This window comes from Mesorhizobium sp. P3_B5 (assembly GCF_056402815.1).
In genome coordinates this window covers 227,596-281,729 of record NZ_JBFUGR010000001.1, presented here as the reverse complement: position 1 = coordinate 281,729, position 54,134 = coordinate 227,596, and the positions used below count along the sequence as shown (strand labels likewise).

The following is a 54,134-nucleotide window of genomic DNA, read 5'->3' as shown; positions in this document are numbered from 1 at the left end:
AAGGTTACGGGCATTATTCCCCGCTTCCTCATCAACAAGGAAGCAACCGGAACCGCGCTTGACCGGCTCGACGAGCTCGTGATCACCGATAACATGCACGAGCGCAAACATAAGATGTTCGAGAAATCCGACGCCTTTGTGGCGCTGCCGGGCGGCATCGGCACGGTCGAGGAGATCGTCGAGATCATGACCTGGGGCCAGCTCGGCCATCACCGCAAGCCGATCGTCTTCGCCAACGTCAAGGGCTTCTGGGACCCGATGCTGGCGCTGCTCGACCACATGACGGCGGAAGGCTTCATCCACACTGCGCAGCGGGTCAAGCCACTGGTGGTCGCCGACCCCGAAGCGATCGTCGCCGCCATCATGGTGGCGGGATCGTCCGTCGATGCGCCGACGGAGGGCGTGCAGTCGGTGATTGACAAGATGTGAGGGAGTAAGGGAATAGGCAGTAGGGGAACAAGGAAGAGCACCTATTCCTACTGCCTACTGCCTACTGCCTACTGCCTACTGCCTACTGCCTACTGCCTTCCTCAACTCCTCAATCACCGCCCGCTTGTCCTGCCGCCGCCAGGCAAGATGGATCGAGACGGTGCGCTCGAACCACGGCAAGTCGCGAAACACGATCCCGGGCGGGGCGGCACTGCGCAGGCTCTGCTGCACCGTCGCCAGGCCAAGGCCGGCGCCGACCAGGCCGAGCGAGGTCAGCGGATCGGCCGTCTCGTAGGCGATGTCGGGCACGAAGCCGGCCTCGATGCAGGCAGCGAGAAACTGGCCGCGGTTGGTGTCGGCGGGCTGGCGCACCACGGTTATCCAGATGCGGCCGTCGAGATGATGCGGGCGGATGTCGGCGACAGCTGTGAGCGCATCGCCCTCGGGTATCGCCAGCACCAGCGGCTCTCGCCGGACAAGCGTCGAGGCAATTTCAGGATAGTCGGCCGGCGGCGGCGAGTAGACAAGGGCGAGATCGAGCGTGCGCTGGCGCAACCCCTCCAATTGCGCGGCCGAGCGCAGGCTCATCAGGCTGAGGTTGAGCTGCGGCCGGTCGCGGCGGAACTGCTTGAGCATGCCGGCGACCAGCCCGGCATGCACCGCGCCCTCGACATAGCCGATGGCAAGGCGGCCGGCGGCGCCGGTCGCCAGGTCGCGTCCGAACGCCTCCAGCCGCTTCGCACCGGCAAGCAGCGCCTTCGCCTCAGCAAGGAAGGCTTGCCCCTCGGCATTGAGATGCACCCGTTGCTTTGCCCGTTCGAACAGGGTGACGCCGAGCTGCGCCTCGAGCTGCATGATCTGCCGGCTCAAGGGCGATTGCGAGATGTGCAGCGCTTCGGCGGCGCGGCCGACATTGCCGGCTTCGGCGACGGCAACGAAATAGCGGATCTGGCGCAGGTCGAGCATTTTTTCCTCGGGCATCGAGTCCTAAAAGGTCTCAATTTTAGCCTAATAAGTCTTGGACAGTCTGACGAGTGGCGGTGATAGTTCGGCCATCCCAAACACAGGAGACCGCCATGCAATTCTTTGCCCTTCTCACCCGCAACACCGAAAAGTTCAGCGACGCCGATTTCGCCCCGCTTTTGCCCGGCGAGGCCGAGCAGCGCCGCACGCTCTATGCCGAAGGCGCCATGCGCCAGGTGTGGAACCGTGGCGACGTTCCCGGCAGCGGCATGATGTTCGAGGCCGGCAGCGACGCCGACGTGCGCGGCCATCTTGCCACTCTGCCGCTGGTTAAGGCCGGGATGATGGACGTTGCAGCGGTCGTGCCGCTCAACCCTTACCCCGGGTTTGGGCCGAAGCGCTGAATCGCCCTAAAATAATGCGGCCGGCGGCGATCGGCGCCGCCGGCCGCCGGCTTTCAACCGCCAATGCTTTTGCCTAACACCGCGTGCAAATGTGTCCGGTGACGATTTCCGTTTGCCGCCCACTGCCTAGTTAGCTATCGGAGGATATCGGCGGGGGGTGGAATATTGCAGGACAGACGGCGCAGGAGAAAGGCGATCCTGGTGCTTGGAATGCACCGCAGCGGCACCTCAGCGCTTGCAGGCGCCATCAAAGCACTGGGAGCAGCCGGTCCAAAAAACCTGATGCCGGCAACCGACGCCAATCCTAGGGGATATTGGGAAAGCACGCCTCTCTGTTTAGCGAATGACGACCTGCTCGCATCGGCCGCATCCCGTTGGCATGACTGGTTGAAACTCGATTCGCAATGGATGCAGTCGCGGGCGGCGGAGCGACATCGCCACAAAATCAAGGCGATCCTCGTCAGCGAATTCGGCGACGAGCCGCTGTTTTTCATCAAAGATCCGCGGATGTGCCGATTTGTTCCATTCATCTCGTCGATCCTGGCCGAGATGGACGTCGATGCTGTCGCTCTTCTGCCGGTCCGCAATCCTCTTGAGGTCGCCGCTTCACTGAAGCGGCGAGACGGTCTACCGCTGCCAGAATCACTTCTGCTATGGCTCAGGCATGTGCTCGAAGCGGAGTATCATTCGCGACATATGCCGCGATATTTTCTGCGCCATGAAAAATTCCTGATCGACTGGCGACGTCATTTGGACGGCGCAGCCGAAAAGACCGGCGTTGTCTGGCCGGGTCGTTCCGACCAGTCTGACGTCGAGATCGAGCAGTTCTTGACCCTGGATCTGCATCATGAAAGGGCCTCGATCGAGGACATGCAAAATCATCCGGATGTCACGCCGCTGATCCGAACCACCTATGACACTCTGCGCGCCATGGCAGCCGACGGCGACAGCCGTGAATTGCGCGATCAACTGGATCTGGTGCGAACGAAGTTCGATGAAAGCTGCGATGTGTTGGGTATGGCGGTGACCGCTGAGAAATTGGCCGCTGAACGGTTGCGCGGTGAACTCGGAACACGGATCGCCGAGCGCGACGCGCTCCTCCGCGATCGAGACAATTTGTCCATGGAGCGCAACGCGCTCCTTGCGTCTCGCAGTTGGCGGCTGACCGCACCGTTGCGATGGGTTCGAACGCCGTTCGTGCGGCGAAGATAACAGCTTGAGGTACATCGCCAGCCGTCCGGCATTCGCCAGACTGTGATCCGCTGTCAAAAAACCGTCATACGAATCCGGGTTCGCCCATGCTAGGAATCGGCAGCCGCCGTCGCGCGGCAGTATTCGTGACCCTGGCGCAGCGACCATGAACATCGCCCTCAATCCGGAAAGCCCTTCCTCCCTCTTGCCTAACGAGCATGGGCTGTTCTTCATCTATCATTTCACCGCTGAGGGCGCGCGAACCAAGGACGCCGCCGCCGCGCACTGGACATGGCGCAGCTACCAGCTTTCCGACATGCGAGCCCGTCACGAGATCGCCAGCGAGCCGGCGCTGCCACCACCGGTGCGCGAAGCCTTCCTGACCTCGAGCCATGGCTGCCACATCGACCTCGAGGACGACTGGCTCTATGGCGACCTGCCGGACCTGCGCCACGACTATTCAGCGGAAGCGCGCGGGCTCGGCCATTTCCGCTTCGCCCTCAACGACACGATGCTGATCGGCGCCCGCAAGCAACCGCTGGAATCAGTCGACAATGTGCGCAAGGCGATCGAGAACGGATCGCGCAAGTTCCCCTCCCCGGCCGAACTGATTGAGGCCGTCATCGGTCAGTCGTTCGACGGCATGGTGAAAGAGCTCGGCGGCCTCGGCGACACGCTCGACGGTATCGAGGATCGCATCGTCTGCGACGCATGGCACAATGAGCGGCAGCCGCTGGTCGACGCACGCCGGCATCTGGTGGTGATCCACCGGCAGATGGCGACGCTGACCAATCTGTTTCGCCATCTCGACCATTCGCACCGCAACGACCTGCCGGACTCGATCAACGATATGGCGACGCGGCTGTCGCACCGGGCGCAGACGCTGCATTATGACGGCGAACAGTTGCAGGCGCGCGCGCGGCTGTTGCAGGACGAATTGATGGCCAAGCTGACGACGCAGTCGAACGAATTGCTCTACGTGCTGTCGGTGATGACGGCGGTGCTGTTGCCGATGACCATCATCTCAGGCCTGTTCGGCATGAATGTCGGCGGCCTGCCGCTCGTCAACACGTCGATGGGGTTTTGGGTGGTTTCGGCGGTGTCGCTGGGGATCGCGGGGATCACCTATCTGTTCGTCCGCCGGCTCGGACGAGGCTTTTAGAGCAATTCCAGGAAAAGTGTGAAACGGTTTTCCGGCGTCAAACAAAGAGATAGCGCCCTGCCCTTTAGGCTGTGGCGCGCAGGTCTTCGGTGATGGTGCCGGCGGCACGAACTTCCGCCTCATGGTCGGGTTCGCGCCATGTCTCGGCAAGGCCAGCTTCATACCAGTCGCGCATCGCCGGCAGGTCGAGCAATTGCCTGGGATAGGCGGCGGCCGCACCCTCGAACGACAGCCCGTAGGACTGCACCCGAAACGCCACCGGAGCGAAGAAGGCGTCGACGGCGGTGAAGTGCTCGCCAGCCAGGAACGGTCCGCCGAAGCGGGCAAGACCGTCATTCCAGAGATCGCCGAGGCGGAAGAGATCGTGCTTCAGCGCATCCGACATAGGAAAGGGTTCTACGCGCAGGCCGCAACTCATCGGGCATAGGTTGCGCAGCGCAGTAAAGCTCGAATGCATTTCAGCGGCAGCCGAGCGTGCCCAGGCTCGTGCCTTGGCTTCGACAGGCCAGACACCATGGTGGCGCTCGGCGAGATATTCGGCGATGGCCAGTGAATCCCAAACCGCCCAGCCGTCGTCGATCAGGCACGGCACCCGGCCGCTGGGCGAGAACGGACGGTAAAGGTCCCAGCTCGATCCGGTCGGAAACGGCGTCAGTCGTTCCTCGAACGGGATATCCAGCGTGCGCATCAGCACCCATGGCCGCAGCGACCACGAGGAATAGTTCTTGTTGGCGATATGCAACACGTACATCGGGAATCCCTAGCTGGCGGCCGCCACCGGCGGCCGGATCTCGCGGCCGCGGAACATCGACCAGGAATACATAGCCAGCGCCGCCCAGATCAGACCGAAGGCGATGGCCTGGATGGTGCCGAAAGGCTCATGGAAGATCAGCACGGCGATCAGGAAGACAATGGTCGGCGCGATGTACTGCATGATGCCGATGGTCGACAGCCGCAGCAGCCTGGCGCCGAACGCAAACAGCAGCAGCGGCACCGAGGTGATCGGGCCGCAGCCGATCAGCAAGGCGGTATCGGTCGCGGTGCCGGAAATGAAATGGTCCTGTCCGGTGGCGATCAGGAAGCCGATGTAGCCGAGTGCCGGCACCGACAGCAAAAGCACTTCGAGCAGGAACCCCTGGCTCGGGCCGATCGGCAGCGTCTTGCGAAAGAAGGCGTAGGCGGCGAAGGAAAACGCCAGCGCCAGCGACACCCAGGGCAGCTTGCCGCCCTCAATGGTCAGCACCGTGACCGCGACTGCCGCCAGCGCCACTGCAGCGATCTGCAGCCGGTCGAGCCGCTCGCCAAGCAGCAGCGCGCCGACGACGACGTTGACCAGCGGGTTGATGTAGTAGCCGAGCGCGGTTTCGACGGTACGATCCACCGCGATCGCCCAGACATAGATGCCCCAGTTCACCGAGATCAGCGCCGCAGTCAGCGCTGCCATGGCGATTGTGCGCGGCGAGCGAATTGCGGCCTTGAAATCCGCCGTGCGGCCGGCCCACACCAGGACAGCTGCGGCAATCGGCACCGACCAGACGATGCGGTGGGCGATGACTTCGGCCAGCGGTAGATGCGCGACCGCCTTCATGTAGAAGGGCAGCAGCCCCCACAGGAGATAGGCGGCGAGCGCCAGCAGGAAGCCGCGACGGGCCTTGGCATCTGCTTCCAGGCGAATTGCTTCTGTGACCATGGCCCAACGCTATGGCCCAGCCGCTCTGCCAAGACCATCGCAAATTACTGATGGATCAATGGACTTTTGGTGATGGTTCAAGTGTCAAGGCGCAAGTTCCTCGCCCCACGAAGTGGGAGCGAGGAAGGGCGCTCACTCCGCCGCCACCAGCCCGGCCATGTCGCGGTTCTTCATCAGTTTGTAGACGATCGAATCCATCAGCGCCTGGAATGAGGCGTCGATGATGTTTTCGGAGACGCCGACCGTCCACCAGCGCGCGCCGGTGCCGTCATGCGATTCGATCAAAACCCGGGTGATCGCTTCGGTGCCGCCATTGAGGATACGCACCTTGAAGTCGGCCAGTTCGAGGTCGGCGATTTCGTTCTGGAACTTGCCGAGATCCTTGCGCAGCGCGATATCGAGCGCGTTGACCGGGCCATGCCCTTCGGCCACCGACATCTTTTCCTCGCCGTCGACCACCACCTTGACGATCGCCTCGGAGACCGTCTTCAGCTGGCCGTTGGCGTCGAAGCGGCGCTCAACCATGCAGCGGAAGGAGGTGACGTTGAAGAATTCCGGCACGCCGTGCAGCATCCTGCGCGCCAGAAGCTCGAAGCTGGCGTCGGCGCCTTCATAGGCATAGCCCTCGGCCTCGCGTTCCTTGACCACGGAAATCAGCGCGTCGAGCCGCTGATCGTCCTTCGGCATGTCGATGCCGCGCCGCTTCAGCTCGGCGAGGAAATTGGCCTTGCCGCCCTGGTCCGAGACCATGACGCGGCGGCGGTTGCCGACGGCTTGCGGCTCGACATGCTCGTAGGTTGCCGGTTCCTTGGCCAGGGCCGAGGCATGAATGCCGGCCTTGGTGGCGAAGGCGGACGCGCCGACATAGGGCGCCTGGGCTTCCGGCGCGCGGTTCAGGAGCTCATCGAAGGCGCGCGAAAGGCGCGAGACACCGGTCAGCGCCTCGGCCGAAATGCCCGTTTCGAAACGCGTCGAAAAGGCCGGTTTCAGCGCCAGCGTCGGCACGATCGAGATCAGATTGGCGTTGCCGCAGCGTTCGCCGATGCCGTTCAGCGTGCCCTGGATCTGGCGCACGCCGGCCTCGACCGCGGCCAGCGAATTGGCCACCGCCTGGCCCGTGTCGTCATGAGCATGAATACCGAGATGATCGCCGGGGATGCCGGACGCAATAACCGTATCGACGATGGCGCGCACCTCGGACGGCTGCGTGCCGCCATTGGTGTCGCACAGCACCACCCAGCGCGCGCCGGCATCATAGGCGGTCTTCGCACAGGCCAGCGCATAGTCGGGATTGGCCTTGAAGCCGTCGAAGAAATGCTCGCAGTCGACCAGCGCCTCCTTGCCCGATGCGATCGCCGCTTCGACCGAGACTTTTATGGAGTCGAGGTTCTCCTCATTGGTGCAGCCGAGGGCGACGCGCACATGATAGTCCCAGCTCTTGGCGACAAAGCAGATGGCGTCGGATTTCGACTGCACGAGAGCGGCGAGGCCAGGATCGTTGGAGGCTGATACCCCTGCCCGCTTGGTCATGCCGAAGGCGACGAATTTGGCGTTGGCCGTGCGCTTCTGCTGGAAGAAAGCAGTGTCGGTCGGATTGGCGCCGGGATAGCCGCCTTCGACATAGTCGATGCCGAAATCGTCGAGCAATTTGGCGATGGCGATCTTGTCCTCGACGGAAAAGTCGATGCCTGGCGTTTGCTGGCCATCGCGCAGTGTGGTGTCGAAGAGATAGAGGCGCTCGCGAGCCATGGTCATTTCCCCGCAAACCGGTCGGTCGCCCGGATCAGCCGGTCGAGAATGCCCGGCTCCGAATAGGCATGGCCGGCGCCCTCGATCAGGTGGAAATCCGCATTCGGCCACGCCTTGTGCAGCGCCCAGGCATAGCGCGCCGGGCATGGCATGTCGTAGCGGCCGTGGACAATGGTGCCGGGGATATCTTTCAGCTTCCACGCATCGCGCAAAAGCTGCCCTTCCTCCAGCCAGCCGGCATGGACGAAATAATGGTTCTCTATGCGGGCGAAGGCGACGGCGAAGTCGTCCTCGCCGAACTTGTCGCTGGTCTCCGGCTCCGGCAGCAGCGTGATCGTCTCGCCTTCCCACAAGCTCCAGGCTAGGGCGGCCTCCATCTGCGCCTTGCGGTCGGAGCCAACCAGCCGCTTGCGGTAGGCGGCCATCATGTCGCCGCGCTCGGCCTCAGGGATCGGCGCCAAAAAGCGCTCCCATTTGTCCGGGAACATCTCGGACACACCGAACTGATAATACCATTCAAGCTCGGCGCGGGTCAGTGTGTAGATGCCGCGCACGACCAGTTCGCTGACGCGGTCGGGGTGGGTCTCGGCATAGGCGAGCGCCAGCGTCGAGCCCCAGGAGCCGCCGAACACCAGCCATTTTTCGAAGCCGCACATGGTGCGCAGCCGCTCGATGTCGGCGACAAGATGCCAGGTGGTGTTGGCCTCGAGCGAGGCGTTGGGCGTCGACTCCCCGCAGCCGCGCTGGTCGAACAGGATGACATCGTAAAGTTTTGGGTCGAACAGCCGCCGATGCTTCGGCGAGAAACCGCCGCCGGGACCTCCATGCAGGAACACCGCCGGCTTGGCGCCTTTGGTACCCGAACGCTCCCAATACACCTGGTGGCCGTCGCCGACATCCAGCATGCCGGAGTCAAAGGCCTCGATCTCGGGATAAAGCGTGCGCAGTCCACTGCTCATAGCTGCAGTCCGTGGGCTGGCCAGTCCGCTGTTTCGTGGTCGGGATGCTGGAAGGAAATGATCTGCTCCTGGCGGGTATAGAAATCCGGATCCTGATGCACGGGCTGATCGAAGATCGTCTCGACCCAGGGCAGCCGGACGGCGTAGTTGACCTGGATCTGCGGCGCGAGATCCGAGCGGTCGTCGAAAGCGCCGATTGCAATCTCGAGCCCGCCGGGCTGGCGGTAGGTCAGCGGCGTGCCGCAACGGGCGCAAAAGCCGCGATCGATGTTGACCGACGACTGGAAATAGCTCGGCTCCTCGCGGATCCATTCGACGCCGTCCTTGGGCACCGTCACCAGCGCGCCAAAAAACGAACCGAACTGTTTCTGGCACATGCGGCAATGGCAGATGGACGGGCGCCCGAGCGCCCCGTGGATGCGAAAGCGCACGGCGCCGCACTGGCAGCCGCCGGTTCGTACCGTTTCGGTCATGATCTTTCCTCCGGCGGCCATTGTTCGGTGTCGTGGTCGGGATGCTGATAGGAGACGAGGTCGGCAAGATAGGGCGCCGACGAGAGATCGGCCGACGTGTCCTCGCCCGGCAATTGCGGGATCAAGTCGACATAGGGCAATTTTGCCTCGGTGCCCCACTGGATCAACGGCGCGATCTCCGCCGGATCGTCGAAAGCGCCGATGGCGAGGCCGACGCCGTCCGGCGCGGTGAAGGTCAGCGGCGTGCCGCAATCGGCGCAGAAGCCGCGTTTGACATGGTTCGACGACTGGAAATATTTCGGTTTGCCGCGCGTCCAGTCGAGCTTTGCACCGCGCACCGAGACCAGCGGCGCGTAGAAGGCGCCGAACGCCTTCTGGCACATGCGGCAATGGCAGATGGAGGCATCCCCCAGCGAGCCTTCGACGCGGAAGCGCACCGCGCCGCACTGGCAGCCGCCGGTATAGATGGGCCGGTTGTCGAGGCTCATCGGTCCTTACTCCGGGGCATGGCAGACGGCTTCGACATTGTTGCCGTCGGGATCGAAGACGAAGGCGCCGTAGTAATTCGGGTGATAGTGCGGGCGCAGGCCCGGGCCGCCATTGTCCCGGCCGCCGGCAGCAAGGGCCGCGGCATGGAAGGCATCGACCTCGGCGCGGCTGCGCGCAGTGAAGGCGACGTGCTGGTGGGCCTTCTGGCCATCCTTGCCTTCCTGCAGCCAGAACACCGGCCGGTCGCGGCCATAGCCGCCAACCTTTTCGCCGCCAGTGTATTCCAGCGGCACCATATAGAGCAGCGACGCACCGAGCGGCGCCATCGCCTTGTCGTAAAAGGCCTTCGAAGCGTCGAAATCGGCAACGTCGATGCCAAGATGGTCGATCATCTTTTTACCTCCCAGGTGGTGATGCGTTCGCCGGTGGCGGGGTCCTTGCCGTCTTTCAATTGTACACCTTGCGCCAGCAGCTCGTCGCGGATGCGGTCGGCCTCGGGCCAGTTTTTCGCGGCAATCAGCGCCAGGCGATTGGCGATGGCTTTGGCGACATTGCCTTCATCGACATCAGCCGACGCCACGTTGAAGCCGAGGAACAGAAGGGCGGCCTTCAGCGAAGCAGCAGCGTCATTGCCGTCGGCGGCATCGCCGGCCAGCTGCGTCAGCACCTGGAACGCGGCATAGGTGGCAAGATCGTCCGACAGGGCTTCGACCACGGCTTCAGGCAACGGCTTTACCACCGCTGGGGCCAGATCGGCAGCCCGCTTCCATTTGCGCAGCGTGTTCTCCGCCTCTTCCAGCTTGCGCACGGAAAAGTCGATCGGCTCGCGGTAGTGCGTCATCAGCATGGCCAGCCTGAGCACCTCGCCCGGCCATTTGCGACCGCCGAAGGTCTCCGTCTCCAAGAGTTCGTTGATCGAGTAGAAATTGCCCAGGCTCTTGGACATCTTCTGGCCCTCGACCTGCAGGAAGCCATTGTGCATCCACACCTTGGCCATGACGTCGGTGCCGTGGGCGCAGCGCGACTGGGCGATCTCGTTCTCGTGGTGCGGAAAGATCAGGTCGAGGCCGCCGCCATGGATGTCGAAGACCTCGCCGAGATAGGCGGCCGACATGGCCGAGCACTCGATGTGCCAGCCCGGCCGGCCCCTGCCCCACGGGCTGTCCCAGCCCGGCTCTTCCGGCGACGACAGTTTCCACAAGACGAAGTCGCCGGGGCTTTTCTTGTGGGCGTCGACGGCGACGCGGGCGCCGGCCTGTTGCTCGTCGAGATTGCGTTTCGACAGCTGGCCATAATCCGGCATCGAGGCGGTGTCGAACAGCACTTCGCCTGATGCGACATAGGCATGGCCGCGCTCGATCAGGCGCTCGATCAGGGTGATCATGTCGGCCTTGCCGTCGGCGCGCGGGGCGACGAATTCGGTGGCGCGCGGCTCGACCGTCGGCTCGAGGCAGCCGAGCGTAGCCACATCGTCGTGAAACTGGTCGGCGGTCTTTTCGGTGACCCGCCGAATCGCCTCGTTGAGCGACAGTTTTCCCGAAGAAATCTCGCCACCGAAATCGCGCAAGGCGCGAGCGTTAATCTTGTCATCGACATCTGTGATGTTACGCACATACGTGACATGCGTCTCGCCGTAGAGATGGCGCAACAGACGGAAAAGCACATCGAAGACGATCACCGGCCGCGCATTGCCGATATGGGCAAAGTCGTAGACCGTCGGGCCGCAGACATACATGCGCACATTCAACGGATCGATCGGGAAGAACTCTTCCTTGCTCCGCGTTAGCGTGTTGTAGAGGCGCAGGCCCTTCGATGCGTCAGACATTCGTGCCGTCCCGGTCGGTTGCTTCGTTCGAACATGGTCGGAGCCAGCTCCGCGCCGAGGCGCAAATCAGGTTCCAGCCTGCTGGCCGGGGCGTTTGTCCACTCTAGAAGGAAGATGAGGCGAAAACGTCCGGACCAGCGCGAGGCTAGCCAATAATGCAAATGCCACAAATGGCGAAAAACGTTTTCATGCGCGGCTTTATCGCCTCGCCCAGTGTTGCCGTCAAGTCGCAACTTTCGGCAAAAGAGTCGTTGGACCAGAGGTAATTGAGGGCCGAAACATTTTATTAAACATGTCGGCACAGTCATGAAACATTCGCCGGCTAGTTCACCAGACGTCACGATTCGGTCAGATTCGCCCGGCACACGCAGACACGAAAATGTTACCAGGGAAGAGAAGCATGTCTCGAAGCAAGCAAGATACCAGCCACGCCCAGCAACCGGCGCTGGCCAATCACTACCGGGCGATCGGCCCGGCCGCGATTGTCGCAGCCCTTCTGCACACCGCAAAAAAGAAGAAGCCGGCGCCGAAGATCGTGTCGCCGCGCGCTGCCTGAATTGGCATGCCGCTGGCCGTTGCCGGCGTGAGGGCGTCAATCAGCGCCCTGAAATAACAGCCTCTGCTAAAAAAGCGTCATCTGAGTGTCGTCCGCGCCAGGCTTCTGGCGCCTGACTTTCTCCGGCTCCGGCCCGACGACACCCCTCTCCTGAATCTCCGGCCCAGTGTTGGCGACCTTGTTGACGAGGTCGGAAACGGGAATTGCCTCGAAGAAATCGGGCTGCGCCGGCCGCAGCAGGTCGGCCACGTCGCGCGGTTCGAGCGCGCGGCAATCCAGCCAGCGGGCGAAATCCTCAGGCGCGATCACCACCGGCATGCGGTTATGGATGTGGGCGATGTCGGCATTGGCATTGACGGTGAGGATGGCGCCGGTGTCCATTTCCGAGCCGCCCGGTTCGGCATAGGTCTCGATCAGCCCGGCGAAGGCGACCAACCCGCCATGCCGCGGCCGTATCCAGTAGGGTTGCCCCTTCTTGCCGCCGGTTTGGCGCCACTCATAGAAGCCGGAGGCCGGCACCAGAGCGCGACGGTGGCGCATGGCGGCTTTGAACGAAGCCCTTTCGGCCGCCCCTTCCGAGCGGGCGTTGAACAGCAACGGAAACTCGCGCGTGTCCTTTACCCAGGTGGGAATCAGGCCCCAACGCGCCAGCATCGGCTGCCGGTCGGGCAGGTTCGAGCCCGGCGCCTGCGGCAGACCGGAGAGCGCCATCAGGATCGGCTGCGTCGGCGCGATGTTGTAGCGGGCCGGAAAATCCTCGAGCTCCGCCAGACCGAGAAAGGCGGCGGTGCGCTCCGGCGTGGCGGTCAGGGCAAAGCGTCCGCACATGAGGCTAAACTCGCGAATTGGTCCGATGCGAAAGTGGCGATGGAACCGGCGTTGCGCAACCGCTAATGCTGTTTGTCACCGGCCGTCCACAACGACAGCAGCCGAACCTTCGGGGATCCATGGACGAGATGCGAAAGACACTGCCGGCAGTCTCGGTCGCCGTCGTACGCGGCGACACGGTGCTGCTGGTCAAGCGGGCGCGGCAGCCATCGCAAGGGCTTTATGCCTTTCCGGGCGGCAAGGTCGAGGCCGGCGAGACGCTGGAGCAGGCTGTACAGCGCGAATTGCTGGAGGAAACCGGGCTGCGTGCAACCGCGTATCGCCCGCTGCGCGAAATCCACATCGACGGCAGGAGCGACGGCCATCCGGTCGACTACCTGCTGACCGTGTTCGGCGCCGTCTATGCCGGTGGCGAAGCGGTGGCCAGCGACGATGCCGAGACGGCAGCGTTCTACACGCTCAGTGAGATGATGGCGCTGCCGCTTGCCGATTCGGTGTTTGCCGTGGCCGAGGAGCTTGTGGGCATCAGGAATGTCAGGGCTTGAGCCCCGAGAATCGCCTTGCAGGCGACAAATTGTTTGGCCAGAAAGACTTATGACCCGCGCCTCGCTGTTCCTTGCCGCATGCCTCGCCGTCAGCACGGCTGACGCGGCACGCCCGGCTTTGGCCGCCGAATCGCCGTTCGAGCCCGGGCTGATGCGGCTGGCGGAGGTTCTGGGATCGCTGCATTTCCTGCGCAATCTGTGCGGCGAGAAGGGCGACCAGTGGCGTGGCGAGATGGAAAAGCTGATCGATTCGGAGAACCCGGACCCGGAACGGCGCGCCCGCTTCATCGCCAGCTTCAACCGCGGCTACCGCTCCTTCGGCGGCACCTACACGCAGTGCACGGCGTCGGCGACAGAAGCCATCAGCCGCTATATGAAGGAAGGCGAGACGCTGACGCGCGACATCGCCTCGCGCTACGGCAACTGACAGGCGCTCAAGGCGGCTTCCCGCCCTGGCGCCATTCGCCTTTGAACCCTCCCCGTCTTGTGTCCAGTGCCGTCTTGGTGCAAAACTTGTGTTGCACTTCTGCAACGGTATTAACGAAACGTTACCGCGCGGATATGGAATTAACTCAAACTGAAGGTTTTCACCCCGCAGGCCGGCCTAATCGGCTAAGTTTGAATCGGATCGAACGCAGGTTTGCTAAAGACGACGCACCTTTTGGAGATCGACCCCAGAAATGTCGTATTTACAAACACTTACTTGGACCTGCGTATAAAAGGGACAGCCCAAGCCTGATCCGCATCTTTCGGATCGTCGCTTGCAAAGGGTGGACATCGCAATGGAACATGGCGTCAGCGACATCGACGCGTTGGTCAGGGAAGAAAAGCGCCTGACCGCAGTGGAAAGCCACAGCGAGGCCTGGGCGGAAGGATTATCGGCGGGAATCGAGCCGGAAATTATCGCCGAGGCAGCACTCGAAACCGCATTCGGCGAGATGTTGCGCGCCAATGGCGAAACCTCGGCCCTTGCCCTGCTCGATCGCATGCGTGAAAAGGTAATCGCTGGCGCCTTCGAACCAGGACGATTGCAGCACTAGACCCGGTTCTTCGACGGCGGCGCGCCACTTGGGCACTCGGCCCAAGGCATCTGGACGAGCCTGGGCACTTGTATGGCCCTAGGCACCTGTAAGGGCCTGAGAACCAAGGAGAAGCAGTCGGTGAATTTTTCGATGTCAGGCAAGCCGCGTGGCTTGATCCTCAGCATCTGGCTCGCCGCTTGCTGCGCCGCTGCACCATTGGCGCTCTGTCTTACCAGCAGCCCAGCCTATGCCTTGAGTGAGATCAAGCGGGACGACCTTCCCTCGCCCGTCGCGCCACCCGCCGCCGACGATATGTCGCCGCCCGGTAGTGCCGTGCCGATGCCCGATCCGCTCGGCACGACGCCACCAGCGGCCGATCAACCGAAGCCTTCCGACGATCCCGAGCAGAGCGAGCCGGAAGCGCCGACCGACGATGGCGGCGTGGCCAATCCGCGTGTCGATCCGGATGCGCCCTTGCCCGAAGTCGTCTACGACCTTTCCAAGCTGCCGGAGCCGGTCAGGCGCATGCACGATCTGATCGTCGCGGCTTGCGTCAGCGGTGACATCGAGAAGCTGAGGCCGCTGATCGGCAAGGGCGATACCATGACCCAGTTGTCGCTGGGCGACATCGACGGCGACCCGATCGCCTTCCTGAAGGGCCTTTCCGGCGACACCGAAGGCCAGGAAATCCTCGCCATCATGGAAGAAGTGCTCAATGCCGGCTATGTCCATATCGACGTCGGCACGCCGCAGGAACTCTATGTCTGGCCGTATTTCTTCGCGCTGCCGCTGGACAAGCTCGACGCGAAACAGCGGGTCGAGCTGTTCAAGATCGTCACCGCCGGCGACTATGACGACATGAAGCAATTCGGCGCTTATATCTTCTACCGCGTCGGCATCACGCCCGCCGGACAATGGACGTTCTTCGTCGCCGGGGATTGAACGGCAAAAGCCTAGGTCGGCAATGCCTCGGAAAACTCCACTGCCCTGCCCTGGCCCGGTGTGACGATCTCGCCTTCCCACATGACGCGCCGGCCACGCACGACGGTGCCGATTGGCCAGCCGGTAACCTCCTTGCCATCATAGGGCGTCCAGCCGGCCTTGGAGCCAGCCTGCGCGTTGGTGATGGTCTGCCGGCGCTTCAGATCGACAATGGTGAAATCGGCATCGTAGCCGGCGGCGATGCGGCCTTTTCTCGCCATGCCGAAGATGCGCTGCGGGCCATGGCTTGAGAGGTCGACGAAACGCTGCAAGGTCAGCCGGCCGGCATTGACGTGATCGAGCATGATCGGCACCAGCGTCTGCACACCGGTCATCCCCGACGGCGAGGCCGGATAGGGCTTTGCCTTCTCAGTCAGCATATGCGGCGCGTGGTCGGAGCCCAGCACATCGACGATGCCTTGGCCAATGCCGTGCCAGACGCCGTCGCGATGCCGTGCGGCCCGCACCGGCGGATTCATCTGGATCAGCGTGCCCAGCCGCGCATAGTCGTCGGCGGTCAGCGTCAGATGGTGCGGCGTCGCCTCGCAGGTGGCGACATCCTTGTGCTGTTCGAGGAACAAGATCTCTTCGGCGGTCGAGATGTGCAGCACATGGATACGGGCGCGGGTCTGTCGCGCAATGCGCACGAGGCGCTCGGTACAGCGCAGGGCGGCGATCTCATCGCGCCAGATAGGGTGCGATGACGGATCGCCGTCGATGCGCTCGCCAAGCCGCTCGCGCAGCCGGAACTCATCCTCGGAGTGAAAGGCGGCACGGCGGCGTGTGTTCCTCAGGATCGAGGCGACCCCTTCGTCGTCCTCGACCAGCAGGTCGCCGGTGGACGAACCCATGAACACTTTGATGCCGGCGGCACCCGGCAGCCGTTCGAGCTCGCCAACGTCTTTGGCATTCTCGCGAGTGCCACCGACCCAGAAGGCAAAGTCGCAATGCATGCGGCCGGAGGCGCGCCGCAGCTTGTCGGCGAGCGCCGCCTCGCTGGTGGTCAGCGGGTTGGTGTTGGGCATTTCGAACACGGCGGTGACGCCGCCCAGCACCGCAGCGCGCGAACCGCTCTCCAGATCTTCCTTGTGCTCCAGCCCGGGCTCGCGGAAATGCACCTGGCTGTCGACGACGCCGGGCAGGATGTGCAGGCCGCGGCAGTCGATCGTCTCGCCGGCCGAGGCCTGACCGAGATCGCCTATTGCCGCGACGCGGCCGCCGCTGACGCCGATGTCGCGAAAACCCTCGCCGTCATGGTTGGCCACCGTGCCGCCTGTCAGGATGAGGTCGTAGGTCGTGGCCATGTGGCTCCGGTCTCTTGCGGGGGGAGTATCAGCGGCTTACGTAAAGGCCGACCGTTTTGCAAGATCAGGCTGCTTTTCACCCATGCCCTTTGCCCTGCTGAGAGACCGCGCCCTCATTGCCGTGTCAGGCCCGGATGCCGAGCATTTTTTGCAGAACATTCTGACCACCGACCTCGACGCGCTTCGCCTCAGTGAGGCAAAGCCGGGTGCGCTGCTTTCGCCGCAAGGCAAGATCCTGTTCGATTTCCTGATCTCGCGCACCAGTGACAATGCTTTCCGCCTGGAATGCCGCGCGGAGGTTGCCGATGATTTCGTGCGCCGGCTGACGCTCTACAAATTGCGCGCCAAGGTCGAGATTGCCAAGACCGATCAAGGACTTGTCACTGTCGCCTGGGGCGATGACTCAACTGCCTCACAATCTGATTCAACTGACGTTGCCGATGCGCGCTTCGTCGACGCGGCCGTCACGCGCCTCTACGGCGGCGGCGGCGGCGAGAATGGTGACCCCGCCGCCTGGCAAGCCCTGCGCATTGCCCATGGCATCGCCGAAAGTGGCAGCGACTATCAACTCAATGACGCCTTCCCGCACGATGTGCTGCTCGACGAGACCGGCGGCGTCGGCTTCAAGAAGGGCTGCTATGTCGGTCAGGAGGTTGTCTCGCGCATGCAGCATCGTGGCACTGCCAGACGGCGGGTGCTGATCGTGCAGGGCGAAAGTCCCCTGCCCGCTCCGGGCACGGAACTGACGGTCGCCGGGCGGCCGGTCGGCACGCTCGGTTCGACTGCCGGCACGACCGGCCTTGCCATCGCCCGCATCGACCGCGTTAAGGCGGCGCTCGATGCCGGCCAGCCTGTCATGGCCGGTGACGTCACCGTCTCGCTTGCCATTCCGGCCTGGGCAAAGTTCGGCTTTCCCAGGGAAGCCGTCGGTGCGGAGGAAGCCTGATGGCGGCCGATCGCGCAGGCGCCCCGCCCCGCGCCTGGCAGCGCATGCTGTCTGGCCGGCGGCTCGACCTGCTTGACCCCTCGCCGCTCGACATCGAGATTTCCGATATCGCCCATGGTCTCGCCCGCGTCGCCCGCTGGAACGGCCAGACCAGCGGTGAGCATGCCTTTTCCGTTGCCCAGCATTCGCTGCTGGTCGAGGCGCTGTTTTCGGAGCTGGTGGCCGAAGCCTCGCCCGACGCAAGGCTGGCGGCGCTGCTGCACGACGCACCGGAATATGTCATCGGCGACATGATCTCGCCGTTCAAATCGGTGATGGGCGGCAGCTACAAGGATTGCGAGCTGCGGCTGCAGCACGCCATCCATCAGCGCTTTTCGCTGCCGCAGGAACTCGGTGCGACGCTGCGCAAGGAGATCAAGCGCGCCGACCAGATCGCCGCCTATTTCGAGGCGACGCTGCTGGCCGGGTTTTCGACCGCCGAGGCTACGGAGTTCTTCGGCCGGCCGCGCGGCTTCAACGCCGAGCGCTTCGATTTCACGCCGCGCTCGGTGACCTGGGCGCAGAATGCCTTCCTCAAGCGGTTCGCGGCGCTTGAAACCAGCCGGCAGGCGGCCGTTGCGGTGCATTCCGGTTCCTGAAAAAACGGTAAATTAACCGGCGCGGCGACAAGTATCCGTGTTTACTCACGGTCTGCAGGCTCGCCTCATGCCCGTCGCTCATACCGAGGTTGGTTCGCCTGTCCCAGGACAGGAGGCCGAAGGTGTGGCCACGCCGCGACGGATCGAGGACGAACTGCGCCAACAGAACGAGCGTTTTTCGGCAGCAGTCGAGAACATGTCGCATGGCCTGTGCATGTTCGATGCCGATGAGCGGATGATCATTTGCAACGGCAACTACCTCGACATCTTCCGCCTCGATGCCGATGTCGTACAGCCCGGCATCCGGTTCTTCGATATCCTCCAGCACAGCGTCGACATCGGCGTCGCCTTCCACAGTGCCGCGGAACTCTATGCCATCCGCAAGCCCTATATCGACCAGGCAAAAGCCTCGACCTACGAGGAGAAGCTGTCGGACGGACGCGTCATCAACATCACGCACCGGCCGCTGGCGCGGGGCGGCTGGGTGTCGATTTATGAAGACATCACCGAGCAGCGGCGCGCCGAGCTGGAGCTGAAGGAGCAGCATCGCCGCTTCGACGCGGCGCTCGCCAACATGTCGCAAGGCCTGTTGATGTATGACGCCGATGGCGAGATGATCGTGCGCAATGAGCGTTTTCTGGAGCTCTATCAGGTCAACGCGGCCGACTTCCCATTCGGAACGACGCACCGCGACGCGCTCGAAAAACTGCTGGAACTGGGCATCTACACCAAGATCGACGTCGAGAGCGAAGTCACCAAGACCGAAGCCTGCCTGAAGGCGACGAAAATGCATTCGGCATATCGCCATCTTACGGATGGCAGGACGCTTCTGGTCACGCGCCGGCTCATGAGCGGCGGGGGCTGGGTAACGACGTTCGACGACGTCACCGAGCGCCAGCTTGTCGAAGAGCGTATGACCCATCTTGCGCATCACGACACGCTGACCAACCTGCCCAATCGTTCGATGTTCCGCGAACGGCTCGACCGCGCCTTGAGCGAGGCCAAAGGCACACCGCTGGCGATCTTCTCGCTCGACCTCGATCGCTTCAAGGCCGTGAACGACACCTGGGGTCACCCGGCCGGCGACTGGCTGTTGAAATGCGTGGCCGAGCGGCTGCAGCGCTGCCTGCGCAACGAAACCGATGTGGTGGCGCGCTTCGGCGGCGACGAGTTCGCCATCATCCAGTGCAATCCCAAGGGTGCTGCCGACGCCGAGAAACTTGCAAAGCGCATCGTCGACGTCATCGGCAAACCGTTTCGCGACAAAAGCCGTGACATGCATATCGGCATCAGCCTCGGCATCGCGCTTTACCCAAATGACGGCATGGATGCCGACACGCTGCTGAAGAACGCCGACATGGCGCTCTACCGGGGCAAGAGCGAAGGCCGCAACGTCTACCGTTTCTTCGAGCCGGGCATGGACGCTATTGTGCGGGCGCGGCGGGCGCTTGAAACCGACCTCGAAGCGGCATTGCCGCGGCGCGAATTCGCGCTGGATTTCCAACCGATCATGAACATCGCCTCTGGCGACATCGTCGGCGCCGAAGCCCTGATGCGCTGGCATTCGCCGGCCCGCGGCCTGGTGGCGCCCGACGACTTCATGGCGGTCGCCGAAGAGACCGGGCTGATCGTGCAGCTGGGAGACTGGGCGTTGCGAAAGGCCTGCACGGTGGCAGCGGCCTGGCCGAACGGACTGCGCATCGCGGTCAATGTCTCGGCGGTGCAGATCAAGAGCGGCGGCTTTGCCCGCAGCGTCATCTCGGCGCTGGCATTTTCCGGCGTCCCGGCCAACCGGCTCGAACTGGAAATCACTGAGACGGTGCTGATGGACGAAAGCGACACGGTGCTGAAGACGCTCAGGCAGCTACGCGATCTGGGCATCCGCATTGCCCTCGACGATTTCGGGACCGGCTATTCCTCGCTTGGCTATCTCAGGCGTTTCCCCGTCGACAAGATCAAGATCGACCGCTCCTTCATCCGCGACATCGACAACCACGACACTGCGGCGATCGTGCGCACCATCATCGGGCTTGGCCAGGAGCTTGGCATCACCGTTACCGCCGAAGGCGTCGAGACCGATGCCCAACTGGACACGCTGCGCAGATATGGCTGCGTTGAGGCGCAGGGCTATCTGATCGGCGTGCCGTCGAAGGTGGCGGACATCAATCGTCTGATGAAAACCAGCGTGGTGCTCAGCGAATCCGGTTGAGCGCCATGTCAGCCAGCTCGCCTGAACATCCCCGGCGTCATTCCGTGCGCCGCACGGAAAATGCGGGAGAGATGGCTCTGGTCCGAGAAGCCGGCGGCAAAAGCTGCATCGGCGAGACTTGAGCCCTGCTGGATCAGCAGGTTGGCGCGGCGCAATTTTCGATCGCGGATGAATGCCGCCGGGGTGAGACCCACCAATTTCCTGAAATCCCTGATCACCTGGAACCGGGTCACGCCGGCAGCTTGAGCGAGCCGTTGCAGGTCGAGTTCGGCGCTGAGGTTGTCCTCGATGACCTGCTCGTAGATCGAGAGCCTTGTCCGCGACCCGAAACTTTCAACCGCCTCGCGCTGCCGGCCGCCCCAATCGCCAAAGCGAAGAATGAGCTTACGCAAGGCGATCAGCATGGATGTTTCGGCACTCGTGGCGTCACCGGATGTCGAGCCCTGATGCGCCATGGCGACCGCCTGGACGAGGTCGCTATCATCGATGATCGCCTGTGAAAACAGCGGCGCACGATCTTGCCCCAGTTCCGCGGCGACCGTGCTCATCAGCGGGACTGAGGGATAGAAGGTCCGGTAGGCCCAGCCTGCATCGGCACCCGCCTCGCCGTCATGCCACACCTCGGGATTGACGATCAGCACCGTGCCGGACGGCGCGACCACGGTCTGGCTCCCGATGCGGACGCGCTCGCTGCCTTGCGTGATCAGCGCGATGACGTAGGTCGGATGCGTGTGCAGGTCATAGCGATGCCGGGTGAAGCGCGCCTTGAGCATGCCGAGATCGCGAAAATGTGGGTGACGCCAGAACTGCGTCGTCTCTGCCTTGGGATCCGGAATTCTTACCACGGTCAATCCTGTTCAAGACGCTGCCGATCCAAGGGGCTACTTGGCGGCACCCGCAACCCAAACCGTGCCGAGTTTATGGCGACCAGGAAGGAGAGTGCAAATGCTGCACAATGACCCCGTCGCTGCCCTCACACCGGAGGTGATTGCCTGGCGGCATCACATCCACGCCAATCCCGAACTCGGCTTCAACGAGCATGAGACCGCACGCTTCGTTGCCGACCGGCTGCGCGCCTTTGGGCTCGATGAAGTTCGTGAAGGGATTGGCGGCACCGGCGTTGTCGGCGTTCTCAGAAGCGGATCAGGCTCGCGAGCGATCGGGTTGAGGGCCGAGCTCGATGCCTTGCCCGTCCAGGAAAAGACGGGACTGCCCTACGCTTCGAAGAAACCGGGCGTGATGCATGCCTGCGGCCATGACGGCCACACCGCGATGCTGCTCGGCGCCGCCAAGCTGCTCGCCGACAGCAGGGCCTTCGACGGAACCGTCTGCTTCATCTTCCAGCCTGCCGAGGAGAATGAAGGCGGCAGTATGCGGATGATCGAGGATGGGGTTTTCGAGCGTTTTCCGGTGGAAGGCGTCTACGCCGTCCACAACTGGCCAGGGGTGCCGCTGGGGACTATTGCCACCCGTGCCGGTCCGATGATGGCGGCCGTCGACAATTTCGAACTGAGCTTCGGGGGCACCGGCGCGCATGCCGCCATGCCGCAACTCGGCGATGACCCGATCCTCGCGGCCGGAGCCTTCGTCCAGGCTGTCCAGCGCATCGTCAGCCGCTCCGTCGATCCGCAGACCGCGCTGGTCGTCTCGATCACGCAAATCCATGGCGGAAATGTCGGCAACATCGTGCCAGGCAAGGTCTGGCTGCAAGGAACCTGCCGCTTCTTCGAACCCGCGCTGTCGGACCATTGCGAAAAGCGCATCGGCGAGATCGCGCAAGGGATCGCCGCCGCACATGACCTCACCAGCAAGCTCACCTACAGGAAAGGCTACCCGCCGGTGATCAACACCGCCGCGGCGACAGAACGGGCCGTTCAGGCCGCTGCCTCCGTCGTCGGCCGCGAGCAGGTCGAGACCGAATTCAACCCAAGCCTCGGCTGCGAGGATTTCGCCTACATGATTCGCGAAGCCGGCGGCTGCTATGCGTGGATCGGGGCTGGCGATGTCGGACCCGGCGAAGGGCTGCACGGCGATCGCTACGTCTTCAATGACGCGATCGTTCCGATCGTGCTCAGCTATTTCGTCACTCTCGTCGAGCAGACGCTGCCGAGGACGGTCTGACTGCCGAAGTCAGCGCAGCGTTTCGATGTACTTTCCATGGAAGCTGACATAGCCGGGCTCAACCACTTTGAGATGGCGCTCTATCAGGGCGTGAAACTGCGGCAATTGATGGAACGGCACGCCCGGATAGGCATGGTGCTCGGCGTGGAAGGGCATGTTCCAGGCGAGTTTGCGGACCAACCAATTGGTGAGCGTGGTCCGGGTGTTCTCCAGCATGTTTGCGACCAGCGGACAGCGACCGTGCTCAGCCAGTAGATAGAGCCGCAGGAACGGTTGTCCGAGCAGCGCCGGCAATATCCAGATGTAGAGCAATAGCGTCGCCTTGAACCAGAGCGCCAGCACGAGCACGACGGCGTAGAAGGCGATCATGGCGCGCGCCTCGGCGCGCACCTTGGGGTGGCCCTTTGGCGGCACGTAGCTGCCGCTGCATCGGCCGGTGGCGTTGACGTAGAGCGTCTGGAGATATCCCCACCACAGCGGAATCCCGGAGACGTGGATCAAATACTGCCGCCATGTTTCAGGCTTCGGAAGGGCCAGCTCGGGATCGTTTTCCGGGTCCTGGGTGAAGCGGTGATGAGCGAAATGGAAATAGCGGAACCAGTCGGCCGGCAGCGCGATTGCGAGGCTGGAGACGCGCGCCACGACGTCGTTCAGCCGCTGCGTCTCGAAGGCGGTGCGATGCACCGTCTCGTGCAGCAGCGTGAACAGGAAGACGATCAATATGCCTTGCGGCAGCATCAGCAGCGGCCAGAACGGCACTTTGGCGGCGATCAGCACGCCGAGGACGATGATCGCACTCCAATGGGCGGCGAGTTGGACCAGTCCAAGGCGATCCGACTTGGCGGTCAGCTGGTCGCGCTGCTGCTGCGTCAGCGACGCGATCACGTCGCGGTGGTCCCTGGGTTCATTTTGAACTGATGTGTTCATGGACCCAAGTTACTCCAACAAGAAACCTTTCGAAAAACGAGGATTTCTGCAAAATAGGTAAGCTGAGCTTATCTATCGGATCGACAATGGCCATGCTTCCATCGCTGAAAGGACTTCAGGCTTTCGAGGCGGCTGCCCGCTCGGGCAGCTTTGCAGCGGCGGCGGAAGAACTCTCGATCTCGGCGGCCGCCGTCAGCCAACTCATTCGCACCGTCGAGGAGCAGATGGGCCGCAAGCTTTTCCATCGGGTCAACCGGCGCGTCGTCCTCACAGAAGCCGGCGTCGAGATGCTGCCCAGGTTGAGCATGGCCTTCCAGGAGATCGGCAGCGTCTCGCGTGAGCTGGGCGGCGATGCGTTCCGCCCCAGGCTGGTGGTGTCGGTGCCGCCATCGATGGCGATGGGCTGGCTTTCCCGGCGTCTCGCCGGCTTTGTCGCAAGCCATGGCGCTGTCGACATATCCCTAAGAGGCGACGACGACCCGGTGTCGTTCGACCGCGAGTTGATCGACATCAGGCTCTCCTACGGCCCGCATTATCGCGACCAGCCGACGCAGGACATCGTCAGGGACGCCGTCTATCCGGTCTGCGCGCCAGGCCTTGTCGGTGAGATCATGCCGGACAGCCTCGCCGGCCTGCAGCTGATCCATACGGATTGGGGGCCGACCGGCGCGTCCTTTCCATCCTGGCGCAACTGGTTCGAGGCGGGCGGGGTTGCGCCCGGCCGGGCCACACAGCGCGGCCTCTCGGCCAACTCGTCGCGGGCAGCGCTCGACCTTGCCATTTCGGGGCTGGGTGTGGCGCTGGCGCAAGGCGTCTTTTGCGCCGAGGCGGTGGAGGATGGCGGGCTGATCAGGCCGGTCGCCCGCTCGATCGAGCTGCGCCAGTCCTATTGCCTGACGATCCCGGAACGCAGCGCAAGGCGCGATGTGGTGGCGGCTTTCCGCACATGGCTGATCAACGAATGCCTAAAATCGGTGGGGTCGCTGGCGCTCCGGTGATGGCTTGCGGCCGTTCAGAGGTGCCCGCTCAATGCCACCACCATGTCCTTGCTCGTCGCCACGGGAACGATCTCGAACTCCACCAGATCCGCCCATTCGATGACCCAGCGCTGCAGCAGTGTGACGTCATCGGCCTCCACCAGCAGGAAGCAGCGACTCATATCCGCCGCGATCCAGCTGTGGTGCACGACAAGCTCGTCCGGCTTCAGGCGACCGCGGTCGCGAAAGCGACGGTAGATCTCCCTGCGATCGCAGCCGGTAAAGTCCTCGATCACGATGAAAAGCATCTTTTTCCCCGGTTGAATTAACGCCCGGGACGGTCGAGCCGCTCCAGGAACCACTGCGTCAGCCGCACCCAGACTTCGTCCTTCTCACCGGAGTCCTCCCAGCCATGGTCGAGGTTGGGATTGTCGTTGACCTCGATGACGAAGACACCGTCCTTGGTCTCCTTGAGGTCGACGCCATAGAGGCCATCGCCGATGCAGCGCGCCGCCTTGACCGCCGTCTCAACGACATGGGCCGGCGCTTCCTTCAGCGTGAAGGTTTTGATGCCGCCCTGGTCGGGCTTGCCGTTGGCCTTGTGGTTGACGATCTGCCAGTGCTTCTTGGCCATCAGATAGTGCACGGCAAACAGCGGCTGGCCACCAAGCACGCCGACGCGCCAGTCATATTCGGTCGGAATGAATTTCTGCGCGATCAGGAGATCGGAATCCTCCAGCCATTCGGTCGCCAGCTGCTTCAGTTCCTCGAAGGTCTCGCATTTCTTGACGCCACGCGAAAACGAGGAGTCCGGGATCTTCAGCACTAGCGGGAAACCCAGCGTCTGCGCCGCCACTTCGAGGTCGGAGACGCCGGCGATCATCACCGTCGGCGGCACCGGCACCTTGTTGTAGGTCATCAGCTCGTTGAGATAGACCTTGTTGGTGCAGCGGATCATCGACAACGGGTCGTCGATGACCGGCATGCCTTCCTGCTGGGCGCGGCGGGCAAAGCGGTAAGTATGGTTGGAGATCGAAGTGGTCTCGCGGATGAACAGCGCGTCATAATTGGCAAGCTTGGCCAGATCCTTCCGGGTGATCGGCTCGATTTCGACGCCCATCTTTTCGGCGATCTTGGCCCAGTAGCGCAGCGACGAAATCTCCGACGGCGGCAGTTCCTCATGCGGATCGACCAGCGTGGCGAAGGTGTAGCGCGCCGGCGTGCGGCCCTTGGTGTCGCGCCACTCGCGGTTGGTGTAGGTCTCCAGACACTGGATGAAGTGCTTTTCTTCCTCTTCGGTCATCCTAGCCAGCGGATGAAAACCGATCTTGCGGATCGATGCCCATTCGGCGCTGTCCTTGATGTGAACCTCCAGCGCCGGCGCGCGGAACCAGTCGAACAGCAGCTTGGCGAAGCGGTCCCAAATCTTGGACGGGCCGATGCCGAAGAAGATGCAGACCTTTTGCGGAAAGGCGCCGCCGAGATCCTTGCGGCATTTGTTGAGCGCCAGTTCCAGTTCCGGCAGTGCGTGCTCATAGAGCTTGCGCTCCGACAGGTCGATCATCGTTTCGACCGTAGGGATGACCTTGTGACCGCGCGAACCGGCGAGCAGCGAGGCATAGTAGCCGCGGCTCTGGTAGCCGTAATTGTTCGACAGGTTGATGACCTTCGGCCGCTGGCCGCGAAACAGCGACGGATGCGCGAGATAGTCGCGATTGGTGATGATCTTGTGCGGCGTCGCCACCTGGTCGAGATCGCTCTGCCGGCCGGTTAGGATGACCCAGGTCATTGTTATCAGCGTTTCCCAAGAGTGATGGCGGCGCGCAGTCCGTCGCGGCCGAACTGCGCCATGTTCATGAAGATGCCGTAAGGCACGGGAATGTTGGCGGCATCAAGGATGGTCTCCTGTCTCTCGTCCTCGACCCAGGGATCGTGGATCAGGATATGGTCGCCATCGTCGCCGATGGCCAGCACCCAGTGCGGAACCTTCTTGCCGAACATCAGGAAGCCGCTGATCAGCACCAGCACCAGTTTTCCCTCCGCGATCGCGCTGCGGATATCGTCAATGGCGAACGGACGGTAATTCACCGGGATGCCGTATTGTTCCGCCCGGCGGCGAAAGTCGACCTGCGCCAGTTCCATCACCCGGCGCTTGTCATTGTTGCGCACCGACTGCAGGAACAGCGCGCCGTAGAATGAGACGTAGATTTCCGCCGAAAGCCCGCTTTCATAGCCGGAGACGGCGAGGCCGAACGGCTCACAGCCGCCTGGTCCAGACATCATGAAAACGGTGGTCGACTCGCGCCATAGGCGAATTTCCATGATCGGATCAGGCACGAAGCCGGCATCGAAATTGGCCATCGCCATCATCAGGCAGCAAGGGCCGCAGGTGAATTCGCAGGTCTGCTGGTAGAACGGCACCTGGGTGGCGACCGGGATGTCGCCGCGCAAGGTTTTTTCGTAGCGCAGCGCCGTGGCGCCGTCCTCGTAATATTCAGGTTCACGGCCGATCTTGCGATAGCCGCTCTGCTCGTAGATGCGGATGGCCCGAGCGTTGTCCTCGCGCACCTCGAGGCGAAGCATCATGCGGTCGTGCTCGAAGGCGGCCTCCTCGGCCTTCTCCAGCAGCATGCGGCCAATGCCGCGGCCACTGAAAAAGGGGCTGGTGGCGATGGAATAGAGCCGGGCGACGCCGCTGCCCTTGCGAAACAGCACAACCGCATAGCCGGCGACACGGCCGTCGTCTTCGGCGACCAGCATTTCGGCGGTCTCGCGCTCGATCAACAGGCGAAAGGAGCGGCGGGAAATGCGGTCGCTATCGAAAACGGCCTTCTCGATGGCGGCGAGGTCATCGACGTCGGAGGCGCGGGCCGTGCGAATCTCGGCAGGCATGCGGGCTCAGAAAACCTTGATTGGGTTGTGGAAACGGCCCCGGTCGAAACGTCGAAAACGCCTGCCGAAGCATCAGCGTCCATCAAGCGCTATCGCACCTCGATTAGGGCCGAATTGTGACAGTTTCGCTATAGATCAGGCGGCGCAAATACTCTGAACAGTATCCGTCTTTCGATACTGGCGCCGACTTCGGAAAATGGCTCCGCTCAACTGGCCAAGCCGGCCAGAAGCTGGCCGTAGGCGCTCTTAGCCACGGCGGCCAGCCGCTCGCGCGGCAACGAGCCGACGACGGCGCAGGCATAACCCTTGTCCAGCCAGTAGACAGCCTCGGGTCCATCGGCGTCCACCATGTAGGTGCCCTTGGTCTTCTCGGCCGATTCGGCGGTGACGAACAGCGATATGCGCTCGCCCTTGGCGTCCTCGTATAGCAGCATGGCCGCCTTGCCCTGGCCGGCAGGCAACAGCCGGCCGCCGACGAGTTGGAAGCCTTCGGCCACCAGATCCGGCGCCACCAGTTTCAGGCCGACCCGATTGGACAGCCAGGTCTGCAGATGATCCTTGTCGCTGGCCGGCACTTCCACCGCGTGGCGCTGTTCGGCGGCATAGATGACATGGGCGGCGATTGCCTGTTCGGCAAGCTGGTCGTCGGCCGAATCTCCAAGGCCAATTCCGTCGATGCCGGCGAAATAGCCGCCAGCACCGCCAAGGACCAGAACCGCGGCGGCGGCGGCGGCAAGCCACCAGCGCGAGCGCGGCACGGCCACTCTTGCCGGCGCATCGCCGAGCACGATTTGCCTGAGCCGCGCCGGCACAGGCTCGTCGAGCACACCGGCGAAGGCGGCGCGCAATGCGGCGCGGTCCGCGGTGAAGCGGGCGCTTCTCGCCTTCATTTCGGGATTGGCATCGAGCCAGGCGTCGTAAGCCATGCGTTCGTCGCCCGGCAGTTCGCCGTCGAGAGCCATGTGGATGTCGCGTTCGGAAAAATCGCGGCGGGTCATTTCTCGACGATCCTTATCGAGCGGCGGCGCGCCGTGTCGTCCAGCAGCCCGCGCAATTCCTCACGCCCGCGCGCAATGCGCGACATCAGCGTGCCGGCGGGCACGCCAAGAATGTTGGCGGCTTCGGCATAGGAAAAGCCCTCGATGGCGACCATGACAAGTGCGGCACGACGATCGGGGCTGATCGCCTGCAAGGCGTCGATGATTTCGCGCGAGGCGATGCTCTCGACCTGCTCGGCGGGGGCGGCCTGCGCCTCGCCCGCTTCGAGCGGCAGCATCGCGGCCTCGCCGCGTCGGTTCACCTTGCGCATCTGGTCGATGAACAAATGATGCATGATCGTAAACAGCCACCTCCTGGGGCTTTCTCCTGTCTGCCAGTTGTCGAGCCGCATAAGCGCCCGCTCGAGACAGTCCTGAACGAGATCGTCGGCAGAATCGCGGTCGCGCAAAAGCGAGCGTGCGTAGCGGCGCAGTCGCGGTATTTCGCCAAGGATTGCTGCCTTCTTTTCGTCCATGACCGCTGGTTCTGAGGTCGCCTTTGTTGATCCCAATTCAACGCGCGTTCGAAGCGCGGCGCAAGCGGCCAGCGCGAAGCGGTCTGCCGCCCCGGTCACCCAAGCAATGAGATAACGATGCCGGCTGCCGATTTATTCCCGGCCGGACTGAAAATCTTATTGTTCTTGCTTGCCTTTATCCGTTTTCCCTCGCCGCCCGCGTCAGCAGCCGCTGATAGAAGAGGCCGATGCCGATCAACACTGCACCGAGGCCGATGAAGGACAGCGCCCGCAGCACGCCTTCCAGTTCCGACATGTCGAATACGAAGACCTTCAGCACGGCGATCGAGATCAGTGCAGCCGAGGCGATGCGCAGCACCTGCGATTTCAGCCAGACGCCGGTGGTGAGCAGCGCCACGCCGATGACCAGCCAGAGTGCCGAATAGGTGTAGGTTTCAAGCTGACCGAGGCCGCTCCACAGGCCGATGAACTCGCCCTTGAACAGGCGCCTGACCGACAGCGTGGGATAGGCGAAGGCAAGCGCAGCCGCCACCAGCGCCAGCATTTGCGCATACCATTTCGGCCGCTTGTCCCTGGCGTAGAGCGCCAGTCCGCCGGCAGCGACCGCCGGCAGGAGATAGGCGAGGAACAGCAGGTTGAACACCGGGATGCGGCCTGTCGATTCGTCGGTGAACAAAGGATTCAGCACCACGAAATGCCGGATAACGATGAAGGCGACCGAGACCACACCGGCGGCCATCGAACCATAGCGCAGCACCGAGCTTGGCGAGCGCATGTCGATGGCGACCAGGATGGCGCCGGCGCCGATGGCGATCAGCGTGTAGATGGCCTGTTCGGCGAGCGTCATCGCACCCGTGTCGATGACGCCGCCATGCATGGCGTGGCGCACCAGCATGGCGACGGTCAGCAGCGCAAACAGCGCCGCCGCCGCTTCCATGGCGAGGCGCGGCCGGCCATTGGTGGTGCGGGCAAGCTGCCAGGCGGCAAAGCCGAAGGCGAGCGCCGGCACGCCATATCCCGGCAGCAGCCAGTTGAACACCGGCGTCGTCGACAGGAATTGGGCGCCGACGATGGTCGGATCGAAAGCGACACGGCCGAGCACGGCGATCACAGCGCCGACCGAAATCCAGCCGAGCACCGGAAAGCTGCGCCATCGCGTCGCCAGCGCCGGCACAATGGCCGCGACACCGAGCAGGATGGTGGTCCAGCCGGAGCCGAAGGCCATGTGCAGCATCAGCAGTCCGGCGATTGCCGCTCCACCAAGCGCGAACGACACGGCGGGGCCGCCCTGTAGCGGCGGCGCCTCACCGCGCGCGATCCACTCGCCGCCGGCGGCGAAGACCGCGACCAGAAGTGCGGCGGCCGCTGCATAGCCAAGATCGCGATCGAGATTGCCGAAGGTGAACCACAGCGCCAGCAGAATGACCAGCGGCGCGATCACGCCCCACGCCGCCCAGGAGGCGGCGCGGACCTGCGCCGACGCGACGAAGCGGCGTGCGGCCCAGAAACCTGCGCCGATGAAGACCAGGCCGAGGCCGAGGCCGATGTGCAGCGTCCAAGGGTTTCCGGTCGCCACCGGCAGGCCGTCAAAGCCCAAATTGCCTTGGGACAAACCGGAGCCGATGGTGGTGGGCGGAATGATGCCGAGATAGATCATTACGCTCACCACGCCGGCGGCATGCAGCAGCGGCAAAGCACGCGGCCTATAGAGCGCGGTGGCGACAAGGGCGACGAGGACAAACGCGCCCGGCACAGCATCGCCGGCGGCGACAAGGGTGGAGTCGACGGACAGGCCCAGCGCCGAAAACGCAACGAAAACGCCCGGCACGATCGAAGGCCAGTCGAAGCCATTCTTCGCAGTTTCCGCCTCGCCGACACGACTGCCCAGCCAGATGAAGGCAAGCGCCGCCAGCGTCACCGCATTGATGAACAGAATGACGGCAAGCTCGGCGGCGGGCGCGCTCATCATGTAGGCGATGGTCCAGGCGCCGGTGCCGAAGAAGGCGGCCGCCATCAGCAATTTCCAGTCTCGCATGCGGGCGATCACGGCAGTGGCGGCCAGCACGATCGCGAGATAGACGAACAGCGCCCATGGATTTGGCGCCTGCGAGGAGACAAGCGCCGGCGTCGCCATCGAGCCGACGAGGCCGATGCCGGCCAGCGCCTGGCCGTGGACGAGAGCGGCGACAATCGTCGCCACGCCGATGGCGCCAAGCACGGTGAAGGCGAAGGCCGGACCGACGAAACCGTAAATGGCGTGCGCAGCGTAGACCGTGCCGAACAGGATGAAAGCGCCGGCCGCAGTCAGGATCGCCGGGATGTATGCGCCGGCAGCGCCTTGCACCGGCACCTTGAAGCCGGTTCGCCTGATGAACTCGCCGCCGGCAATCAGCACCAGACCGAGCACCGCGGCCATGGCAAGCCGCACCTCGGGGCCAAAAATGCCGGCTTCGATGGTGTAGCGGATCAGGAACAGGCCACCCAGCGCCAGCGCGATACCGCCGACCCAGACCGCCCAGCGCGTGCCGAGTGCCGTTTCGATGTCGGGTTTTTGCGCGGCTTTGGCCGCTGCCGCCGGTTTGGCAGGCTCGGCTGCGACCGGTGCCGCGTCGCCGGACCATGGTCCGGAAACGACCTCGGCAGTGCCGGATTCAGCTGTCGCTGGTGCTTGGCCCGCCTCGCTCACCGGTGGCGTAGCCAGGTCGGCAATGACTGCAGCTGCCGGAGCTGGGTCCGCCGGCTTGCCTTCGGCTGTCTGTTCGGCCGGTTTGACCTCTGGCAGCACGGCATGCGCGCCTGACAGAACCAGGCTGCGCAGCGCGCCGAGTTCGCGCTCGATCAGGCCGATGCGGCTCTGCTGGCGCGAGACGATGACGAACATCGCGATGACGACGACAAGGCCGATCAGGCTCTCAAACATGGCGGTTCCCCCAAACCAGGCCAGTTGTCACTGACATTCAAATGCGGCGGCCAAACGGCCAGAAAAATTCAGCGCGCCGCCAAGTTGGCGGCTGGAAAGATCGAGCATGTTTCGGTGCCGAAAGCCAGCAGCTTGCCATTGGCATCTTTCAGCGTCGCTTCCGACACCGCAAGCGTGCGGCCCTTCTGAGCGACTTCGCTCATGCGGCGGTTTCTCCGGCTATGGCCTTGCCGCGCGCATGGTGCTTGCGCAGCGCGGCGAGGAAGCCGACGCGGGCGTCGGGCGGGTCGATGCCGCGCGGCTCATAGACATGGCGGGCAAAAAAGAAGCCGGTCAGCCGAAACGCATCTTCCACCGCCGCCGGGTCTGCGCGCAGGCCGGAGCCGCGCTGCAGGAAGGCTGGCAGCACCAGCATCTTGTCGTGCCACGGCGCGCCCGCCTCACGCGACACGGCGCGGCCGGATTTCGGCGAGACATAGGCGAGGTCCTGCTTGCTGCCGGTCGCCGCGCACTGGCTGAGATCGAGGCCGAAGCCGAGTTCGTCTAGGATCAGCAGCTCGAAGCGCGCCACCAGTTCGCCGGCGGCGTCCGGGTCGTCGAGATGGACGATCATCACCGCAAGCGTCTCGAACAGGCCGCCATGAGCGTCACGCTCGGGCAACAGGCGCAGATGCTGGGCCATGGTCTGCAAGCCGTAGACAGCGATGGCGCTGTCCATCAGCCGGGCGGCATTCATTTCGATCGCCTCGGCCTGGAAGGTGCCGAGATGCTCGTCAAGCCGCGCGCGCCACAACAGGTCGACGCGGTTGCCGGGCTGCAGGACCGGCTGCTGCTTGCGCGAGCGACCACCGCGCACCAGGCCGAGATGGCGGCCATGCGCGCGCGTCATCACCTCGAGAATGGCGCTGGTTTCGCCATGCTTGCGGGTGCCGAGAATGATTCCCTCGTCGCGCCATTCCATGGCGAGAACTTGTCACCGGTTCGGTGACAAAATCAAGTTTGGCTGCGCTTGGCGCAGGAAATGCAATCGCCGGCGGTTTGGGAAATATCGGAAATCTTTCAGAAATCCCTCGGGATTTTCAAGCCCGCAACCGTCAAAAAGGACGGGTTGGCCGACGCGGTCGACGCGGCCTGCCGAAACCGTTCGGCCGGCCAGACGCAAGTCGACCGATCGGGCAGCCCGGCGACCTCTCATGACCAATCTGCCCGCCGAGAGGATTTGATATGACTTCCTTCCTGAGCCTGGTGCGAAGGCACCAGCTGACCGCCTTCTTTTCGCTGACGCTTGGCCTGACCTGGCTGGCGTTCATCCCGTTCTGGCTGTCGAATGGCGACAGCATTCCCTGGTTTACCTTCGGCCCGATGGTCTCCGGCTTCGTGGTCGCGGCGCTTTCCGGCGGCTGGGGTTCGGTCAAGGCCATTCTCGCCTCGATGGTCAAGTGGCGGGTGCATCCAGTGTGGTATCTAGTGGCGTTCGGCCTGCCGTTTGCAACGCAGCTGGCCTCGATCCTGATCAATCCGCTGTTTGGCACTGCTGCGCCCGCCTGGAGCAACATTCCCGCGATGAGCGAGATGCTGCCGATCATTGCGCTCTATGCCGTCTTCAGCGGTCCGCTTGGCGAAGAGCCCGGCTGGCGCGGTTTTGCGGTGCCTCGGCTGCTGGCTGGTCATTCGGCGCTGACAGGCAGCCTGATCCTCGGCGTGATCTGGGCCGTCTGGCACTTCCCGCTCGGTCTGGTCGGCGACCTCAGCGTCCATGGCACCATCAATGTGCTGCTCGCAGGCGTGGTGTTCACCTGGCTCTACCAGAACACCGGCAGCGTGCTGCTCGCCTTCATTATGCATGTCACGCATCAGAACAGCGTGCGCTTCCTCGGCAAGGTGTTCGTCGACGGCGACTATGTGCAGCAGCAGTGGATCGGTGTCGCGATCTGGGCGGTGATCGCGGTTGCCATCATTGCCTACTACGGCAGCGAAAGTTTTGTCCGCCGGTCGGGAGCGCGGTCTGCCGTCGCCAGCACTGCCTGAGCAAATTGCGATGATCGCGGCGCCTACTCCGGGGGGCGCCGCGCCTTTTCGTTGGCGGTTCCAACATGCGAGGTCTTGACCCAGCCTGCCAGCCATAGGCCAATACCGGCATGGCTTTCAGGGAGCGGGCCTTTTGATGCCGGTCTCGACCACCGATCAGGTTTTTCAATTAGGCGGCTTCACGCTTGATCTGGGCAAAGGCACGCTCAGCCGGGCCGATCAGCCGGCCTTCCTGCGGCCGAAGGCTTACGCATTGTTGACGCACCTCGCCCGCCATACCGGCCGCGTGGTGCCAAAATCGGAACTGATGGACACGGTCTGGCCGGGCGTTTTCGTCACCGAGGATTCGCTGACGCAGTCGATCCGCGAAATCCGCAAGGTGCTTGGCGAGGACATGGTGCGAACAGTGTCGAAGCGCGGCTACATGCTGGTGCCCGAGACAGAGGCGATGCCTGAGCCGGGCGCGCAGCCGATCGTGGCGGTGCTCAGGTTCCGCAACGACAGCGCCGATCCCACCGATGAGGCGATCGTCGACGGGTTCGCCGAAGACATCATCAACGGCCTCGCCCGCTTCGGCACCGTGACGGTGCTGGCGCGCAATTCGAGCTTCTCGTTTGCCTCCCATTCGCCCGCGCAATGGCCGGCCATCCGCTCGCGCATCGGCGCCGACTATCTCGTCGAAGGTTCGGTGCGGCGGCAGGCGGACCGCATCGTCGCCGCGGTCAACCTCGTCGATGCCGCCAACGCGACGCAGCTCTGGGGCGATCGCTACCAGGCAGAGGATGCCGGGCTGTTCGCCATCCAGCAGGACATTGTCGAGGAGATCGTCGGCCGGCTGGTGGTGCGGGTCAACAATGCTGGACTGCAGCGCGCCTCGCGGCGGCCGTTGACCAGCCTTGCCGCCTATGAGCTGGTGCTGCGCGGCGTTGCCTTGCTGCGCGATCCGGCGCAGAGCGACCTGACAGGGGCGGCAGCGCTGTTCGAAGCCGCGATTGCCAAGGACCCCGCCTATGGCCTCGCCTACACCTATCTGGCGCTGACATATGTGCTGAACAGCGAATTCGGGCGCACCAGCGAGGCCGTGCTGGCGAAAGCCCGCGAGCTTGCCGAAAGAGGCATAGCCCTGTCGCCCGACCAGGCGACCGCCCAACGCATCCAGTCGCTGGTGCGGCTCAACATGCGCGACCATGAGGCGGCCGAGCATCATTTGCGAATCGCGCTGAAGCTCAATCCGAACGACGCCGACTGCATCGAACAGATGGGCTATCTCCTGGTCATGCGCGGCCGGCCGGTCGACGCCCTCGCCTGGCTGGCGCGCGCCATCCGCATCAACCCGCTGCACCCGCACTGGTACCAATACGATCGCTCGCTAGCGCTCTACATGCTGGGCGAATACCGGCCGGCCGCCGAGGCGCTGGAACTGGCGACCCGGCCAACGCCGTGGATCAGGACCCGGCTTGCGGCTTGCTATGCGCAACTCGGCAACATGGAAGCGGCCAGACATCATGCCGGGCTGATCAATGCCGACGGCGCCGATTTCTCAGCCGTCGACTATGCCAGCACAGGCCTGCCGTTCGAAAATGCTGCCGATGCGGAGCATCTTGCCAATGGCGTGTTGCTGGCCCTTGGACAGCTGACATAGCGCCATCCTGCGGCGGTCTTACGCTCGCGCGTGATCGGCAAGCACTTCATCGATCACATGGCGGGACTTTTCAACTTCGACCGCATGGATGTCGATGTGCCCGGCGAGCGTTATCAGCGCTTTCCATAGCGTCCAGCCGCGACCGCGCGCCCACATCGCCGCATCGGCGGGAAGGCCGGCGCGAAACGCTTGCCGGCTTTTGCCTTCGAACAGCGTCCACGCAATCGCCAGGTCGCAGGCGGGGTCGCCGACGCCTGACGTGCCGAAGTCGATCACGGCGCTCAGCCGGCCTTGCCGGACCAACAGGTTTCCCCAGCTGACATCACCGTGGAACCAGACCGGCGCGCCATGCCATGTCGAGGCAAGTGCGGCCTCCCACACCGCGCTGGCGGTGCCGGTATCGATCTTGCCGTCGAGATCGGCGATAGCCTTGCGGGTCTCACCGTCATAGACGCTCAGCGGTCCGCCCCGAAAAAAGTTGTGCTGCCCTGGCGCCGGCCCGCCGGTGGCATCGATCCGTTGCAAGGCAACCAGGAATTCGGCCAAATCGGTCGCAAATTGCGACAGGCTGGCAATGCGCTCGCGCTTTGCCGTCTCGCCTTCGATCCAGCCATAGACGGACCAATGCCAGGGATAGTTTTCGGCAGGAATACCCATCGCCAACGGCACCGGGACAGGCAGCGGCAGCAGCGGTGCCAGCCTTGGCAGCCAGCGATGTTCTTTTTCGACTTGCAGGGCATAGGGTGCGGCACTTGGCAGCCGCACGGTCATGTCGTCGCCGAGATGGAAGGTTCGGTTGTCCCAGCCGCCCGAGGCAACGGGTTTGATTGCAAGGTCCTTCCACTGCGGAAATTGCGTGGCGACCAGACGGCTGACCAGGGCTGCGTCGATGTTCGGTTTGCTGTTGTCCATAGACCTTGGTTAGTGCGGAAACTCGAGCCCCATCTCGCGGTAGCGCTCGGGGTCGTCGCCCCAGTTCTCGCGCACCTTGACGAACAAGAAGAGATGCACCTTCTGCTCGAGGATGCCGGCAATCTCCATGCGCGCCGCCTGGCCGATGGCGCGGATCGTCTCGCCCTTGTGGCCGAGCACGATCTTCTTCTGGCTGTCGCGCTCGACATAGATGGTCTGGTCGATGCGCACCGAGCCGTCCTTCTTCTCTTCCCATTTCTCGGTCTCGATATGCGAGGAATAGGGCAGCTCCTGGTGCAGCCTGAGATACAGTTTTTCGCGGGTGATCTCGGCGGCGAGCTGGCGCATCGGCAGGTCGGAGATCTGGTCTTCGGGATAATACCAGGGACCGGCCGGAAGCGCTTCGGCAAGGTAGTCGAGCATGTCCTTGCAGCCCGAGCCGGTCAGCGCCGAGACCATGAAGGTGCGCTTGAACGGCACTTTCTCATTCGCAGCCGCGGCCAGGGCCAGCAGCGCCTCGTGCTTGACCCGGTCGACCTTGTTGAGGATCAGCACCATCGGCTGGCGCACATCCTTGAGCCGTTCGAGGATGGCATCGGCGTCGCCGCGGATGCCGCGCTCGGCGTCGATCAAAAGCAGCACGATATCGGCATCCTTGGCGCCGCCCCAAGCGGTGGTCACCATCGCGGTGTCCAGCCGGCGCTTCGGCTTGAAGATGCCCGGCGTGTCGATGAAAACGATCTGCGCGTTGTCATGCGTGGCGATGCCGCGCACGATGGCGCGGGTGGTCTGCACCTTGTGCGTGACGATCGACACCTTGGCGCCGACCAGCTGATTGACCAGCGTCGATTTGCCGGCATTGGGCGCGCCGATCAGCGCGACGAAGCCGGAATGCGTGGCGGCGGCGGGCGTCGCCGGAGCAGTGTCTTCGGTGGTGGCGGTCATGCCGCGCTCCCTTGATTGAGCCAGACGCCCTCACGCAGCAGAAGTGCCGCGGCGGCGGCCTGTTCGGCCTCGCGTTTGGAACGGCCGCTGCCGGTCGCCGGAGGAAAGGCGCCGACCTTGACGCTGACGGTGAACAGCGGATCGTGGTCGGGTCCCTCGCGGCCGTCGATGGTGTAGGCCGGCACCGCGGTTGCCGCCTGGTGTGCCCATTCCTGCAGCTCGGTCTTGGCATCGCGGCGGGCTGCACCCGTGGCCTGCGAGCGCGGCTGCCAGTATTTGTGGATGAAGGCGCGCGCTGCGTCGAGCCCGCCGTCGAGATAGAGCACGGCAATCAGCGATTCCAGCGCGTCGGCACGCATATTGACGCGCTTGCGCCCGTCGAGGCCGCGCACGTCAGAGCCGGCGCGGATCAGGTCCGGCAGGCCGATATCCTCGGCGATCTCCGCCAGGGCCTCGGCATTGACCAGCGCGTTGAGCCGCAGGGACAGTTCACCCTCGGCGGCATCTGGAAATGCCGCCAAAAGCATGTCGGCAACGACTAGGCCGAGAACACGGTCGCCGAGGAATTCGAAACGCTCATAGTCGATGCCGGCATGGCTTGAGCGGGCACTGGCATGGGTCAGCGCGCGCTGCAGGCGCTGGCGGTCGGCAAAGGCGTGGCCGGTGCGCTGCATGAGCGCTTCGGCGAGCGCATCGGCAGTCAGGCGTTTTGTCGCTGCCATCACCCTAATTGACGAAATGGAACAGGCGCGACACGCGCACGAGCGACGGCCATTTCCAGATTTCGAGCGGGCTCGCCTTGCCGGCGATCGAGAAGAAAACCAGATTGGCGCGGCCGACCAGGTTCTCGGCCGGCACGTAACCGACGGTGAAGCGGCTGTCCGAGGAATTGTCGCGGTTATCGCCCATCATGAAATAGTGGCCGGCCGGCACGTCGAATTCGCGGGTGTTGTCACCGATCGAGGTCGGCGCGATGTCCAGCGTGTCGTAGCTGACACCGTTGGGCAGCGTTTCCCGGTACACATCGATCGGATGATCCTCTTCGGTGATGTCGGGATTGTCGATCTGGCCGGTTTTCACGCGCGGCACGCCGGCGCCGTTGATAAAGAGCTGGCCGTCCTTGACCTGGATCTTGTCGCCAGGCAGGCCGACGACGCGCTTGATGTAGTCGACAGACGGATCCGGCGGGAATTTGAACACCACCACGTCGCCGCGCTTCGGCTCAGAGCCCCAGATGCGGCCCGAAAACAGATCCGGCCCGAACGGCAGCGAATAGCGGGAGAAGCCATAGGACCATTTGGTAACGAACAGGTAGTCGCCCTCGAGCAAGGTCGGCCGCATCGACCCGGACGGGATCGAGAACGGCTGGAACAGCAGCGTGCGGATGACCAGCGCAAGCAGCAGCGCCTGGACGATGACGCTGACGGTTTCGCCAAGTCCGCCGGTTTTCTTCTCAGTTTTTTCAGCCACGCTCATGTCGTCCTCGATTGTGCGTTGGTTGGTATAGAGTCTCGGCGCGCGCTGGGCAACGTCATGTCGGCGTTAGATATAATCGCCGGTCGTCAGATGCAATCAATGTGGCGCTTGTTCGACGGGCAACGCCTCGATGATCACAAAGGCTTGAGCGAGCGGAAAATCATCGGTGATCGTCAGGTGGATCGCCGCGCGGTGTCCTTTCGGCAGGATTTTGTCCAGCCGCACCGCCGCACCACCCGTCAGCGCCATGGTCGGCTTGCCGCCGGCCAGGTTGACGACACCCATGTCGCGCCAGAACACGCCTTGCGCCAAACCGGTGCCAAGTGCCTTGGCGCAGGCCTCCTTGGCGGCGAAGCGTTTGGCGTAGGAGGCCACGCGTGCCCTGCGGTTTTCGGAGCGGGCCTGTTCGACCTCGGTGTAGATGCGCTGGATGAAGCGCTGGCCATGGCGCTCCAGCGACTTTTCGATGCGCCTGATATCGATCAGATCGCTGCCGATGCCGATGATCATTCCGCGGGAACTTCCCGTCCGCCGTGGCCAGCCTTCTGCGCCCGTTCTGCGATGCGTTTCCTGCGTTGTTCGCGAAAGGCGGTCATGCCCCAGCGGGTGATGCCGTAGAAAATGAGCCCGAAGATCAGTCCGAGCGGCACTGCGCCGATCAGCATCGGCTCCAGTATCGGGTGCCACAGCTTCGCAAACGACAGCGTATGCAGCATTTCGCCGAGATGCGCGGGCGGTCCGTTTTTGGGCAGCCGCTCGTGCAGGATCAGCTTGCCGGTCTCCCAGGACGCGCCCCAGAGCAGCGGAAAGGTCAGCGGATTGCCGAAGAATACGGCGCCGAGGGCTGCCGCCACGAGATTGCCGGCGATAATCCAGCAGAGCACGAATGCGATGGCAAAGTGGAACCCCACCGGAAAGAACGAGGCGAACACACCAGCCGCGACACCGGCCGCTACGGCGTGCGGCGTGGCCTTCAGCCGCAGGATGCGCTTGGAAAAATACTGCAGCGAGCGCGAAAACGAGCGGCGCGGCCACAGATAGGTACGCACCCGCTCGAAAAGACCATCAGGCTTGCGGCGTCGAAAAAGCACTCTGTTCCCGTTCCCGGTTTACCAACACCACCATGCCCAGCCATTCCGGGCCAGGCGCTACAGCAGCCATATCTTGCGCTTTGCGGTCACCAGAAGGCAACAACGACTTTGATATAGCGACGCGCCGACCCAAGAACAACCGGCGGCCGATGGCGCGACAGCGCTGCCGCCGCCTTCCGATGCCGGGCGCTGCCGTCTCCAACGCAACGCAATCGCGGCGGATTTGAGGTGGGCATCACCCTTGCCAAGTGCGCCTGGAACCTTCACCTCTTGCCGGGCTGGTATTCGCTGACCTCGACAAGGTTGCCGTCGGGGTCGCGAAAATAGACCGACATCATCGGGCCTCGCGCACCGGTGCGTTCGACCGGACCGACTTCCACGGCGACGCCATTGGCCGCCAGGCTGGCGCAAATCTCGGCGAGCGGCCGGGCGGCGACGAGGCAGAAATCCCCGGAGCCGGGCGTCGGCGCCTTCGCCTTTGGCTCGAATGTGCGCGTCGCCTCATGCAAATTGATCTTCTGAGTTCCAAACAGCAGCGCTGTCGGCCTGTTCGGCTCGTCGAGGCGATTGAAGCCGAGAACGCGCTGATAGAAGGTACAGCTGTCGTCGACGGAGCGAACCGTCAGCACGAAATGATCAATGCCGGCGATCATGTTGTTCAGATGTTGCGGCTGCCCGGCTTGATCGCCGGTATGGCGGCGAGCTCGGGCGGCAGCCTGTCGGCCGGATAGGCCGGAACCTCATATTCGGCAAGCGCGATCAGCGGCACGCCGACATTGGTCTTGCCGGCCGAGCGATCGATGATGCAGGCGGCGGCAACGACCTCGGCGCCGAGCTCGCGCAGGCATTCGATGGTCTCGCGGATCGACAGGCCGGTGGTGACGATGTCCTCGACGATGACGACGCGTGAACCCCTGGCGATCTCGAAGCGGCGGAGCCTGAACTCGCCCCCTTCCCGCTCGACCCAAATCGCCGGCACGCCAAGGTGACGCGAGGTCTCGTAGGCCGGGATCAACCCGCCGATCGCCGGACCGACGACATAGTCGATCTTGCCTGTTACAGCGGCGCGGATCTTTGCGGCCAGCGCCTTGCACAGGCGCTCGGTCTTGTCGGCATGCATGAACACCCGCGCCTTCTGCAGGAAGACCGGGCTGCGCAGACCCGACGTCAGGATGAAATGTCCCTCGAGGACGGCGCCGGCCTCGCGGAAAATACCCAGCACTTCGTCGGTGTTCATCTTGCCTTGTCCCCCAGGCCCGTTAGTCTTGTTTGACCATGATCTTTTCCGAAAACCGGTTCCCACTTTTCGGGATCATGGTCTAGCCATTCACGCGCCGCGCATCGCTGACGCTGGAATTGTCCTTGAGCTGCGACAGCAACCGGTTCAGGTGCTTCAGATCCCAGACTTCGAGATCGATCAGCATTTCGGTGAAATCGGGCGCGGTGCGCACCATCGACAATGTATGGATGTTGGCGTCGTTGGAGGCAACGACCTGGGCGATGTCGGCCAGCGAGCCCGGCGCATTGATGGCGGTGACCGAGACACGCGCCGGAAACCGCTCCTTGGTGCGCTCGTCAATGTCCCAGCGCACGTCGATCCAGCGCTCGGGCTGGTCGTCAAAGGCCTGCAGGGCCGGCGACTGGATCGGATAGATGGTGATGCCGGTTCCCGGCTGCACGATGCCGACGATACGGTCGCCGGGCACGGCACCTTCCGGCGCGAAGCGCACCGGCAGGTCGCCGCGCACGCCGCGGATCGGCACGGCGCCGTCCTTCGGCTGGTCCTTGTCCTTGCGCGCGGCACGGCCCGGAATCTGGAACAGCATGCCGGCGGCGTTGCGGATCTTCGACCAGCCTTCCTCGCGCTGCTTGGGCGCTGCCACCGTGACGCGCTCGTCCTTATAGTCGGGAAACACCGCCTTCATGACGTCGGTGGAGGCAAGCTCGCCGCGGCCGACCGAGGCCAACACGTCCTCGATGTCCTTGCGCGCCAGCCGGTGTAGCACCGGCTTCAGGTTTTCCTTGGCGAAGGTCTTGCCGGCCCGTTCGAAAGCCCGCTCCAGAATGCGGGCGCCGAGGCCGGAATACTGCTTGCGGATGGCATTCTTGGTGGCGCGGCGGATGGCCGAGCGCGCCTTGCCGGTGACGACGATCGATTCCCACGCAGCCGGAGGCACCTGCGCCTTGGAGCGGATGATCTCGACCTCGTCGCCGTTCTTCAGCTCCGTCATCAGCGGCATGATGCGGCCATTGACCTTGGCGCCGACGCAGGTGTCGCCGACATCGGTGTGCACGGCATAGGCGAAGTCGATGGGCGTCGCGCCGCGCGGCAGCGCGATCAGCAGGCCCTTGGGCGTGAAGCAGAACACCTGGTCCTGGAATAGCTCCAGCTTCGTGTTTTCGAGGAATTCCTCGGGATTGTCGCCTTCGGCAAGCTGCTCGATGGTGCGCCGCAGCCAGGCATAGGCGTTGGTCTCCTTCGAGATCGCATGGGCAGCACCATTCGTCTTGCCGCCGGTGTCCTTGTAGATCGAATGCGCGGCAACGCCGTATTCGGCGATCTTGTTCATCTGATGGGTGCGGATCTGCAACTCGACGCGCTGGCGCGACGGGCCGACGATGGTGGTGTGGATCGAGCGGTAATCGTTCTGCTTCGGCGTCGAGATGTAGTCCTTGAAGCGTCCCGGCACCATCGACCATGTGGTGTGGATGGCGCCGAGCGCGCGGTAGCAATCCTCCATGGACTCGACAACGACACGGAAGCCGAAAATGTCGGACAGCTGCTCGAAGGATAGCGCCTTGGCCTCCATCTTGCGGAACACTGACCACGGCTTCTTCTGGCGGCTCTTCACGCTGGCCTTGATCGCATGCTTTTCGAACAGCGTGGACAGCGCCTTTTCGATCTCGGACAGCACGTCCTTGTTGCGCTCGAAGATTTCGGCGAGCCGGGCGGTGACGGCGCGATAGGCTTCCGGATTGATGAAGCGGAAGGCGATCTCTTCCAGTTCCTCGCGCATGCCTTGCATGCCCATGCGCCCGGCCAGCGGCGCATAGATCTCCATCGTCTCCTCGGCGATGCGCAGGCGCTTGGCCTCCGGCACATGGTCGAGGGTGCGCATATTGTGCAGGCGGTCGGCGAGCTTGACCAGAAGCACGCGGACGTCTTCGGAGATCGCCAGCAAGAGCTTGCGCAGATTTTCCGCCTGCTCGGCCTTCTTGGAGACGAGATCGAGCTTCTTCAGCTTGGTCAGGCCCTCGACCAGCTTGCCCATTTCCGGGCCGAACAATTCGTCGATCTCGGCCCGCGTCGCCGTGGTGTCCTCGATGGTATCGTGCAGCAGGGCAACGGCGATCGTCGCCTCGTCCATGTGCATTTCGGTGAGGATGGCGGCAACTTCGAGCGGATGCGAGAAATAGGGGTCGCCGGAGGCGCGCTTCTGGTGGCCATGCTTCTGCATGGCGTAAACATAGGCCTTGTTGAGCAGCGCCTCGTTGACGTCAGGCTTGTAGCGCTGGACGCGCTCGACAAGCTCATACTGACGCATCATGGGCTGGTTCTCACAGGGCTGAAATGGAACATGCGCCGCACTTGTGTACGGCGCATGTCATAGATAGCCACGAAACGGACGATACGGAAGTGCCGGAGATTGTTCCAGCGACCCCAGATCGAAAGCTCTTAGTAGTCGTCGCTCTTTTCCGGCGGAACCAGGCCTTCGATGCCGGCCAGCAGGTCTTCTTCGGTCATGCGGTCGAAGGTGACGTTGTCCTCGGCGTCGTCGGCATCGGTTGCCGCAACGGCGCCGCCGGTCTGGTCGGCGATCGCCTCGCCGTCGGCTTCCGGCTCGTCGACCTCGACATGCTTCTGCAGCGAGTGGATCAGGTCTTCCTTGAGGTCGTCGGGCGACAGTGTCTCATCGGCGATCTCGCGCAGCGCCACGACCGGGTTCTTGTCGTTGTCACGCGGCACGGTGATCGGCGCGCCCTGGCTGATCTGACGGGCGCGGTGGCCGGCCAGAAGCACCAGTTCGAAGCGGTTGTCGACCTTGTCGATGCAATCTTCAACGGTTACGCGGGCCATGGATTGCCCCTTTCATGCGATGGATTTGATGGAAAACAGGCGCGGTCCTTAACCTGAACGCCGCCAAAATACAAGCTTCATGGCAAGGATGGCAGGATGCCGGCCCTGGGGGCGGGTCAATGCCGGCTCCGCCGCCGGGTCAAGAGCTCGCCGGCAGTGCGGCCGCCTGCGACGATACGGCGTCGATCACAATTGCTTGCAGAGCGGCAACACACCTTGGATTGCCGTAAAACTGGCGCTATCTCGGATGAAGAAAGCTCAGCCGGTTCATTAAAAGCCGAGCGATAGTCACTCACGCATTTTCGTTTAGACGGCCGCATATTGCGAAAAGGGATATTTTCCATGTTCGACCCCCGTGAAAAAATCGCTCTTTTCATCGACGGCGCCAATCTTTACGCGACCTCGCGCGCGCTCGGCTTCGACATCGACTACCGCAAGCTGCTGTCGAGCTTCCAGAAGCGCGGTTATCTGCTGCGCGCCTACTACTACACCGCGCTGGTCGAGGATCAGGAATACTCCTCGATCCGGCCGTTGATCGACTGGCTCGACTATAACGGCTTCAAGGTGGTGACCAAGCCGGCCAAGGAATTCACCGACTCGACCGGCCGCCGCAAGATCAAGGGCAATATGGACATCGAGCTGACCGTCGATGCGCTGGAGCTTGCCGATGTCGTCGACCACTACGTCATCTTCTCTGGCGACGGCGATTTTCGCACCCTGGTCGAGGCGCTGCAGCGGCGCGGCCGCAAGGTCTCTGTCGTCTCGACCATGGCCTCGCAGCCGCCGATGATCTCCGACGATCTGCGCCGCCAGGCCGACCATTTCATCGACCTGATGACGCTGAAGAACGAAGTCGGCCGCGATCCGTCCGAGCGACCGGTGCGCCGGCCCGAGCCGGCCGAGGTCGAAGAGGACGACTACTGACGGCGGCGGCGTTGATCGCCCCCTCCTCCTCCGAACCCGGCCGCGACTGCCCGCTCTGCCCGCGGCTGCATGATTTTATCGCCGAGTGGCGGCAGCGCGAACCGTTCTGGTTCAATGCACCGGTGCCGACCTTCCTGCCGCCACAGGGCGAGGACGCCGTGCGGCTGCTGATCGTCGGCTTGGCTCCCGGCCTGCGCGGCGCGAATCGCACAGGACGCCCGTTCACCGGCGACTATGCCGGCGACCTGCTCTACTCCACATTGATCGCACACGGTTTTGCGCGCGGCGAGTTCAAGGCGCGGCCGGACGATGGCCTGCAACTTGCGGGCACGGCGATCACCAATGCGGTGCGCTGCGTGCCGCCGGAGAACAAGCCGGTGGGCGCCGAGATTACCACCTGCCGGACGTTCCTGGTGCCGACGATCGCGCGCTTTCCAAATCTGCGCGCCGTGCTGGCGCTGGGCTCGATCGCCCACCAGTCGACCGTCAGGGCACTGGGTGGGCGTGTCGCCGCCTACCCGTTCAAGCATGGCGGACAGCTGCAAGCCGGCGGCATCACGCTGTTTTCCAGCTATCACTGCTCGCGCTACAACACCAATACAGGCGTGCTGACCAAAATGATGTTCGTTAGTGTCTTCAGCGAGATCGCAGCGTTCCTGCGGAAATAAAGCCGCGCCCTCAGAACCCCTCCAGCACGATCTTGCCCTTGGCCTTGCCGGTCTCGATCAGCGCATGGGCGCGCTTCAGATTGGCGGCATTGATAGGACCAAACGTCTCGCCCAGGGTGGTACGGATGGTGCCGGCGTCGACAAGCCGGGACAGTTCGTTCAGATGCTCACCCTGCGCGGCCATGTCCTGCGTCTCGAACAGCGAGCGGGTGAACATCAGTTCCCAATGGACCGAAACGCTCTTGCGCTTGAACGGATTGATGTCGAGCGTCTGGGGGTCGTCGATCAAGCCGAAACGGCCCTGCGGTGCGATCAATTCGACGATCGCGGCCAAATGTTTGTCGGTGTTGGTTGTCGAGAACACAAAGGCCGGTGCGCCGATGCCGAGGGCAGCGATTTCTGCAGCCAGCGGCTTGGAATGGTCGATGACATGATGGGCGCCAAGCCCGAGCACCCAGTCGCGCGTTTCGGGCCTCGATGCGGTGGCGATCACCGTCAGGTCGGTCAATTGGCGCGCAAGCTGGACTGCAATCGAGCCGACGCCGCCGGCGCCACCGATGATCAGGATGGCATTTGCGGCGCCTGCGACGGGCTTCTTCACATCGAGGCGGTCGAACAGCGCCTCGAAGGCGGTGATCGCCGTCAGCGGCAGCGCCGCCGCCTCAGCATAGTGAAGCGAGCTCGGTTTGCGGCCGACAAGGCGCTCATCGACAAGGTGGAACTCGGCATTGGTGCCTTGCAACGCCAGCGCACCGGAATAGAAGACATCATCTCCTGTTTTGAACAGGCTGGCGTCCGGACCCGTCGCGACCACCTGGCCCGCAGCGTCCCAACCAAGCACGCGCCAGCTTCCGGCTTCGGGTTTGGCGCTCCTGCGTATCTTGGTGTCGACCGGATTGACCGAGATCGCCTTCACCTCGACCAGCAATTGACGGCCCTTCGGCTCTGGCTTGGGCAGGTCGATATCGACAAGGGAGGCCTCATCGGTGATGGGGGCTGGGATCTGGTAGCCGACGGCGCGCATTCTGTTATCTCCGCAATTGCTGTTGGGCGTTGTCGGGGGGAGAGATGCGGCTTATGCTCGCAAAGCGCAAGAATGCACATATAAAGCACATAGTGTCGAAAAGGATACCGTCATGCCGCGCATCCGCCATGAGCGATTCGACTGCAGCCCCGGCTGCACCGTGGAGGGAACGCTTCGCTATATCGACGGGAAGTGGAAAGGCGTCGTGCTTTTCCATCTGCTCGCGGGCACGATGCGCTTCAACGAAATTCGCCGGCGGATCCCGAACTGCACACAGCGCATGCTGACAAACCAGCTTCGCGAATTGGAGACGGATGGGCTCATCGCCCGCAAGGTCTATGCACAGGTGCCGCCGAAGGTGGAATACAGCCTGACGCCGCGTGGCAGGAGCCTGGAGCCGGTGATCACCGCCCTGAAAGTCTGGGGCGACGCGAATGTGACGCTGGCGCCGGAGGTTTCTCAAGCCGCCTGACTTCAGGCGCGCCGTCTCATACCGGCAACAGCGCGTCCGGCTTCACATCTGATATCGACGCATAGGTGTGCGTCTCCCTGACACCCGGCAACGGCAGGATCACGCGCTTGAGGAAATCCTGATAGGCGGCCATTTCCGAAATGCGCGCCTTGACCAGATAGTCGAAGCCCCCGACGACCATATGGCATTCCAGCACTTCAGGGGCTTTGGCCACCGCCTCGGCGAAACGGTCGAACACATGCGGCGCCGCCTGGTCGAGCCTGACTTCGATGAAGACGAGTGTGCCGCGGCCGATCTTTTGCGGATTGAGCACAGCCCGGACCGCAGTGATGAAACCGTCACGGAAAAGGCGCTTCACCCGCTGGCTGGTGCCGGTCGGCGACAGGCCGACACGGGCTGCGAGATCGAGCGTGGTGCGACGCCCGTCCTCCTGCAGCAGCCGCAGCAAGCTGCGGTCGATGGCATCGAGCTGATCGGATTCATGATTCACGTTCGCATTGCCCTATTTGTGTGAATTACACTTTCATATCGCGAAAACAGCATATTTTGTCGCACCATTTTCAACAATAGGCTGCGCTTCCAACGAAGGCCATCCGGAGAAAAAAGCCTCCGTTGGCAGGATCGAGCGGGATGAGCATGCGCGCGACAGAGAACCGAAACACGAAGCCGGCAATCCTTGCCGGCATGGCCATGATCGGCATCTACGCCGTGCAGTTCGTCGCAGCCCGCTTTAGCCTGCGGGAGCATCTGACGGCGACGGATCTCGCGACCTTGCGCTTTGTCGGGGCCGGCATGGTCATGCTGCCGGTGGTCTGGCGCATTGGCCTGGCAGATATCAAGGTGTTGGGCTGGCGGCGCGCGCTGACGCTGGCGGCACTGGCCGGGCTGCCCTACCCGATCATCATCAACTGGGGCCTGACCTATGCGCCTGCCGCGCATGGCGCAGCACTCTGCCCGGCCTCGATCGTTTTCTTCTCATTCGCGCTGTCGCACATCGCCACCACCGACAAAGCCTCGCACCAGCGAACCATCGGCGTCGCCGCCATCATTGCCGGGCTGATCCTGTTCATTGCGCCGGTGCGCACAGACAGCGACATGAAGGGTGTCCTCTTCGGCGATCTTCTGTTCATCGGATCAGGCCTGATGTTTGCCGCCTATGCCGTTCTTGTGCGGCGCTGGCGTGTCGATCCGGTCACGGCGACCTCAACGGTGGTGCTCCTGTCGTGCCTGCCGCTGCCGCTGCTCTATCTCTTTGCCCCGAGCGGTCTTCGCGTCGCGGCAGTGGCAGAGATCGCCAGCCAGATCGTCATTCAGGGTTTTTTGGCCGGTGCGGCCGCCATGTTCCTCTATACCTATGTCGTCCGACGGCTGGGGTCGCAGACGGCATCGCTGTTCATGCCATGCGTGCCGATCGCAACGGTCCTGATCGCCACGACGGTGCTTGGCGAAACGCCGACAAGCGCGCAGTTTGCCGCCATCCTGATCATGGCAGCAGGGATGGCCTTTTCGGCCATCGCCAGACCTGCGGCCAAGACTGCCTGATTCAGGGCGAGGGCGAGGGTTGTGCAGATGGCGCAAACAACTCGGCCAGCCTTTGCTGCCCGCCCTGCAGCACATTGAGGTCGACATCGCCCTCGATGCCATCGACCCGGCCCTTGTTGTGGTACTGCCAGTAGATCCAGCCGTCCTCGCTCGGTTTGATCGCCAGCGAGCGCAGCCAGCGCTGACGCACAGCTATCTGTCCGATATAGGCCTCCTCTGCCTCGTCGGTCAGGTATATGATCGCCGGCTTGCCGAACGTGGCTTCAACCGGCCCGAGGAAGGCCTGGAGTTCCGCGCTCAGCTGTTCCGGCGACGGGCGCTGCGGGCAGTTGCCGCCGAATTCGACGTCGACCACTGGCGGCAGCAGCGGCTGATCGTGCGGCACGACCGCAATGAAATTCTTCGCCTGGTCGGCGCCCGGCCGGCAGAAGGTGAAGAAGTGATAGGCGCCGACAGCAAGACCGGCCGCGCGCGCCTCGCGCAGATTGGTGGCAAAAGCATCATCGACATGATCGCCGCCTTCGGTTGCCTTGATGACGGCGAAGGCGACATCATCGGCAGCAACGCGTCGCCAGTCGATCTCGCCCTGATGATGGGAAACGTCGATGCCCCTGACCGGATAAGAGTCGCGATCCGGTGAGAATGTCTTGAAATAGAAAAAGCCGCTTGCCGCTACGATGCCCGCAACGACCAGACTGGCCGCGCTCCAGAGGATGATCCGGTTCTTCAAGCTTTCTCCGCACGTTGCCGCTGCAGCAGTTCGAACCTTGAAAGCTGAATGTCTGGCTTTTCTGGGGCTGAGGTTCTTAGCCTCGTTCCTTCATCAGCCGGCCCTTCTCGCGCGACCAGTCGCGCTGCTTTTCGGTTTCGCGCTTGTCGTGCAGCTTCTTGCCGCGGCCGACGGCGAGCAGCAGCTTGGCACGGCCCTGGTCGTTGAAATAGATTTTCAGCGGCACCAGCGTCATGCCTTCGCGGTCGACGCTTTGCGCCAGTTTTGCCATCTCGCGCTTGTTGAGCAGCAGCTTGCGGCGGCGGCGCGGCTCGTGGTTGAAGCGGTTGGCCTGCAGATACTCCGGCAGATAGGAGTTGATCAGCCAGATCTCGCCGCCCTCGACCGAGGCGTAGCTGTCCTGGATGTTGGCCTGGCCCTGGCGCAGCGACTTGACCTCGGTGCCGGTCAGCACCAGGCCGGTCTCGATCGTGTCGAGCACCTCATAGGAAAACCGCGCCTTGCGGTTTTCCGCAACGGTTTTGTTGTTGGGATCGGCTTTTCTGACTTGATTCATGATGTGGAGAGGTGGCGCCTCATCCCTAGTTTATCAAGCCGGCGTGTTTCAAAGCCGCATCGATCTTCTCGGCAGTCGATGCCTCGATCGTCACCAGCGGGGAGCGCACCACGTTCTCGACCTTGCCCAGCTTCGACAGCGCGTATTTGGCGCCACACAGGCCAGGCTCGAGGAAGATCGCCTTGTGCAGCGGCAGCAAACGGTCCTGCAGTTCCAGCGCCTTGGCGCTGTCGCCGGACAGCGTCGCCTCCTGGAATTCGGCGCAAAGCCGCGGCGCGACGTTCGAGGTCACCGAGATGCAGCCGACGCCGCCATGGGCGTTGAAGCCAAGCGCGGAAGCATCCTCGCCCGAAAGCTGGATGAAATCCTTGCCGCAGGTGGCGCGCTGCTCGGAAACCCGCTCGACCTTGCCGGTGGCATCCTTGACGCCGACGATGTTCTTGAAGTCATGCACCAGCTGGCCCATCGTCTCCGGGCTCATGTCGATGACCGAGCGCGGCGGGATGTTGTAGATGATGATCGGCAAGCTGGTTGCCTTGGCAACGGCTGCGAAATGCGCATAGAGGCCGCGCTGCGTCGGCTTGTTGTAGTACGGCGTGACGACGAGTACCGCGTCGGCACCGGCCTTTTCGGCGTATTGGACCAGACCAACCGCTTCGGCGGTGTTGTTGGAGCCGGCGCCGGCGACGACCGGAGCACGGCCCTTGGCCACCTCGATGCACACCTTGACGACCTGGCGGTGCTCGTCATGCGACAGCGTCGGCGACTCGCCGGTGGTGCCGACAGGCACAAGACCCGTCGTGCCTTCGGCGAGTTGCCATTCGACAAACGCGCGAAAGGCTTTCTCGTCGAAACGCCCGCTCTTTTCGAACGGTGTCACGAGCGCAGTAAGCGAGCCTCTCAGCATGTCGTCCAACTCCTTGGGACTTCTCAGGTTTTGTCTTCTTGGGTTTGTCGTGCGCCTTCTAGCCGAAAGCGAAGCGGCGCACCATAGTCTCGACATTGTTGCGCGGCAAGCATTGCCATGGTGCCAGCACGCGCAATTCGACCGACCTCGCTAACCCTTTGTTTACGGGCTCTTCACGACCTAAGTCTAGGCTCTCAGGCACCTGGGCTTGCCATTTGAGGTGCCGCAACAGGGAAAGATCAGGATCATGCCGGCCAGTCGGCCACTCCGCTTCGTATTGCTTGGCGCCGTTGCCCTGCTGATGGTGGGGACGGCGGCAAACGAGAGCGTCGACGAGCAGACGACCTCATCGATCCCGATGCCTGGCCTGCAGGACGGAGCGCAGACTGATGCGCCCTCCGCCAGTATCGTCGTGTTGAAAGGCGGTCTCGACGCGTTGGCGACCGGCGATATTGCCGCGTCACGCGCCGTGCGCGAAACATTGCCGGCCAATTCGCTGGACCGCCATATCCTGGCTTGGGCGATCGCGCTCTATGGCGGCGACCGTGTGCCGAGCAGCGAGATTGCCGATACCGCAAAGATGCTGCCTAACTGGCCGGGCACCATTGCCTTGCGCAAGAACAGCGAGCGCGCGCTCTACCGCGAAAGCCCTTCGCCGCAGACGGTGGTGAAAGCCTTTGACGGAAGCCAGCCGCTGACCTTCGAAGGCGTGGTGATCCTGGCCCGCTCCTATGTTGCGCTTGGCAATGCCAAGGCCGCGCTTTCAGTTTTGTCGCCGTTCTGGCGCACCGAAAAGCTGGAAGCCAAAGACGAAGCGGCCGTCGTTGAGGAGTTTGGCGCCATCATCCCGGCTGCCGACCATCGTTTCCGCATGGAACGGATGTTTTATGCCGACCGGGAGAATTCGGCGCTGCGGGTCGCAGCACTTGCCGGCGCGCAACCGCTGGCCGATGCCTGGGCCGCCGCCGCGCGTGGCGACAAGAACGCGGCCAAGCTCTTGAAAGCAGTGCCTGCAGCACAGCGATCGGCCGGCTATTTCTTCGCGCAAGCCGAATATCTGCGCAAGCAGCGGAAGTTTGCCGACGCCGCCGCGGTGGTGATGAAAGCGCCAACCGATCGCGACGCGCTGGTCGATCCCGATGCCTGGTGGGTCGAGCGCCGCGTGCTGTCGCGCGCACTGGTCGACCAGGGCGACTGGAAGACCGCCTACAAGATCGTTGCCGCACATGCCGCCGAAAGCCCCGCCAGTGCCGCCGAGGCCGAATTCCACGCCGGCTGGTATGCACTGCGCGGCCTCAACGATCCCGGCACCGCGTCCGGACATTTTGCCCGCATCGCCGATCTTGCGCAGGGGCCGATGTCGCTGTCGCGCGCCTATTACTGGCTCGGCCGCGCGGCGGAAGTCGGCGGTCCCGGCGATGCGAAGGATTATTTCACCAAGGCAGCGGCCTATGGCACCACTTTCTACGGCCAGTTGGCGGCGGAACGGGTTGGCCTGCGCACGCTGAACATCGCCTACCCCGAGCCAAGCAACGCAGACCGCCAAAGCTTTGACGGACGCGAAGCGGTCAGCGCCATCAAGCGACTGCAGGAGGCAGGCTACGACCGCTATGCCGATACGCTCTACCGCGACCTCGCCGGGCAATTGACCAGCCCCGGCGAGCTGGCGCTGCTCGCCGTGTTGGCGGAAAAGCAGGGCAATCATTTTCTGGCCCTGAAAGTCGGCAAGATCGCCGGTGCGCGCGGTATCGATGTCGGCGCGCTGTCGCATCCGCTGGGCGTCATTCCCGATTCGGCCAATATTTCCGGCTCGGGCAAGGCGCTGGCCTATGCGATCGCCCGCCAGGAAAGCGAGTTCAACATCGGCGCCGTCTCCAGCGCCGGCGCGCGCGGGCTGCTGCAACTGATGCCGGGGACCGCCAAGCAATTGGCCAAGAAGGCCGGAATGACCTTCTCACCGGAACGGCTGACCAGCGATGCCGGCTACAACGCGACCTTGGGTGCCGCCTTCCTTGGCGAGCAGCTCGACCGCTTCAACGGCTCCTATGTGCTGACCTTCGCCGGCTACAATGCCGGTCCCAACCGCGCCAGCCAGTGGGTAGCGAAATATGGCGACCCGCGCGGCAAGGACATCGACGCGGTCGTCGACTGGATCGAGCGGATTCCCTACACGGAAACAAGAAGTTACGTGCAGCGCGTTATGGAGAATTACGAAGTCTACAAGATGCGTATTTCGGGGAAGTACGACATTGTGGGCGACCTGGTGAACGGGCGGAGCTGAGGCGGCGCATTCTTTGTGATGGCGTTTGCACGACGCTCAACATTGTTCCGTTGAGTTCCTTCGCGCCCCCCTCTGGCCTGCCGGCCATCTCCCCCACTTGGGGGGAGATCGGTTGTAGTCGCCGATTTCGCCAATCTCCAACTTCGCAGGAAGAGTGCAGCGCCCGAACCGCCAATCTCCCCCCAAGTGGGGGAAATGTCCGGCAGGACAGAGGGGGGCGCTGTCCCTCCGACACTTCCAAGATTGTCAGATCACCATGTCCTCGATTTGACCATCCCAGCCCTCGCCTGTAGCAGTCGGAGACGATCCGCCAGCGAGTCCTTTTCTATGTCGAGCACTGAAGGCTTCTCCGATTTCTTCTACGCCGCTCCGGACGGCCTCCAGCTCCATGCGCGCCTCTATGGCGAAGCGAACTCCGGACATTGGCCGGTCGTCTGCCTGCCTGGCCTGACCCGCAACGCGCGCGACTTTCACGAACTGGCGCTGTACCTCTCGATGCAATCGGAAAACCCGCGAAAGATCGTCGCCTTCGATTACCGCGGCCGTGGGCGATCCGCCTACGACCCCGATATCAGCCATTACAATGTCGGTGTCGAAGCGGGCGATATCCTCGCCGGACTGGCAGCGCTCAACATCGCGGAAGCGGCCTTCATCGGCACGTCGCGCGGCGGGCTAATCGTCCATGTGCTCGGCGCGATGCAGCCGGCGGTGCTGAAGGCGATTGTTCTCAACGACATCGGCCCGGTGATCGAGGCAGATGGACTTGCCCATATCCGCTCCTATCTCGATCCCGCGCCGAAGCCGAAAACCCGTGCTGAGGCGGTCAGCTCCCAGCGCGGCGCGCATGGCGCCGATTTTCCCGCGCTGACCGAGGCTGATTGGGAGCGGATGGTGTCGGCGCTTTACCGCGAGGCGGATCACGGGCTGATGCCGGATTTCGACCCGAGGCTGCTCGAGACTTTGGCGGGCCTTGACCTCAGCAAGCCGTTGCCGGATCTGTGGCCGCAGTTCGAGGCGCTGGCAGCCATACCAATGCTTGCCATACGTGGCGCCAATTCGAGACTGCTGTCTGCCGAAACACTGGAAGAGATGCGAAAGCGCCATCCCGAGATGGAAACAGTCACGGTCGAGGGTCAGGGCCATGC

Annotated in this window: 58 protein-coding genes (2 of these 58 only partly in view); 22 read left to right on the top strand and 36 right to left on the bottom strand. The window is 63.4% G+C overall.

From position 1 onward, the window contains the following. Positions 1 to 429: the 3' portion of an LOG family protein gene (locus AC1DVW_RS01355; protein WP_477316436.1), read on the top strand. 183 nt of this gene lie to the left of the window's left edge; only the last 429 of its 612 coding nucleotides appear in the window; its start codon lies beyond the left edge, outside the window; it ends in the stop codon at positions 427 to 429. A gap of 75 nt (positions 430 to 504) precedes the next feature. On the opposite strand, the gene AC1DVW_RS01350 is transcribed toward AC1DVW_RS01355, so the two are convergent. Further along, a complete protein-coding gene (locus tag AC1DVW_RS01350; protein WP_477320779.1) occupies positions 505 to 1,410 on the bottom strand; it encodes a LysR family transcriptional regulator in 906 nt (301 codons plus the stop codon). 95 nt (positions 1,411 to 1,505) lie between these two features. Between AC1DVW_RS01350 and AC1DVW_RS01345 the strand changes: the two genes are divergently transcribed. From AC1DVW_RS01345 to AC1DVW_RS01335, 3 genes are all read left to right on the top strand, one after another. Beyond that, complete coding sequence (locus tag AC1DVW_RS01345) at positions 1,506 to 1,796, top strand: muconolactone Delta-isomerase family protein (RefSeq protein WP_477320778.1); 291 nt, start codon at positions 1,506 to 1,508, stop codon at positions 1,794 to 1,796. A gap of 210 nt (positions 1,797 to 2,006) precedes the next feature. After that, positions 2,007 to 3,008 carry a sulfotransferase family protein gene (locus AC1DVW_RS01340; protein WP_477320777.1) on the top strand — a complete coding sequence of 334 codons (1,002 nt, stop codon included), beginning with the start codon at positions 2,007 to 2,009 and terminating at the stop codon, positions 3,006 to 3,008. Between the two features lie 145 nt (positions 3,009 to 3,153). Continuing rightward, positions 3,154 to 4,149 carry a transporter gene (locus tag AC1DVW_RS01335; protein ID WP_477320776.1) on the top strand — a complete coding sequence of 332 codons (996 nt, stop codon included), beginning with the start codon at positions 3,154 to 3,156 and terminating at the stop codon, positions 4,147 to 4,149. A 64-nt stretch (positions 4,150 to 4,213) separates the two neighbouring features. Here AC1DVW_RS01335 and AC1DVW_RS01330 read toward each other — a convergent pair whose 3' ends face one another. The 8 genes from AC1DVW_RS01330 to cysS form a co-directional block, all read right to left on the bottom strand. Further along, entirely contained in the window at positions 4,214 to 4,900 is a 687-nt protein-coding gene (locus tag AC1DVW_RS01330) for a glutathione S-transferase family protein (RefSeq protein ID WP_477243973.1), read from the bottom strand. 9 nt (positions 4,901 to 4,909) lie between these two features. Continuing rightward, positions 4,910 to 5,839: an EamA family transporter RarD gene (rarD, locus tag AC1DVW_RS01325; RefSeq protein WP_477320775.1), complete on the bottom strand. Its 930-nt coding sequence runs from the start codon at positions 5,837 to 5,839 to the stop codon at positions 4,910 to 4,912. Between the two features lie 132 nt (positions 5,840 to 5,971). Continuing rightward, a complete protein-coding gene (cimA, locus tag AC1DVW_RS01320) occupies positions 5,972 to 7,594 on the bottom strand; it encodes a citramalate synthase (protein ID WP_477320774.1) in 1,623 nt (540 codons plus the stop codon). Then, a complete protein-coding gene (gene pip, locus AC1DVW_RS01315) occupies positions 7,591 to 8,547 on the bottom strand; it encodes a prolyl aminopeptidase (RefSeq protein ID WP_477320773.1) in 957 nt (318 codons plus the stop codon). The genes cimA and pip overlap by 4 nt, the downstream gene beginning before the upstream one ends. Next, a complete protein-coding gene (locus AC1DVW_RS01310) occupies positions 8,544 to 9,020 on the bottom strand; it encodes a GFA family protein (protein WP_477243967.1) in 477 nt (158 codons plus the stop codon). Before AC1DVW_RS01310 ends, pip begins: the two co-directional genes overlap by 4 nt. Next, positions 9,017 to 9,508, bottom strand: coding sequence for a GFA family protein (locus AC1DVW_RS01305; RefSeq protein WP_477320772.1), 492 nt, complete (start codon positions 9,506 to 9,508; stop codon positions 9,017 to 9,019). Before AC1DVW_RS01305 ends, AC1DVW_RS01310 begins: the two co-directional genes overlap by 4 nt. Positions 9,509 to 9,514: 6 nt before the next feature. Further along, on the bottom strand, positions 9,515 to 9,901 hold the full coding sequence (locus AC1DVW_RS01300) for a VOC family protein (protein WP_477243963.1): 387 nt from the start codon (positions 9,899 to 9,901) through the stop codon (positions 9,515 to 9,517). Next, a complete protein-coding gene (gene cysS, locus AC1DVW_RS01295) occupies positions 9,898 to 11,334 on the bottom strand; it encodes a cysteine--tRNA ligase (protein WP_477320771.1) in 1,437 nt (478 codons plus the stop codon). The genes AC1DVW_RS01300 and cysS overlap by 4 nt, the downstream gene beginning before the upstream one ends. A gap of 400 nt (positions 11,335 to 11,734) precedes the next feature. On the opposite strand from cysS, the gene AC1DVW_RS01290 reads away from it, so the two are divergent. Beyond that, positions 11,735 to 11,890 carry a hypothetical protein gene (locus AC1DVW_RS01290; RefSeq protein WP_477320770.1) on the top strand — a complete coding sequence of 52 codons (156 nt, stop codon included), beginning with the start codon at positions 11,735 to 11,737 and terminating at the stop codon, positions 11,888 to 11,890. A gap of 66 nt (positions 11,891 to 11,956) precedes the next feature. Here the strand turns inward: AC1DVW_RS01290 and AC1DVW_RS01285 are convergent, their stop codons facing one another. Beyond that, on the bottom strand, positions 11,957 to 12,718 hold the full coding sequence (locus AC1DVW_RS01285; protein ID WP_477320769.1) for an SOS response-associated peptidase: 762 nt from the start codon (positions 12,716 to 12,718) through the stop codon (positions 11,957 to 11,959). A 119-nt stretch (positions 12,719 to 12,837) separates the two neighbouring features. On the opposite strand from AC1DVW_RS01285, the gene AC1DVW_RS01280 reads away from it, so the two are divergent. From AC1DVW_RS01280 to AC1DVW_RS01265, 4 genes are all read left to right on the top strand, one after another. After that, the gene (locus tag AC1DVW_RS01280) at positions 12,838 to 13,263 is read left to right on the top strand and encodes an NUDIX hydrolase (RefSeq protein WP_477243956.1); all 426 of its coding nucleotides are present in this window, start codon (positions 12,838 to 12,840) and stop codon (positions 13,261 to 13,263) included. 49 nt (positions 13,264 to 13,312) lie between these two features. Further along, entirely contained in the window at positions 13,313 to 13,690 is a 378-nt protein-coding gene (locus AC1DVW_RS01275; protein WP_477243954.1) for a TIGR02301 family protein, read from the top strand. A gap of 355 nt (positions 13,691 to 14,045) precedes the next feature. Then, positions 14,046 to 14,303, top strand: coding sequence for a hypothetical protein (locus tag AC1DVW_RS01270; RefSeq protein ID WP_258603005.1), 258 nt, complete (start codon positions 14,046 to 14,048; stop codon positions 14,301 to 14,303). Between the two features lie 120 nt (positions 14,304 to 14,423). Next, complete coding sequence (locus AC1DVW_RS01265; protein ID WP_477320768.1) at positions 14,424 to 15,227, top strand: hypothetical protein; 804 nt, start codon at positions 14,424 to 14,426, stop codon at positions 15,225 to 15,227. 11 nt (positions 15,228 to 15,238) lie between these two features. Here AC1DVW_RS01265 and AC1DVW_RS01260 read toward each other — a convergent pair whose 3' ends face one another. Then, a complete protein-coding gene (locus AC1DVW_RS01260; protein WP_477320767.1) occupies positions 15,239 to 16,570 on the bottom strand; it encodes a dihydroorotase in 1,332 nt (443 codons plus the stop codon). Positions 16,571 to 16,652: 82 nt separating this feature from the next. Between AC1DVW_RS01260 and ygfZ the strand changes: the two genes are divergently transcribed. The 3 genes from ygfZ (at position 16,653) to AC1DVW_RS01245 (ending at position 20,363) form a co-directional block, all read left to right on the top strand. Continuing rightward, positions 16,653 to 17,516 (top strand): CAF17-like 4Fe-4S cluster assembly/insertion protein YgfZ, encoded by an 864-nt coding sequence (gene ygfZ, locus AC1DVW_RS01255; protein ID WP_477320766.1) that lies wholly within the window; start codon positions 16,653 to 16,655, stop codon positions 17,514 to 17,516. Further along, positions 17,516 to 18,154 carry a YfbR-like 5'-deoxynucleotidase gene (locus AC1DVW_RS01250; RefSeq protein ID WP_477320765.1) on the top strand — a complete coding sequence of 213 codons (639 nt, stop codon included), beginning with the start codon at positions 17,516 to 17,518 and terminating at the stop codon, positions 18,152 to 18,154. Before ygfZ ends, AC1DVW_RS01250 begins: the two co-directional genes overlap by 1 nt. Positions 18,155 to 18,221: 67 nt before the next feature. Continuing rightward, positions 18,222 to 20,363: a putative bifunctional diguanylate cyclase/phosphodiesterase gene (locus tag AC1DVW_RS01245; protein ID WP_477320764.1), complete on the top strand. Its 2,142-nt coding sequence runs from the start codon at positions 18,222 to 18,224 to the stop codon at positions 20,361 to 20,363. A gap of 8 nt (positions 20,364 to 20,371) precedes the next feature. On the opposite strand, the gene AC1DVW_RS01240 is transcribed toward AC1DVW_RS01245, so the two are convergent. Beyond that, the gene (locus AC1DVW_RS01240) at positions 20,372 to 21,208 is read right to left on the bottom strand and encodes an AraC family transcriptional regulator (protein WP_477320763.1); all 837 of its coding nucleotides are present in this window, start codon (positions 21,206 to 21,208) and stop codon (positions 20,372 to 20,374) included. Positions 21,209 to 21,308: 100 nt separating this feature from the next. On the opposite strand from AC1DVW_RS01240, the gene AC1DVW_RS01235 reads away from it, so the two are divergent. Continuing rightward, a complete protein-coding gene (locus tag AC1DVW_RS01235; RefSeq protein ID WP_477320762.1) occupies positions 21,309 to 22,484 on the top strand; it encodes a M20 aminoacylase family protein in 1,176 nt (391 codons plus the stop codon). Between the two features lie 9 nt (positions 22,485 to 22,493). On the opposite strand, the gene AC1DVW_RS01230 is transcribed toward AC1DVW_RS01235, so the two are convergent. Continuing rightward, a complete protein-coding gene (locus AC1DVW_RS01230; RefSeq protein WP_477320761.1) occupies positions 22,494 to 23,411 on the bottom strand; it encodes a fatty acid desaturase family protein in 918 nt (305 codons plus the stop codon). Positions 23,412 to 23,497: 86 nt separating this feature from the next. On the opposite strand from AC1DVW_RS01230, the gene AC1DVW_RS01225 reads away from it, so the two are divergent. Continuing rightward, on the top strand, positions 23,498 to 24,409 hold the full coding sequence (locus tag AC1DVW_RS01225) for a LysR substrate-binding domain-containing protein (RefSeq protein ID WP_477320760.1): 912 nt from the start codon (positions 23,498 to 23,500) through the stop codon (positions 24,407 to 24,409). Positions 24,410 to 24,423: 14 nt separating this feature from the next. Here AC1DVW_RS01225 and AC1DVW_RS01220 read toward each other — a convergent pair whose 3' ends face one another. From AC1DVW_RS01220 to recO, 8 genes are all read right to left on the bottom strand, one after another. Then, positions 24,424 to 24,696: a DUF3303 domain-containing protein gene (locus AC1DVW_RS01220; RefSeq protein WP_477272150.1), complete on the bottom strand. Its 273-nt coding sequence runs from the start codon at positions 24,694 to 24,696 to the stop codon at positions 24,424 to 24,426. A gap of 17 nt (positions 24,697 to 24,713) precedes the next feature. Further along, positions 24,714 to 26,177 carry a RimK family protein gene (locus AC1DVW_RS01215; RefSeq protein WP_477272148.1) on the bottom strand — a complete coding sequence of 488 codons (1,464 nt, stop codon included), beginning with the start codon at positions 26,175 to 26,177 and terminating at the stop codon, positions 24,714 to 24,716. 5 nt (positions 26,178 to 26,182) lie between these two features. Continuing rightward, a complete protein-coding gene (locus tag AC1DVW_RS01210) occupies positions 26,183 to 27,280 on the bottom strand; it encodes a peptidase C39 family protein (RefSeq protein WP_477320759.1) in 1,098 nt (365 codons plus the stop codon). A gap of 206 nt (positions 27,281 to 27,486) precedes the next feature. Continuing rightward, the gene (locus tag AC1DVW_RS01205; RefSeq protein WP_477320758.1) at positions 27,487 to 28,278 is read right to left on the bottom strand and encodes an anti-sigma factor family protein; all 792 of its coding nucleotides are present in this window, start codon (positions 28,276 to 28,278) and stop codon (positions 27,487 to 27,489) included. After that, a complete protein-coding gene (locus AC1DVW_RS01200) occupies positions 28,275 to 28,793 on the bottom strand; it encodes a sigma-70 family RNA polymerase sigma factor (protein ID WP_477243928.1) in 519 nt (172 codons plus the stop codon). The genes AC1DVW_RS01205 and AC1DVW_RS01200 overlap by 4 nt, the downstream gene beginning before the upstream one ends. Positions 28,794 to 28,968: 175 nt before the next feature. Then, on the bottom strand, positions 28,969 to 31,713 hold the full coding sequence (locus tag AC1DVW_RS01195) for a DUF2339 domain-containing protein (protein ID WP_477320757.1): 2,745 nt from the start codon (positions 31,711 to 31,713) through the stop codon (positions 28,969 to 28,971). Between the two features lie 68 nt (positions 31,714 to 31,781). Next, positions 31,782 to 31,916: a hypothetical protein gene (locus AC1DVW_RS01190; protein WP_477243924.1), complete on the bottom strand. Its 135-nt coding sequence runs from the start codon at positions 31,914 to 31,916 to the stop codon at positions 31,782 to 31,784. Then, positions 31,913 to 32,674, bottom strand: coding sequence for a DNA repair protein RecO (recO, locus tag AC1DVW_RS01185; protein WP_477320756.1), 762 nt, complete (start codon positions 32,672 to 32,674; stop codon positions 31,913 to 31,915). The genes AC1DVW_RS01190 and recO overlap by 4 nt, the downstream gene beginning before the upstream one ends. 263 nt (positions 32,675 to 32,937) lie before the next feature. On the opposite strand from recO, the gene AC1DVW_RS01180 reads away from it, so the two are divergent. Both AC1DVW_RS01180 and AC1DVW_RS01175 read left to right on the top strand, forming a co-directional pair. Further along, positions 32,938 to 33,741: a CPBP family intramembrane glutamic endopeptidase gene (locus AC1DVW_RS01180; protein WP_477320755.1), complete on the top strand. Its 804-nt coding sequence runs from the start codon at positions 32,938 to 32,940 to the stop codon at positions 33,739 to 33,741. 136 nt (positions 33,742 to 33,877) lie between these two features. Beyond that, positions 33,878 to 35,383, top strand: a complete 1,506-nt coding sequence (locus tag AC1DVW_RS01175; RefSeq protein ID WP_477320754.1) for a winged helix-turn-helix domain-containing tetratricopeptide repeat protein — start codon at positions 33,878 to 33,880, stop codon at positions 35,381 to 35,383. A gap of 18 nt (positions 35,384 to 35,401) precedes the next feature. On the opposite strand, the gene AC1DVW_RS01170 is transcribed toward AC1DVW_RS01175, so the two are convergent. From AC1DVW_RS01170 to rpoZ, 10 genes are all read right to left on the bottom strand, one after another. Continuing rightward, positions 35,402 to 36,295: an aminoglycoside phosphotransferase family protein gene (locus AC1DVW_RS01170; RefSeq protein WP_477320753.1), complete on the bottom strand. Its 894-nt coding sequence runs from the start codon at positions 36,293 to 36,295 to the stop codon at positions 35,402 to 35,404. A 9-nt stretch (positions 36,296 to 36,304) separates the two neighbouring features. Then, positions 36,305 to 37,240, bottom strand: coding sequence for a GTPase Era (gene era / locus AC1DVW_RS01165; RefSeq protein WP_477320752.1), 936 nt, complete (start codon positions 37,238 to 37,240; stop codon positions 36,305 to 36,307). After that, positions 37,237 to 37,962 carry a ribonuclease III gene (rnc, locus tag AC1DVW_RS01160; protein ID WP_477320751.1) on the bottom strand — a complete coding sequence of 242 codons (726 nt, stop codon included), beginning with the start codon at positions 37,960 to 37,962 and terminating at the stop codon, positions 37,237 to 37,239. The genes era and rnc overlap by 4 nt, the downstream gene beginning before the upstream one ends. Before the next feature lie 4 nt (positions 37,963 to 37,966). Then, positions 37,967 to 38,716: a signal peptidase I gene (gene lepB, locus AC1DVW_RS01155; RefSeq protein WP_477243910.1), complete on the bottom strand. Its 750-nt coding sequence runs from the start codon at positions 38,714 to 38,716 to the stop codon at positions 37,967 to 37,969. Positions 38,717 to 38,812: 96 nt separating this feature from the next. After that, positions 38,813 to 39,226, bottom strand: coding sequence for a holo-ACP synthase (acpS, locus tag AC1DVW_RS01150; protein ID WP_477243908.1), 414 nt, complete (start codon positions 39,224 to 39,226; stop codon positions 38,813 to 38,815). After that, complete coding sequence (locus tag AC1DVW_RS01145; protein WP_477243906.1) at positions 39,223 to 39,807, bottom strand: DUF2062 domain-containing protein; 585 nt, start codon at positions 39,805 to 39,807, stop codon at positions 39,223 to 39,225. The genes acpS and AC1DVW_RS01145 overlap by 4 nt, the downstream gene beginning before the upstream one ends. 263 nt (positions 39,808 to 40,070) lie before the next feature. Next, the gene (locus AC1DVW_RS01140; protein WP_477243904.1) at positions 40,071 to 40,460 is read right to left on the bottom strand and encodes a VOC family protein; all 390 of its coding nucleotides are present in this window, start codon (positions 40,458 to 40,460) and stop codon (positions 40,071 to 40,073) included. A gap of 5 nt (positions 40,461 to 40,465) precedes the next feature. Next, a complete protein-coding gene (gene pyrE / locus AC1DVW_RS01135) occupies positions 40,466 to 41,044 on the bottom strand; it encodes an orotate phosphoribosyltransferase (RefSeq protein ID WP_477243902.1) in 579 nt (192 codons plus the stop codon). Between the two features lie 82 nt (positions 41,045 to 41,126). Then, positions 41,127 to 43,355: a RelA/SpoT family protein gene (locus AC1DVW_RS01130; protein ID WP_477243900.1), complete on the bottom strand. Its 2,229-nt coding sequence runs from the start codon at positions 43,353 to 43,355 to the stop codon at positions 41,127 to 41,129. A gap of 128 nt (positions 43,356 to 43,483) precedes the next feature. Continuing rightward, positions 43,484 to 43,885, bottom strand: a complete 402-nt coding sequence (rpoZ, locus tag AC1DVW_RS01125) for a DNA-directed RNA polymerase subunit omega (protein ID WP_454588394.1) — start codon at positions 43,883 to 43,885, stop codon at positions 43,484 to 43,486. Between the two features lie 342 nt (positions 43,886 to 44,227). On the opposite strand from rpoZ, the gene AC1DVW_RS01120 reads away from it, so the two are divergent. Beyond that, positions 44,228 to 44,809 carry a LabA-like NYN domain-containing protein gene (locus tag AC1DVW_RS01120; RefSeq protein WP_477243898.1) on the top strand — a complete coding sequence of 194 codons (582 nt, stop codon included), beginning with the start codon at positions 44,228 to 44,230 and terminating at the stop codon, positions 44,807 to 44,809. Between the two features lie 11 nt (positions 44,810 to 44,820). After that, positions 44,821 to 45,477 carry a uracil-DNA glycosylase gene (locus tag AC1DVW_RS01115; RefSeq protein ID WP_477320750.1) on the top strand — a complete coding sequence of 219 codons (657 nt, stop codon included), beginning with the start codon at positions 44,821 to 44,823 and terminating at the stop codon, positions 45,475 to 45,477. Between the two features lie 10 nt (positions 45,478 to 45,487). Here the strand turns inward: AC1DVW_RS01115 and AC1DVW_RS01110 are convergent, their stop codons facing one another. Next, positions 45,488 to 46,501: a zinc-binding alcohol dehydrogenase family protein gene (locus tag AC1DVW_RS01110; protein WP_477320749.1), complete on the bottom strand. Its 1,014-nt coding sequence runs from the start codon at positions 46,499 to 46,501 to the stop codon at positions 45,488 to 45,490. A gap of 112 nt (positions 46,502 to 46,613) precedes the next feature. On the opposite strand from AC1DVW_RS01110, the gene AC1DVW_RS01105 reads away from it, so the two are divergent. Further along, complete coding sequence (locus tag AC1DVW_RS01105; RefSeq protein WP_477243893.1) at positions 46,614 to 46,973, top strand: winged helix-turn-helix transcriptional regulator; 360 nt, start codon at positions 46,614 to 46,616, stop codon at positions 46,971 to 46,973. 16 nt (positions 46,974 to 46,989) lie between these two features. On the opposite strand, the gene AC1DVW_RS01100 is transcribed toward AC1DVW_RS01105, so the two are convergent. Beyond that, positions 46,990 to 47,463: an Lrp/AsnC family transcriptional regulator gene (locus AC1DVW_RS01100; protein ID WP_023727560.1), complete on the bottom strand. Its 474-nt coding sequence runs from the start codon at positions 47,461 to 47,463 to the stop codon at positions 46,990 to 46,992. 140 nt (positions 47,464 to 47,603) lie between these two features. Between AC1DVW_RS01100 and AC1DVW_RS01095 the strand changes: the two genes are divergently transcribed. Continuing rightward, entirely contained in the window at positions 47,604 to 48,515 is a 912-nt protein-coding gene (locus AC1DVW_RS01095) for a DMT family transporter (protein WP_477320748.1), read from the top strand. Position 48,516: 1 nt separating this feature from the next. Here AC1DVW_RS01095 and AC1DVW_RS01090 read toward each other — a convergent pair whose 3' ends face one another. The 3 genes from AC1DVW_RS01090 to dapA all read right to left on the bottom strand — a co-directional run bounded on the left by AC1DVW_RS01090 (position 48,517) and on the right by dapA (position 50,708). After that, positions 48,517 to 49,245 (bottom strand): glycoside hydrolase family 25 protein, encoded by a 729-nt coding sequence (locus AC1DVW_RS01090; RefSeq protein WP_477320747.1) that lies wholly within the window; start codon positions 49,243 to 49,245, stop codon positions 48,517 to 48,519. Between the two features lie 76 nt (positions 49,246 to 49,321). Continuing rightward, complete coding sequence (gene smpB / locus AC1DVW_RS01085; protein WP_111549164.1) at positions 49,322 to 49,801, bottom strand: SsrA-binding protein SmpB; 480 nt, start codon at positions 49,799 to 49,801, stop codon at positions 49,322 to 49,324. Between the two features lie 25 nt (positions 49,802 to 49,826). Further along, positions 49,827 to 50,708 (bottom strand): 4-hydroxy-tetrahydrodipicolinate synthase, encoded by an 882-nt coding sequence (dapA, locus tag AC1DVW_RS01080; protein ID WP_477320746.1) that lies wholly within the window; start codon positions 50,706 to 50,708, stop codon positions 49,827 to 49,829. Positions 50,709 to 50,955: 247 nt separating this feature from the next. Here dapA and AC1DVW_RS01075 point away from each other — a divergent pair, with 247 nt between their 5' ends. Together AC1DVW_RS01075 and AC1DVW_RS01070 are read left to right on the top strand one after the other, a co-directional pair. After that, positions 50,956 to 52,989: a lytic transglycosylase domain-containing protein gene (locus AC1DVW_RS01075; RefSeq protein WP_477320745.1), complete on the top strand. Its 2,034-nt coding sequence runs from the start codon at positions 50,956 to 50,958 to the stop codon at positions 52,987 to 52,989. Positions 52,990 to 53,316: 327 nt separating this feature from the next. Continuing rightward, positions 53,317 to 54,134, top strand: the 5' portion of a protein-coding gene (locus AC1DVW_RS01070) for an alpha/beta fold hydrolase (RefSeq protein WP_477320744.1). It continues 82 nt past the right edge of the window; 818 of the gene's 900 nt are visible here — the first part of the coding sequence; its start codon is at positions 53,317 to 53,319; the stop codon falls past the right edge of the window.

What these genes read in the sequence shown, in the direction of transcription:
- AC1DVW_RS01350 (WP_477320779.1), bottom strand. Translation starts at nt 1,410, where the DNA reads ATGCCCGAGGAAAAAATGCTCGACCTGCGCCAGATCCGCTATTTCGTT.
- AC1DVW_RS01345 (WP_477320778.1), top strand. Translation starts at nt 1,506, where the DNA reads ATGCAATTCTTTGCCCTTCTCACCCGCAACACCGAAAAGTTCAGCGAC.
- AC1DVW_RS01340 (WP_477320777.1), top strand. Translation starts at nt 2,007, where the DNA reads ATGCACCGCAGCGGCACCTCAGCGCTTGCAGGCGCCATCAAAGCACTG.
- AC1DVW_RS01335 (WP_477320776.1), top strand. Translation starts at nt 3,154, where the DNA reads ATGAACATCGCCCTCAATCCGGAAAGCCCTTCCTCCCTCTTGCCTAAC.
- AC1DVW_RS01330 (WP_477243973.1), bottom strand. Translation starts at nt 4,900, where the DNA reads ATGTACGTGTTGCATATCGCCAACAAGAACTATTCCTCGTGGTCGCTG.
- rarD (WP_477320775.1), bottom strand. Translation starts at nt 5,839, where the DNA reads ATGGTCACAGAAGCAATTCGCCTGGAAGCAGATGCCAAGGCCCGTCGC.
- cimA (WP_477320774.1), bottom strand. Translation starts at nt 7,594, where the DNA reads ATGACCATGGCTCGCGAGCGCCTCTATCTCTTCGACACCACACTGCGC.
- pip (WP_477320773.1), bottom strand. Translation starts at nt 8,547, where the DNA reads ATGAGCAGTGGACTGCGCACGCTTTATCCCGAGATCGAGGCCTTTGAC.
- AC1DVW_RS01310 (WP_477243967.1), bottom strand. Translation starts at nt 9,020, where the DNA reads ATGACCGAAACGGTACGAACCGGCGGCTGCCAGTGCGGCGCCGTGCGC.
- AC1DVW_RS01305 (WP_477320772.1), bottom strand. Translation starts at nt 9,508, where the DNA reads ATGAGCCTCGACAACCGGCCCATCTATACCGGCGGCTGCCAGTGCGGC.
- AC1DVW_RS01300 (WP_477243963.1), bottom strand. Translation starts at nt 9,901, where the DNA reads ATGATCGACCATCTTGGCATCGACGTTGCCGATTTCGACGCTTCGAAG.
- cysS (WP_477320771.1), bottom strand. Translation starts at nt 11,334, where the DNA reads ATGTCTGACGCATCGAAGGGCCTGCGCCTCTACAACACGCTAACGCGG.
- AC1DVW_RS01290 (WP_477320770.1), top strand. Translation starts at nt 11,735, where the DNA reads ATGTCTCGAAGCAAGCAAGATACCAGCCACGCCCAGCAACCGGCGCTG.
- AC1DVW_RS01285 (WP_477320769.1), bottom strand. Translation starts at nt 12,718, where the DNA reads ATGTGCGGACGCTTTGCCCTGACCGCCACGCCGGAGCGCACCGCCGCC.
- AC1DVW_RS01280 (WP_477243956.1), top strand. Translation starts at nt 12,838, where the DNA reads ATGGACGAGATGCGAAAGACACTGCCGGCAGTCTCGGTCGCCGTCGTA.
- AC1DVW_RS01275 (WP_477243954.1), top strand. Translation starts at nt 13,313, where the DNA reads ATGACCCGCGCCTCGCTGTTCCTTGCCGCATGCCTCGCCGTCAGCACG.
- AC1DVW_RS01270 (WP_258603005.1), top strand. Translation starts at nt 14,046, where the DNA reads ATGGAACATGGCGTCAGCGACATCGACGCGTTGGTCAGGGAAGAAAAG.
- AC1DVW_RS01260 (WP_477320767.1), bottom strand. Translation starts at nt 16,570, where the DNA reads ATGGCCACGACCTACGACCTCATCCTGACAGGCGGCACGGTGGCCAAC.
- ygfZ (WP_477320766.1), top strand. Translation starts at nt 16,653, where the DNA reads ATGCCCTTTGCCCTGCTGAGAGACCGCGCCCTCATTGCCGTGTCAGGC.
- AC1DVW_RS01250 (WP_477320765.1), top strand. Translation starts at nt 17,516, where the DNA reads ATGGCGGCCGATCGCGCAGGCGCCCCGCCCCGCGCCTGGCAGCGCATG.
- AC1DVW_RS01245 (WP_477320764.1), top strand. Translation starts at nt 18,222, where the DNA reads ATGCCCGTCGCTCATACCGAGGTTGGTTCGCCTGTCCCAGGACAGGAG.
- AC1DVW_RS01235 (WP_477320762.1), top strand. Translation starts at nt 21,309, where the DNA reads ATGCTGCACAATGACCCCGTCGCTGCCCTCACACCGGAGGTGATTGCC.
- AC1DVW_RS01230 (WP_477320761.1), bottom strand. Translation starts at nt 23,411, where the DNA reads ATGAACACATCAGTTCAAAATGAACCCAGGGACCACCGCGACGTGATC.
- AC1DVW_RS01225 (WP_477320760.1), top strand. Translation starts at nt 23,498, where the DNA reads ATGGCCATGCTTCCATCGCTGAAAGGACTTCAGGCTTTCGAGGCGGCT.
- AC1DVW_RS01220 (WP_477272150.1), bottom strand. Translation starts at nt 24,696, where the DNA reads ATGCTTTTCATCGTGATCGAGGACTTTACCGGCTGCGATCGCAGGGAG.
- AC1DVW_RS01215 (WP_477272148.1), bottom strand. Translation starts at nt 26,177, where the DNA reads ATGACCTGGGTCATCCTAACCGGCCGGCAGAGCGATCTCGACCAGGTG.
- AC1DVW_RS01210 (WP_477320759.1), bottom strand. Translation starts at nt 27,280, where the DNA reads ATGCCTGCCGAGATTCGCACGGCCCGCGCCTCCGACGTCGATGACCTC.
- AC1DVW_RS01205 (WP_477320758.1), bottom strand. Translation starts at nt 28,278, where the DNA reads ATGACCCGCCGCGATTTTTCCGAACGCGACATCCACATGGCTCTCGAC.
- AC1DVW_RS01200 (WP_477243928.1), bottom strand. Translation starts at nt 28,793, where the DNA reads ATGGACGAAAAGAAGGCAGCAATCCTTGGCGAAATACCGCGACTGCGC.
- AC1DVW_RS01195 (WP_477320757.1), bottom strand. Translation starts at nt 31,713, where the DNA reads ATGTTTGAGAGCCTGATCGGCCTTGTCGTCGTCATCGCGATGTTCGTC.
- AC1DVW_RS01190 (WP_477243924.1), bottom strand. Translation starts at nt 31,916, where the DNA reads ATGAGCGAAGTCGCTCAGAAGGGCCGCACGCTTGCGGTGTCGGAAGCG.
- recO (WP_477320756.1), bottom strand. Translation starts at nt 32,674, where the DNA reads ATGGAATGGCGCGACGAGGGAATCATTCTCGGCACCCGCAAGCATGGC.
- AC1DVW_RS01180 (WP_477320755.1), top strand. Translation starts at nt 32,938, where the DNA reads ATGACTTCCTTCCTGAGCCTGGTGCGAAGGCACCAGCTGACCGCCTTC.
- AC1DVW_RS01175 (WP_477320754.1), top strand. Translation starts at nt 33,878, where the DNA reads ATGCCGGTCTCGACCACCGATCAGGTTTTTCAATTAGGCGGCTTCACG.
- AC1DVW_RS01170 (WP_477320753.1), bottom strand. Translation starts at nt 36,295, where the DNA reads ATGGACAACAGCAAACCGAACATCGACGCAGCCCTGGTCAGCCGTCTG.
- era (WP_477320752.1), bottom strand. Translation starts at nt 37,240, where the DNA reads ATGACCGCCACCACCGAAGACACTGCTCCGGCGACGCCCGCCGCCGCC.
- rnc (WP_477320751.1), bottom strand. Translation starts at nt 37,962, where the DNA reads ATGGCAGCGACAAAACGCCTGACTGCCGATGCGCTCGCCGAAGCGCTC.
- lepB (WP_477243910.1), bottom strand. Translation starts at nt 38,716, where the DNA reads ATGAGCGTGGCTGAAAAAACTGAGAAGAAAACCGGCGGACTTGGCGAA.
- acpS (WP_477243908.1), bottom strand. Translation starts at nt 39,226, where the DNA reads ATGATCATCGGCATCGGCAGCGATCTGATCGATATCAGGCGCATCGAA.
- AC1DVW_RS01140 (WP_477243904.1), bottom strand. Translation starts at nt 40,460, where the DNA reads ATGATCGCCGGCATTGATCATTTCGTGCTGACGGTTCGCTCCGTCGAC.
- pyrE (WP_477243902.1), bottom strand. Translation starts at nt 41,044, where the DNA reads ATGAACACCGACGAAGTGCTGGGTATTTTCCGCGAGGCCGGCGCCGTC.
- AC1DVW_RS01130 (WP_477243900.1), bottom strand. Translation starts at nt 43,355, where the DNA reads ATGATGCGTCAGTATGAGCTTGTCGAGCGCGTCCAGCGCTACAAGCCT.
- rpoZ (WP_454588394.1), bottom strand. Translation starts at nt 43,885, where the DNA reads ATGGCCCGCGTAACCGTTGAAGATTGCATCGACAAGGTCGACAACCGC.
- AC1DVW_RS01120 (WP_477243898.1), top strand. Translation starts at nt 44,228, where the DNA reads ATGTTCGACCCCCGTGAAAAAATCGCTCTTTTCATCGACGGCGCCAAT.
- AC1DVW_RS01110 (WP_477320749.1), bottom strand. Translation starts at nt 46,501, where the DNA reads ATGCGCGCCGTCGGCTACCAGATCCCAGCCCCCATCACCGATGAGGCC.
- AC1DVW_RS01105 (WP_477243893.1), top strand. Translation starts at nt 46,614, where the DNA reads ATGCCGCGCATCCGCCATGAGCGATTCGACTGCAGCCCCGGCTGCACC.
- AC1DVW_RS01095 (WP_477320748.1), top strand. Translation starts at nt 47,604, where the DNA reads ATGAGCATGCGCGCGACAGAGAACCGAAACACGAAGCCGGCAATCCTT.
- smpB (WP_111549164.1), bottom strand. Translation starts at nt 49,801, where the DNA reads ATGAATCAAGTCAGAAAAGCCGATCCCAACAACAAAACCGTTGCGGAA.
- dapA (WP_477320746.1), bottom strand. Translation starts at nt 50,708, where the DNA reads ATGCTGAGAGGCTCGCTTACTGCGCTCGTGACACCGTTCGAAAAGAGC.
- AC1DVW_RS01075 (WP_477320745.1), top strand. Translation starts at nt 50,956, where the DNA reads ATGCCGGCCAGTCGGCCACTCCGCTTCGTATTGCTTGGCGCCGTTGCC.